Raw genomic sequence first — 57,671 nt, forward strand, 5'->3', positions numbered from 1 at the left:
CGCAAGGGGCAGGGAAGAACTTTCTAAATAAAAACAATTTTTCTTTATCTCAGTATGTTAAGATATTGGTTTACGGTTAACAGTTGGCAGTTGTCAGATTGTTATCAATACACCTATTGCCCAAGGCAATAAACCTTTTAAGGTGATTATTGCGGCGGGGCTCACCTCTTCCCATCCCGAACAGAGAAGTTAAGCCCGCCTGCGCAGATGGTACTGCAATTTGTGGGAGAGTATGTCATCGCCTTTCTTTTGAAAAGCCCTATCCAAACGGATAGGGCTTTTTTTTGTGCCTAAATTTTTGGGAAAAGTATCCCAAAGCAGGAGATCGATGCTGCTTAAGATTTTAAACTATGTAACATATCTTTATGCTCCATCTACTGTAGGATAAAGACTATCGTAATTAGTTGTCTGTGTTTCCTTTGCTGCTTATAATTACATTTAAGTGTGCAATACGGAAGCAATTAAGTTGTTAAATAGATATCAACAATTGTCTTTTAAGACGATTTTAGTAGTATTCCACTTTCTAAAACCAACTTTTTAAGTGTATTGTTGTTGTTGCATTGTTATGTATTTAGTAGTATTTTTTTTATATTCTTATTATTTCAATGTTAGATTAAAAATATAGTTATAAAAGATGGAATATTTTGCGATATTGGAAATATCATAATTATAATTATTATTTAGATAAAATTTAACTAATATTGGCATATATTTTTACTTAATAAGTTAAATGGCTTAAGCAGGTAATTATTTTGCAAGTTATGGGGAAAAACTACAATACAATTAGATTGCGCTTTTCGTTACGTTTAAATTTATTAATCTGCATGCTGTTGCTTTCGGGATTTACCGCAAGTGCCCAGTTGTCAGATTTTGAAGTAAACATAGCAACTACAGATGTTACCTGCGCAGGTAACGGTACAATGACTTTTACAGTAAATAATCAAACACCGGGTTCTACTTTAGAATTCTTTGTGTATTTACTTCCTAATACAACTTCATCTGTAGCCAGTACAAATAATTCATTATCTATCAATGGGCTTGCAGCAGGAAGCTACCAAGTGGTAGCAGTTCAAACTTTGGGGAGTGATTCTAATAATTTCACTATATCTCCTGTTGTAATTGATAATGAAGTTGTGCCTATTACATTTAACATATCTACAATAGCGCATAACTGCGATGCCGGTGGCGACCTTATCGTAAATGTGCTTACAGGAACAGCTACTTTATTTGAAATTTCTGCAGGCCCAGTAACAGTTCCGCCACAAGCGTCTAACACATTTACTGGTTTACCAGAGGGGCTGTATAATATTCGTGTATTCGACGAGTGTGGTAATGGTACTGTAGTAACATTTACTGTAAATTTTGATCCTGCACCTATTACAATATCACAGCCAGCATACAATACTACTTCTACCGGAGATTGTAATACGGTAACCGTTACTAATAGTATTAGTTACCCGGAAGGTACAGATATAACATATCCAGTAACGGTACAGTACACTATATATCCTTCGGGGGGTGGCGCACCAACAGTTTCTACACAAACTTTTAATAGTGGTTTTCCAAATATATTGGAGTTTAGTGATGTATTTCCTATTAATGCTGCCGATCCTTACTCTTACGACCTACTTATAACTAATGGTTGCGGAAATACATTTTCTTTAAACAACTTGGTTGTTAATCCTACGCCAACAATAAGTTTAAGCAAGATTCCTTTGCCATGCGGCTTCTATTACATAAGTGCCACGGCATCTCAGTATACACAAGAGTATACTGTTACGTTTATAGATCCGCCTGTAGGTTTTACACCATCAGCATACAATAGTGGTCATCCCGGCCCTTTCGATACTTCGAATATTTTATACGGTGGCGAAACACAGGAAGTTCCTGAAGGTCTATATAAAGTACAAATTACGGATATTTGTACCAGAACGAGTGCTGTAGCTACACTTTCAATTATAAATAAAATACCTGTGCTGTCTACAAGTGGCACTAATAGTAGCTGTAATGAAAATGCTGGCAAAATAACTATTGCAATACCGGACAGGGCTATAGTTTTTGCCGAAATTGTAGTTGCACCTGCTGCTTATGAGGCAATGTTTGCCCTTCCAAGTAATGTTTCGTCTTTTATAAACGCTGCGGGCAAATTGATAGTTACTGATTTACCTGTGGGTACTTATAAGCTTAATATTACTGACGAATGCGGACATCCTTATGAGGACATAGAAGTAATTGTACCGCCTTTTACTGATTTGCCGTTTGTTGCAACTGCCTATGCAGATTGTAATGTGGGTATTGGTGCGGTAAGGGTAAATAGCGGTAACGGAAAAATTACACAGTTAAGTATAATACAGGCTCCGGCTGCGTTTGGGTCTGTTCCGCAAAATGTGTCGGGTAATATAAACTCATCAGGTGTATTGCTAATGGATAGCCTTCCTGTAGGAGATTATGTATTTCAGGGTACAGATGTTTGTGGCGATGTAAAAACAGTACCTGTAACCATTACAGGTTACCAGCCTTCAGGCTCTGCAACTTTCACATTTAGTCCGTATTGTAATTCGTTTGAAATTACAATGTCTGATGCAGATGCATCTTCAAATGCCCCTACGTATTGGCTGCAAATGTTGGTTCCGGGTACAACAGACCAATGGATGCACCCAGATACAAGCGTTGTTTACGCAGAGGGTACTATGCCAAATGCTACTAATTCTCTTACCCTTGTTAATAATTCAGTTACTACCAACTTGCAGTATTTTGGTACATTCAGGATTGTAAAAGCATTTACAAGTATTGGAAACGGTACATCTAACAAACTTTGTATAGAAGTTTTAGGCGATAGCTTTGATTATCAATATGCAGTTACAATTAACAACGTATACGATGTTTCTTGTTTGTCTCCCGGCAATATTTATATTGAGGCTACGGGCATAGCCCCATTATTATATCGTATTACAGAAATTAATGGAGTACCCACTATTATAGAGAATGGTACCAGCAATATTTTTTCTGGCCTTTCTGCAAATGTGTATACCTTTCAGGTAGAAAATGCATGTGGCGAACAGGAAAGTATTACAAAAAATATTAGCACACTGCCAGATCTTGTGGAAGTTACACAACCGGATAATATTGCAATTTGCAGAGACGGTAACGAGGCGGTTTACCAGGAGTTTGACCTTTCGTTGCAAAATGCTACTATTTTAGGCTCTCAAAGCCCAAATAGTTATACAGTTACTTATTATGCATCTCAGGCTAATGCCGAAGATGAAGTTAATCCGTTGCCTTACTTATACACAAATACAAGTAACCCACAAACAATATATGCACGAGTGGTGCATAATAATGTACAGCTATGCAGCAAATTTGTTGAGTTTAAAATAGAGGTGGCACTTAAGCCGCAGTTAAATGTTGATGAAGACAGGTTTATTTGCGATACCGAAGATCATATCACTATAGGTGTTAATGCAGGTTTTGATGCTTATTACTGGCCTGCCACACAAGAAACAACATCATCCATCAATGTTACCGAGCCCGGATCTTACACGGTTACTGTTACAAAAAATTACGAAACCGGCCCGTGCTCATCGGATGCTACTATTATTGTAACGCCTTCCATCTCTCCGGGGCCTATTACAGTGGTTACAGAAGACTGGACCGATGATTACAATACTATAACAGTATTTGTTGATGGAGGCGGTACGTATGAATATTCTCTTAATAATGATGATTACCAGGAAAGCCCGGTATTTACAGACCTTTCAGCCGGTGTTTACACTGTATATGTTAGGGATATTGGTGGCTGTGGTATTAGAGAAAAGGAAGTTGCCTTGTTAAACTATCCTAAATTCTTTACGCCTAATGGAGATGGAGTTCATGAAACATGGAGAATTCCTAATTCCTACTACGAGCCGGGCATGGTGGTATACATATATGATAGGTTTGGTAAAATAATAACTTCTTTAAGCTATAAAAACACGGGGTGGGATGGTACTTATGATGGTAAGCAATTGCCATCTACCGATTATTGGTTTATGGTTAAACGCCGCGATGGCCGTATCCATAAAGGGCACTTTGCAATGGTGCGCTAAAAGTTGTAGAATTTCTACACATAGTTTGTGTATTTCCACATGTAATCTCACAACAAATAAAATTTAAAAATAAATTAAACCTCTGTAAATCAACATTTACAGAGGTTTTTTATTTATGTTGGTTTTGTGGTATGGTTATTTCATATATCTTAAACAGTTAACCACACTAAAACCTCCAGACCATGAAAAATTTATTCTTAACCGCAGCATTAGTTTTAGCCCTTGGCGCAAATGCAGCTTCAGTTACACTAAATACAACTTCGTTTACCTTTCAGGTTAACCAGGAAAAAGAATATAAAAAAGTAGACGCTAGTGCGGTACCTGCGGCTATATTAAAAGAAATAAGCACAAAATACAGTGGGTATGCCATTACCGATGCTTATGCATCTGAAGATGGAGAATACAAACTGGTTGTTGCTAAAGATAAAAAAACGGTAACCGTATTTTATACAAGCACGGGAGAGTTTGTTAAAGAAGCATAGTAAGGTGATTAAAACATATAGTAAGGTGATTTGAAGAATTTATTCTTCGATAGAAGGAGACGGAAGCGTCTCCTTTTGTTTTTGTTAACATTTTACAACTCGTAAAAACCTTACATTTGTAGATATTATATACCCCAAATGAGTTCGAAAATCCTGGTAATTGACGATGATACTGCTTTTTGTGTGATGCTTAAAACATTCCTTCAAAAGAAAGGTTTTGAAGTGGTAAATGCTTTTAATGCAGAACAAGCTCGGGAAGAAGTAAAAAATAACACCTTTGATGTTGTATTAACCGATATCAGGCTGCCCGATAGCGATGGCCTTGATGTGCTTAAACATATCAAAGAAACATCGTTGCATACCCCGGTAATTTTGATGACGGGCTATACCGATATTAAAACTGCCGTTAACGCCATGAAACTTGGCGCTTTTGATTACGTAGGTAAACCCATTAACCCAGACGAAATTTTACACATTATTGGCCTGGCGCTAAATAAAAAGGCCAGTAAAAGCACTAATGATGATACCGTTGCTCCTAAAAAGATAGTAGCTAAACAGGCTGCTGATGTTGCCTTTGTAAAGGGCATAAGCAACAACTCCGAAGAATTACACGAACACATAAACCTTGTTGCCCCAACCAATATGTCGGTACTTATTATTGGCGATAGCGGCACGGGTAAAGAATATATTGCGCAATCTATTCACCAGCAAAGTAAAAGGGCGGGTAAGCCGTATATTCCGGTAGATTGCGGTGCTATACCTAAAGAATTGGCATCGAGTGAATTTTTTGGCCACCTAAAAGGATCATTTACCGGTGCGGTTAACGATAAAACGGGCCATTTTGAGGCTGCTAACGGCGGTACGCTGTTTTTAGATGAAGTTGGTAACCTATCCTACGAAGTGCAGGTACAATTGTTACGTGCCCTCCAGGAACGTAAAATAAAACCGGTGGGCAGTAACCACGAAATTACTGTAGATATTAGGGTAGTTGCCGCCACTAACGAAGATTTGTATGAAGCTGTTAAGCGTGGCGACTTTAGGGAAGACCTTTACCACAGGCTTAATGAGTTTTGTATTAAAGTGCCCCGCCTTGCCGAGCGCAAGCAGGATATTATGGTATTTGCCAATCACTTTTTGGCTCAGGCAAATGTAGATCTCGAAAAAGAGATTGAAGGCTTTGACCAGGAGGTTACCAATTTATTTAAGAGCTATGACTGGCCGGGTAACCTGCGAGAAATGAAAAACATCATCAAGCGGTCAGTTTTGCTTGAAAAGTCGGATATGATCCATTTAGAGGTATTGCCTCCTGAGATGCAGCAATCTTCGGGTACGGGCAGTATTTTGGCTAACTATACCAAGGATAACGAAGAAGAGGCTATTAAAAAAGCTTTGGAAAAGGCCAACTACAATAAATCTAAGGCGGCAAAATTATTGGATATAGACCGTAAAACGCTCTACAATAAACTTAAGCTATATAATTTAGATTTATAACCTTAAGCAATTTCGCGCTGAAGGCTGTAACACAACACATCCATACGGCCGCAAATATCTTCTATATAATCTTTTATATTAATGTCGGCATCCAGAGTGCTGTCTTCCACCGCTAAAAGCATATCGGCAATAGAATATACTTCCATCTGGCGCAGCATGGGTATCATTCTGTGGGCGGTTTGTGCCAGTTGCTCCTCATCATTATCGTCTAAGGCAGTTTTTAATCGCAGGCAGTTTTCCTGGGCACTTTCTATAAAAGTAAGTACTATGGTTTTTAGCGATTCAGGATCGTTATTGGTAAACTGCGAAAGGCTGTTAAGGCTGAATAATTTACCGGTTAGCCTGTGCTTTGCCGGCTGAGCGGTTGCTATTACCGTATCGCCAAAAATTTTAGAGATAAGTGCCAATAATTGCTCCAGCTGTATAGGTTTAGGGTGGTGTGCGGTAAAGCCTCTTTTAATATAATCGTCTGATGATAGATCTCTCTTGCCGGATAGTGCTATAACAGGCAATGCCGCTATAAAACTATTATTGTGGCTGCGAACCATCTGTACCAGCTCAAAACCATCTTTTACAGGCATTTGTATATCGGTAAGTATAATATCAAACCTGTTTTCTTCCAATAGGCGCTCTACAGCTACCGAATTTATCTCAGCTGTAACCTGCACCGGATAATTTTGCAGCAACTCTTTCATAAGTGTTAGCTGTACATTATCATCATCTACCACCAATATTTTTTTACCGGCCAGGGCAGGGTAGCTGCTTGGCTGTGGCGGCAATGCTTCGGTCTCAACAACATTTCGGGCGGCAACGCAGGGCAGGGTAATGGTAAAGATTGATCCCTGACCTTCGGTACTTTCCAGGGCTATGCTGCCATCCAGCAGTTCTATAATCCGTTTAGATATGGTTAGGCCAAGGCCGGTACCGCCAAATTTTTTCTCGATACCATCATGTGCCTGGGTAAATTCTTTAAATACCGCAGCGTGTTTCTCTGGCGCTATGCCAATACCGGTATCCAGCACCGATATTACAATATCAAAGCCTTCAATTTTTGCTGTAACCTCTACAGATCCTTCGTGGGTAAACTTAATAGCATTGCTAATAAGGTTGGTAAGTACCTGCTTAATACGGTAAGGGTCTGATATAAAATTGGCGTTAAGCTCTTCTTCCACATCCCAATTAAGCTCTATGTTTTTTTCTAACGCAATGGGCTCTAATATACGTGCAGCCGACTCTATTACGGTTTTCATATTAAAAGCCGTTTTTTCTATAGTAATGCGGTTGTTTTCAAGTCGGGAGAAATCAAGCAGGTCGTTAACCAGCTTTAAGATATAATTGGCCGACTCTTTAATATTAGCCAGGTATTGGTTTTGCTTAGGCGATACCCCGGACTCTTTAATAAGGTTATGAAAGCCGATAATGCTCCCCAGTGGGGTTTGCAAATCGTGGGTTACCGTGGCCATAAGCATGCTTTTGGTGTGCAGCAGCTCCTCATTCTCAATATTAAGCATTTCGAGCTGCTTACGGTAATTTTGGTTGCTGGTAAGATCGCGTATAATTATAGAGGCAAAAACTATTAAAAAAAACAGCGTAGCCGCGCCCACCCATGCCATGGTTTTTACCGTGTTGGAAAGTGCCGACTGCGATTGCTGTATTTTACTGTATGATTTTTGTACAAACTCATTTTCTACATCGGTAAGTATAACCCGTAGCTGATCTGATATTATACGGTTCTCGTCAAGCAGTTTTTGCTCTTTGCGGTACAGCTTAAAGCGCAATTTGTTGTCTTTAATAACAAGGCTGGTAAGCACTTTTTCGAACGCCATAGCAAGAGAGTCGTTACTAACAGGCAGTTTGCTAAGCGAATCGAGTTGTTGTGGGGTTAAAAGCGAGTTTACAACATTGCGCCATTCTGATTGTTTGGTAGACCGAATGGGTTTAATAGAACTCCATATAGAATCCTTAACCTCATAAATGCCATAAATAGCTTTGGTAAAAGTATTATCGGCAGAATAGGTTTTGCGGTATTTTATAATCTCTGCAATGCTGTTTTTTTTACGGGCAAGCAGTAGTTGTATGGAGTCGAATTTTTGAACCTGGGCGCTGTCAACATCTTTTTTAATGGCATTAATCTCGTTGTTAATGCTGTCGGTAAGTTGGTTGTAGCGATTAAGGTCTTTGGCCGACCCTGTAAGCATATAGCTACGGCCCACGGCTTCAGAAGAGTATAGGCTGGCAATAGTGTTGCTTATTTTTATAATTTTATTGTTGTCCTGCCCGGTGTTAGCGGGCAGGGCAATTTTTAAAATTTCTGTATAAACAAACCATACCGAAACTACAGCTGTGGCAAACAGCAAAAAGTAGCCGGCAATAACTTTATATTTTATTGCTTTAGGTTTTTGTACCATGCTATAAAATTAGCAATTTATATGTTACCATAAACGGCACAAAAACTATTAAAGTATATAAAATTATAAGTGGTGTTAGCTTCTAACAATAACTCTTAAAAAGCTAACTTCGTCTTTAAGATGCTGTACTTCGGCCCTAAGGCTTTCTACAAGAATGTCGTACACTTCTTTGTTAGTACTATTAAAGTTTGCATTATCTGCTTGCTGGTTTTCGTTCAGCACTCCGTTAAAAAGATACATGATGTTAATATCCAGAATGCGCACAATTTTAAGAAGTTTTACAACATTAAGCCTCCTGTCATCTTTTTCAAGCCTTCCGTAATTGCTTTGTGTAACATCCAATTGTAGCGCCATGCTTTCCTGGGTAATTCCTTTTTCTTCGCGTAATTTTTTAATTCTTTGACCAATCACATTCATTTCTTAGTAATTTTTTAGTTGAATAATTTAGTTCTGGATGGTATTGATTTGTTGGATGCGTACTATTTATTTAATTTTTTATTAGCCTATTTATAACTATAATTTGGCAAATTAGTTTTTAACTTGGCTATGTGGTAAAACACAACCTTCACCCTACTTACTTATCACTTACTTTACTTAATCTCAATTTTAGCTGTTTTGCCTTAATCGGTTAGAACAAGTGTAGCGTTTTGTACTAATCATGGTATAAAAGTAGAAAAGTTATCCGCTCGTCAAAATAGAGGTTGAAATTATTCGATATAATGCTTACTTTATCCGTTAAAAAACAAATAAAAATTAAATATATAGTTACGTTTTAATAGTTATACTTTAAATATAAAAATTACCCCCACAAACTAAACAGAAGAGAGTATGGATATTGAAATTTTGGTTTATGATAACCAGCTTGGTTATTATGATTTGCTTCGCGAAGAGCTGCGAATGGGCTATGTTTTTACCCTGCATCCATCGTATACAGATGATAGCCCCGTTAAGCATGATGCCGTTATTTTTTTTCTAAATGATGGTATCGAGCTTATAGACCTTGCAAAATTGTATGATGAGAAACTACCCTTTATATTGGCGTCGACCAAAATAACCGGAGATGGCTTACTTAAAAGAGAAAATTTGTTTACTGTAAATCTTAACCTAACCAAAGATGCTTTGGTTAAAGAATTTAAAAAAATACTGGATGGTATAGCCAACCAGCTTATTTTAAGTGAAAATGCCCTGTAATTACAGGGCATTTTTTTTGTTTTATTGGGCAATAATAGCCCTGGAAATAACAATTTTCTGAATTTCAGATGTACCCTCGTATATCTGGGTAATCTTGGCATCGCGCATAAAACGTTCTACGTGATATTCTTTAACGTAGCCATTGCCACCGTGTATTTGTACGGCCTCAATGCTGGTATCCATAGCAGTTTGCGATGCAAATAGTTTTGCCACTGCGCCACTTACATCATAATTATGGCCATTATCTTTATCCCACGCTGCTTTAAGGCAAAGGTGGCGTGCAGCCTCTATGGCCACATACATATCGGCAAGTTTAAAGGCAATAGCCTGGTGGTTGCAAATTTCTGTGCCAAAGGCCTTGCGCTCTTTACTATATTTAAGAGCCAGCTCGTAAGCACCTGATGCTATGCCCAATGCCTGAGATGCAATACCTATACGGCCACCGGCAAGGGTTTTCATAGCGAATTTAAAGCCAAAGCCGTCTTCGCCAATTCGGTTTTCTTTAGGAACCTTAACATCGGTAAACATAAGCGAGTGTGTGTCGCTGCCACGTATACCAAGCTTTTGTTCTTTAGGGCCTACCTCAAAACCGGGCATGCCTTTTTCTATAATAAGGGCATTAATGCCTTTGTGTTTTTTTTCTACATGGGTTTGTGCAATAACCAAATACACATCGGCAGTACCGCCGTTGGTAATCCAGTTTTTGGTGCCGTTAACAATGTAATGGTCGCCCATATCTACAGCCGTAGTTTTTTGAGAGGTAGCATCGCTGCCCGCCTCTGGCTCGCTAAGGCAAAAAGCACCTATAATCTCGCCGGTTGCCAGGCGGGTAAGGTATTTTTGTTTTTGCTCCTCGGTACCAAAAGCCTGAAGGCCCCAGCACACTAAAGAGTTGTTTACAGACATAACTACCGAAGCAGATGCATCTACTTTAGAAATTTCTTCCATGGCCAGTACATAAGATATAGTGTCCAGCCCGCTGCCACCATATTTAGGGTCTACCATCATGCCCATAAAACCCAGTTCGCCCATTTTTTTAATTTGCTCTGTGGGAAAAATTTGTTTTTCGTCGCGTTCTATAACACCCGGAAGCAATTCGGCCTGAGCAAAATCTCTGGCGGCCTGTTGAATCATCAGGTGCTCTTCGGTTAGTTTGAAATCCATAATTAATAAATTACTTTTTTGTTTTATTCTGTCCAAATGTAGTTATTTAATGGCAATAATTCAAAATGAATGATTATTTTTAGCCCATGATTACGAAAAACTACAACGTTATAGGAATTATGTCGGGAACATCGCTGGATGGGACTGATTTAGCACATATTACATTAACCTTTGCCACCGGCGGCTGGAGCTTTAAAATTCATGAAGCGGAAACGGTTGCTTATTCTAACGAATGGGTAGGCCGGCTTAAAGCTGCCATAGATTTTGATGCCGCCCAACTGCAACAACTTAATGAAGACTACACGGTACTCTTAGCCGATATTATAAACCGTTTTATAGCCACCCATGCAATTGATAAAATAGATGCTGTGAGTTCGCACGGGCATACCATATTGCACCGGCCGCAGGATGGCGTTACACTGCAAATTGGCAACCTGCCTAACCTTGCCCAACTGATACAGCAAATTGTAGTATGCGATTTCAGGGTGCAGGATGTGGCACTTGGCGGGCAGGGCGCTCCGTTGGTACCTATAGGCGACAGGCTGCTTTTTGCTGATTATGCCTACTGCCTAAACCTTGGCGGTTTTAGTAATATATCTTTTGAAGAAAACGGCAACCGCATAGCCTTTGATATTTGTCCGGTTAATACGGTGCTTAATTTATATGCCAATCAGTTAGGGTTTGATTATGATGATGGGGGGCGCATTGCTCAAAGCGGTAAACCGGTACCCGGATTGTTGGAAGAGCTTGATGCGTTAGATTTTTACAGTGCCCCGTATCCAAAATCGTTAGGGTTTGAATTTGTAAAGCAAACCGTGCTGCCACTAATAGGCAAGTATACAGCAAGTGCGCAGGATATTTTGCACACCTTTACAATACATGTTGCAAGCCAAATAGCCAATGTAATTAAACAAAAAAATGTAAACGGCAGCCTGCTGATAACTGGAGGCGGAGCCTACAACACTTTTTTGATTAATACATTACAGCAATTATTACCGCAAACTAAAATTGCAGTGCCCGATGATAAAACCATACAATTTAAAGAGGCACTTATTTTTGCCTTGTTAGGAGTATTACGATTAAGGGGAGAGGTAAATGTACTGGGCAGTGTAACCGGAGCTGTAAAAGACCACAGCTCGGGTAAAATATACTAACTATAGTATACCTAATTTTTTAATGGCTTCAATAAGGTCGTGGTCATCGCCGCCTTTGCCTTGCAGCAGCATGTTTTTCATGTGGGCCTTTCTTTTTTCTATGGCACTAAGCGATAGCGGCACATAGTTGGGTATGTTCTTGGTAAGGATACCTTCAGACAGGCGCATTAAAATTTGCTTATCATAACTGTCCAGGTTGTAATTATCAAACACTTTATCTTTAAGCGATTTTACAATTTTATGGCTCAGGTAGGTGTCTCCCGAGAAAATTATCTGGAACGCGTTTAAAAATTCGTCTATATCAATATCACTTTTGCACAAAATGCCCTGCGGGTTAATTTCTTTAATAAGGCGGTCTATTAAAGCAGCCTCGCTGTGCATGGTAAGTATAATTATAAGGCAGTCTGGTATGGTGTTACGAATAAGCACACCAAGGTCTAACCCCGAAAATATTTTTTGTTCCGGATAGGGTGGCAGGCTAAGGTCCAGGTAGGCAATATTAATTTTAGTGCTGCTATTGGTAATTATATTATACGCTTCTTCGCAATTAAGCGCTTTTATAAAGCTAACATTGTAGCCTTCAAATTCTTCTTCAGAGAGAACGTTAACGTAGCCATTAACCGTCATCGGATGGTCGTCAACAATCAAAATATTTAAATCTTCAGCCATGGCAAAAAATCGTAAAAAATACAGTTTAACAAAAATTACGGTTTTCCCGTAAAATTAATAAAATTAGATTATTTAAATTGCCGCAATTTTTCTTAACATTTTTTTGTGTGCAATACTCTTATCTAATCATAGACAACGATACCGCAAATGTAAAGGAAACGCTTCGACAGTTTGAAGAATTTCCTGAATATTTTTGCGTGGGTGTGGCTGATAATAAGGGCGATGCCATAAACAAAATTTTAGAAACCCAGCCAAGTATAGTATTTTTAGAAATTAACCCTAAAAATAAAAAGGGTAACCTGTCTTTATCTCTAATAACAGAGTTGCACCAGTATTTAGATGTGCTGCCGCAATTTGTAGTACTTACAGAAAGCCCTAAATTTGCTTTTGAAGCCATAGGTGCCGGTGTGTTTGATTACGTTTTAAAGCCACTTAATAAATTCGACCTGCGCAAAACGCTTTTAAAATTCCAGAAAACAAATCAGGTTGCTGCAAATACAACCATTTGTATAAAATCGTACGGAGATTACCAATTTATAGCGCTTAGCGATATTGTGTATTTAAAGGCAGATAACAATACAACCGACTTTTATTTGCAAAACGGGCGTAAGCTTACGGCTTATAAAACCCTTAAGCACTACGAGGCTAATTTACCATTCTTCTTTTTCAGGATACATAACAGTTATATAGTAAACAGTAATTATGTATCCAGAATAAATACAGGTAAGTCTTTATGCTACCTTAACAATAGCGATCTTTCTATCTCATTTTCTAAAACTTTTAAAGAAAATATAGATACCCTTATAAGGAGGATTGCCCCGGAATATTTATAATATAATCATTCACCCTGCAAATCGGTCGAGTTACTCACATACAGGGGGTAGTTACTAAACACGTTGTAAATCACTAAACTAATTACCGGTTTAGTACGTAGTTTTGCTTCAGAATCAAACAGGAAAACAAAACTTGATTATCTAAAAAACGAATATTTACACACTTTACAACAACTTTAAAATTTACTACCATGAAAAAATTTATCCTTACATTAGCTCTTATTGCAACTCTTAGTGTTTCAGTTACTTCTTGCTCTACAGATGATAGCGCATTAGAGCAAACAACATCTGCCGATGGCGGACTTTCAACTGGTAACGGCGATGTAAACCTTCCAAGGCCAACACTTCCAAGAACATAATAGTTATTACATAAAATATATTTATTTTTGAGGCGATGGTACAAACTACCATCGCCTCAAAAATTTTGAATAAGTACCAAGTTATATTACTCCTAAGTTTTTTTTTTATAATTATTTCCTGCGAAAATTCCAGGAAACAAAAAAGGATATTAAATGCTGAGGCAGAAAAATTATTAAATCAGGCAGATAATACTACTTTAAATAATGCTCAAAGGGTTAAACTGCTTGATTCGGCTTATTCTCAGTTTGAAGGAGAAGGACACGACTCACTATCGGTCAAATTTTACCGGAATATTGCTTCATCCTATTATAATGTATATCAGGTTCCGAAATCTATAAAAGCCAGCCGGAAATCGTATCAGTTAGCGTTAGCTGCAAAAGATACCTTTGGAATGGCGAAAGCCCTTTATATTTCCGGAGTAGCCTTTTATGATAACAAAAATAAAGACAGTGCCTTTGCTAAATACAACCAGGCCGAAAAGCTGTATGAAAAGCTTAATAACCCTGATGTTGCCGGTGTAATATTATATAAAGCCTATATATACTATGATATTGGCGATTATGTTTTATGCGAAACTGAAGCCGTAAAAGCTTTACGGTTATTCAGGATAAAAAAATGGAACCTCGAAATACACAATGCCAATAATTTAATTGCCGCCGCTTTAGATGGGCAACATAACTACGAAGGGGCAATTACATACTACAAAGCGGCCTTAGATCAGTTAGAATATTTTAAACAGGATGGCTATAGCGATGATATGATAGCCGTATACAGGGCTTCGTGTTTAAATAATATGGGGCTTGTTTACATAGAAATGGATGAACCGGATAAAGCTGTTGCTATATATAAAGATGTTTTAGCCTATAATAATAAAGCGTACACCCCGGGCTTATATGCGCGGCTGCTTAATAATTATGCCGCTGCTAAATTAAAACAAGGCGATTTTACAGGCCTGCCGGGCCTTTTTTATAAGTCGTTAAAAATAAGGGATAGTATAGGTGTAATGTCTGATGTTATTGCCAGCCGTTTTAAGCTGGGCGAATATTACCTTGCGCGCAAAGACACATCTGTAGCCGTAAGTTATTTTAGGGGCGCCTACCGCGAGGCTAAAACCATTAAAAGTAGTTACGATATTTTAAAAACCCTAAAAATACTGGGCGAGGTAGATAAGCAAAATAATGCATCTTACACAGACCTATATATTCGTGTAAACGATAGTATACAGGAGAAAGGCAAAGCCGACCGTAACAGGTTTGCCCGTATAGCTTACGAGACCGATAGGCTGGAGAGCGAAAAAGAAGAGCTAAACCGTAAAAATACCTTTATAATAGGAGTATCTGTAGTTATATTGTTGTTTGTGGCTGCAATATTTATAATCTATTACCTTAATTCCCGTAATAAAAAGCTAATGCTTATACAAGAGCAGCAAAGGGCAAACGAAGAAATTTACCAGCTTATGTTCGAACAGCAATCTAAAGTTGATGCCGCCCGTGCCGAAGAAAAAACCCGTATAGCAATGGAACTGCATGATGGTATTTTAAATAATATTTATGCCGTTAGGCTTAATCTGGAGTTTACTAACAGAAAAACCGACCAGGAAAATATAGATAAGCGTAAAGGCTTTATAAAAGAACTGCAATTGGTAGAGGGCGAGATAAGGGCAGTATCGCACGAGCTAAGCCGCAACGTGATTTTTGAGCAAAACCAAAGCTTTGAGAGTATATTGGGTTTTATGGTAACCTCTCAAAAAAACACTTTCGGTACCGAGTTTGAGGCACTTATAGACCGCGATATAGATTGGGAAAATATACCCAATACCAGTAAAATAAACGTTTACAGGATTATACAGGAGGCATTGCAAAATATAAATAAATATGCCGAGGCACACCATGCTGTGGTTAACGTAATTAAAGATAAAGACACTATAAAAATTATGGTTACCGATGATGGTGCCGGCTTTGATACTGCAAAAGCGGCTGGTGGCATTGGCCTTAAAAACCTTAAAAAACGCACTGAAGCACTCAGTGGCACTATAAACATTGAGTCGGAGCCGGGGCACGGCACAGTAGTTTCGGTTAGTTTTCCACTATAACAGTTTTTGTAACAAAAAAATAAATATTTGAGAATTATATCTTTTATATATTTGCATCGGTTATAAAAAACACAACAAAATGAAAGATTTACTTAGTAAATACGAAAATAAACAACCTGAAATAGTTTTTAACTGGAAAGATACTGAAACCGAGGCCGAAGGGTGGACGGTTATTAATTCGCTTCGTGGTGGTGCTGCCGGTGGTGGTACCCGTATGAGAAAAGGCCTGGATATGAATGAGGTACTTTCTCTTGCCAAGACCATGGAGGTTAAATTTACCGTATCCGGCCCAGCTATTGGCGGTGCTAAATCGGGTATTAACTTTGACCCTAACGACCCTCGTAAAAAAGGTGTGTTACAGCGTTGGTACAAAGCGGTTTCGCCATTACTTAAAAGCTATTATGGCACGGGTGGCGACCTTAATGTTGATGAAATTCATGAAGTGATACCAATGACCGAAGAGTGTGGCGTTTGGCATCCGCAGGAAGGTGTGTTTAACGGCCACTTTAGGCCAACCGAAGCCGATAAAATTAACCGTATTGGCCAATTGCGCCAGGGTGTGGTTAAGGTTATCGAAAACCCTTCGTTCTCGCCAGATGTTACCCGCAAATATACTATTGCCGATATGATTACCGGTTTTGGCGTTGCCGAGGCTGTACGTCATTTTTATGCTACATACGGTGGTAATGCCGAAGGTAAAAAAGCAATTGTACAGGGATTTGGTAATGTAGGCTCTGCTGCAGCATTTTACCTTGCTAAAATGGGCGTAAAAGTTGTGGGTATTATAGACCGCGATGGTGGCCTTATTAATAAAGACGGCTTTAGCTTTGCCGAAATAAAAGACCTTTTCTTAAATAAAGACGGTAACAAACTGGTTGCCCAGAATATGATTCCGTTTGAGGCTCTTAATGCTGAGGTTTGGAACATTGGTGCCGAGATATTTACGCCATGTGCTGCATCAAGGTTGGTAACAAAAGATCAGGTTGATAGCATGATAGCTGCCGGATTAGAAGTTATTTCTTGTGGTGCTAACGTTCCGTTTGCAGATAAAGAAATTTTCTTTGGTCCTATTATGGAAGCTACAGACAGTAAAGTAAGCCTGATTCCTGACTTTATTTCTAACTGCGGTATGGCAAGGGTATTTGCTTACTTTATGGAGAAAAAAGTATTTATGACCGATGAGGCTATTTTTAACGATACATCTGAAATTATTAAGAAAGCCATTGTAAACGTGCATGCGCAAAACCCGAATAAAACCGGCATTAGCCAGGCTGCTTTCGAAATTGCACTAAAGCAACTGGTGTAACTTATATAAAATAACACTATTTTTAATGACAGATTTAATCTGTCATTTTTTTATTATGACCTATAAAGAAACCACCGAATGGATGTTTAGTCGCCTGCCTGTCTATCAGTTACAGGGCGCATCGGCCTATAAAAAAGATTTGGGCAACACCTTATTACTGGCCAAACACCTGGGCAATCCTGAAAAAAAAATTAAAGCCATACACGTTGCCGGTACCAACGGCAAGGGATCGGTGTCATCCATGCTTGCGTCTATTTTACAAGAGGCAGGCTACAAGACCGGGTTGTACACATCGCCTCATTTAAAAGACTTTAGAGAGCGTATTAAGATTAATGGACAGGATATATCCGAAGATTTTGTAATGCGCTTTATAGCCGCTAACAAAACGTTTTTTGAGGCGCAGGACCTAAGCTTCTTTGAGATGACTGTTGGCCTTGCCTTTGATTATTTTGTAGAAGAAAACGTAGATATTGCAATTATAGAAACGGGGTTGGGAGGTAGGTTAGATTCTACCAACATCATAACTCCTTTAATATCAGTAATTACCAACATAGGTTTAGATCATACTTTTTTTCTGGGTAATACGCTAACGGCTATTGCCGGAGAAAAGGCCGGTATTATCAAGCCGGGCATACCAACGGTTGTAGGCGAATATACCGCCGAAACCAGGTCTGTTTTTGTAAATAAGGCTGCTGAGGTTGATGCGCCGCTCTATTTCGCGTCTGATGAGGTGCTTGAAGACTATGAGTCAGATCTAAAAGGTGATTATCAACATCATAATAAAAAGACCGTTTTAAAGGCTATAGAGCTGCTACAGCCGTATTTTCAAGTCACTACAGAGCATGTAAATACAGGGTTGCTTAATGTTGTTCGCAATACAGGGCTTTTAGGGCGTTGGCAGCAATTGCACGAAAATCCAACGGTTATTGCCGATACGGCGCACAACCCACACGGACTTTCATCGGTAATGCAGCAGGTACAGGAGCAGAAGTACGATACATTAAGAATAGTTTTTGGGGTGGTTAACGATAAAGACCTCTCTGAAATTTTGCCATTATTGCCTAAAAATGCTGTTTATTATTTTACCGAGCCAAATATTTCAAGAAAATTAGATAAAAATATTTTGCAGCAATCGGCAACAGAATTTAATCTTAAGGGTAATGTATATAATTCGGTTGCAGAAGCTTATGATCAGGCTATGGCAGATGCAACCCACGAGGACTTTATATACATAGGCGGAAGTACCTTTGTTGTTGCAGAAATTTTGTAAATAAAGTTTGCAGAATTAAAAAACAGTCTTATATTTGCACTCGCAATAAGGAACTAAATATAGCGACAGATTGCGAGATTAGGGCGATTAGCTCAGTTGGTTCAGAGCATCTCGTTTACACCGAGAGGGTCGGGGGTTCGAATCCCTCATCGCCCACCACAATTAAGCTTTATATCATTATAAAGTACATTAAAACAATGAAAACCTGCAAGTTACGGCTTTGCAGGTTTTTTATTTTTACCCCTGCACCATCAAAATTTTCAAAAATACACAAAGTTTTTGTGGCAAATCTGTGGCAATTTAAAATTGCAAAAAAAAATGCCACAAAAAATGCCTTAAGTTTTTGATTATCAACATGTAAAGCTGCTTAACGACTTGATTTGAAAGCACTATAATTCGACCTTTATTAATTTTTTAAAACGTTGAATTTATGTTAGAGAACAGTTTCGGAATCACCTTCTTTTTGAAGAGTTCCACAAGTAAGACAAATGTTAGGTATATTTACCTTAGAATCACAGTAGATGGGATACCCAAAGAGACGTCTACCAAACGCAAATGGGTAACAGACCGCTGGGATCAAAAAACAGAGCGGGCTACGGGCGGGAAAGAGGATGCAAAAAATTTAAATTTCTTCCTTGATGCAATGCACATGAAGATCCAACAACACAAAAGCGAGTTAATGCTTGCAGGCCAACTACTCACGACCCAAAAGCTGATGGATTTTGTAATGGGTAAGAATGTTTCTAAGGCAACAATCGTTCAGGAGTTCCAAAAGCACAATGATGAATTATTGGCTTTAGTTGAAAAGGGCGAGTACGCCATAGGTACGCATGTGCGTTTTAAAATTGCCAAAAAGCACCTCAAGGAATATCTGCACTACAAATATAATGTTGAGGATATGGATTTCCGTGAGCTTAATTTTGAGTTCGTAAAGGATTATGAGTTTTACCTAAAAACGGTTAAAAACATCAGCCACAATACAGCGGTGAAGTACATTACCAATTTTAAGAAGATTGTATTACTCGCCATTGACAAGGAGATTATAGCAACTGACCCCTTCAAGCGGTTTAAGGCAAAGAAAATAAAAATTCATAAAAAGCCGCTTAGTTCCTATGAACTTGCACAATTGGAAAACCATACTTTTTTTACCCCACGCCTTGCTACGGTACGGGATATTTTTGTTTTCCAGTGCTATACAGGGTTGGCCTATATCGATGCCTTTAACCTTAAGAAATCGGATATAAAGTCAGGGATAGATGGCGAAATGTGGATTATTACCGAAAGGCAAAAAACCGGTAGTAATATTAATGTACCACTTTTGCCGAAAGCGAAAGCCGTCATGGAACGCTACAAAGACCACCCGCTTTGCTTACAAAGAAATTCTGTGCTGCCGGTAACCTCCAACCAAAAGATGAATGCCTATCTGAAAGAAATAGCTGACCTCTGCGGCATAGAAAGCGTCCTGAACACCCACAAGGCCAGGCGTACTTTCGGAAGCACTGTAACGCTCAATAATGATGTGCCAATCCATGTAGTAAAAGAGTTGCTTGGGCATCAATCGGTAAAGCAAACTGAAGAGTATGCTATAACTGAACAACAATCCGTTGGAAGGGAAATGAAGCAGTTACAGCAGAGATTACGTCAAAAAGCTGAATTGCCGGATGCCCCACTGCCACCAGATGTTTTAAGAATGCAGGAAGAGATTGTTTCTCTGAGAAAACAATTAGGAATGGACAGTTCTACTAAACCTGAAATCAAAAGTGTTCTCAGGATATGTAAATAAGTCTTTGCAGGCTTGTTTAAGTTTCGTGCATTTAATATTTTTTTGTTAGCCAGGGTAAGTAATCTCTAATAATTTCAGTTAAGGAATTATGGGTTTAAGCTGTAGTAGTAAAATTAGTATCATTTTTTAATCAGTTGAAAAATACCTACATATAGGTATTTTTCAACTGTTAATTAGGTCTTAATTTTATGCCGTACCTATTTGAATACTAATTAAGTAATTTGTAAAATTCTTAAATAAACCTCATCAACACAACCATGAAAATAGCAGCAACAATTACACTTTTATTATCTATAGTTATTACGTATGGACAACAAAATATCGTTTATCAAAACGGTCAAATACCTTCAATAAAAATTGGAAGTCCAATAAAACTTTTGCTACTGGCTCAAACTGAAGAATCAAAATTTTTCTTGAGTGATAAAAAATTTGAAATTCGTATTGGTAACAGTATAATGAGCTCTGATAAATATAAAGTTTCGTCGGTCGACAATACTAATTTTATAGTAGAGTTTAATAGTCCCGAAGAAATGGGACTATTAGGCCAAAACAAAGATTTGTTATTATCTAATGGAGTTAAAGACTACAATTTGAAAATTAGTTTTTACGCAGACCCTCCTGTTATGAAAAATATGCGTTCGTCCAATACGCAGAATACCTCAACCATGATATTTTATAATGATATCGGCGATTATCAAGATATTATTATTGAAGTGGATGATGTGACCAAAGTAAAGAAGATAAAATTTACAGATGGAAATTTACAGATCAAGGGATCAGGTAATACTAATGAAATTGACTATTCGAATTCGGATTTTAGGACCGATATTCCAAATAATCTAATTTATATAAAGGCAAGCTTAAAAAATGTTCAAAGCCTTAGTTTCATAATGACTTATTTAGACTCGAGTTTTAATGATACTCCTACCAGTGAACAACTCGTGCCTAGAGATATAAATTTTCTGGCCAAATACCCCGGTGGAGCTATGTCAGTCACCCCCAAAATATTTTATGCGGACGATTTCAATATTGAAAATGCGACTCCAGACCTTACTCTTGATTTGAGTTCTTCTGGACGTGACGGTTTAAACTATGATTTTTCTTTAGTTAACAGCATAGCAGGTTCAAATCTTCCTTCACAAAACATTAATATAAAAAGCTTAAATACGAACAGGGCTTCTTATAATGTAGGTAAACCAATTATAGTTTCTCTTCCTACCACTATCACTACAGGGCGATACATAGTTATGGCAGCTCCGGGCGGAAATGTTATTAATGCATTGCGCAGTGAAATTGTAGTTTTACCCCAACCGTCTATTAATGGTATAGTCGTGCGTAATGCTGTTAATAATAATGAACTGGTACGAAAAAAAGGAAACACTTATACCATAACTGTTAAAGGTCCAAAATTGCAGCAAATGCAAGATTTAAAATATTATATGGTATGTAAAACCAATCCATCTGTAAAGATTTATTCCTTAACACCTGATGCAGCAATTTTAGAAGATGCTGTAAATATAACTCTTAATTTTGGAGATGATAATTTTCATCTTATCGATGCCGGAGATTACGAGATAAGGATAGCAAGGCGGGTACCGGGAGGCTTTGAAAAAACTTACTTAAATGACTATACCATTAAAGTAGTTTACCCTAAACTTATGGCGTCTAATCAGACTTTGCCTGATTATGTGGGATTAAGTAATACAGCTGTTTTTTATGATAGTAAAATCTTTTTTAAAGATGAAAAAAATGGAAAAAGAAAACTTTTAAAGCCTGAAAGTCCCATAATATTGAAAATCAAACCCTCACCTGAAATTGTTGAAAAAGGGCCACAATACCTTAATGTGGAGGCTGTTTATTACCAATCAAATGGCAATAAAACAACGGTTACTTGGACTGAGGGGGATTCCAATTCGTTAATTGTCAAAGATCAGGATGTTACATACAATTTAAAAGCAGCATTTAATTTACAAGATAGTGAGCCATTAAATATTGGTGAAAAAATCGTAGTTAGCGTAAGACATTCTCCCATCGTTTACGGGAAAAATAATACAGATGAGAAACAGACTTTCATTTATTATAGAAAGGATAGTTTTATCGAACGAATAGGTTTTACCGCTTCTTTGCCACCTTACATAGCCGTTGGGCGAAGAGTTTCAAAAAAAACTGTAGTAAAAGATGATCAAGGAAATATTACAGATGTAACATTTGATGAAAGTAGTAAAAAGTTCCAAATGCAAAACTTAGTGCTTAATGCAGGAATTGGATTTAAATTCAGGTTTAAGAAAGACAACTACGAGCCTTCAAATTTTGCCCTAGGCGCCTATGTTATGGGGTTAAACTTCGCTGATTCTGATAATAGCGACGACCAATTAAACAATCCTGAAAGCAATGATTTTGTTAGAAACAGATCGTTTAATGCAATGATATTAGGACAATTTGACATTGTTAATTTAGATGTACTTAACGCAAAGATACCTGTATACCTCGGGCCTGCATATATTTTTGATCCTCTTGACAACGGATCTAAATTTGCTTGGGTATTTGGTTTAGGTATTGATATTACTATAGGCGATTAGATTTATAAATTGATGATTTTAACTACAGTATAGGCTGTATCGTTTTTAAACAATGGCCTGCCTGTCAAATACCATTTCAGGTAATAAAGGTTACCGTCTTTTAGTTTATGGATCACGTCCGCACTGTCTATAATTTTATAGGGCATCTGTACCGAATGTCTTTCAAACAATTTTTCAGCACGGTCATACATTTCTGAGGCGATCTCGTAGAAATTTCCTTCCATGATAATAGTCAGTATATCGCTCGTTTTGCCTGCTGTATTGGATTCATGCAAGGTGACAGCAGTTACATCCATTAAAACCTTAAGGTCATTGATCAGTGCTTCAAATTCTTTTTCCGGTGGAATTACAATTGCATCCATAATTTTGATTTTTACCTGTTGAACATTCTTTTAAATTTGTATTTTTGTAATGACCAGCAAGTAAAAAAGACTTTAAGGTGTACCGAATCAATTTGTTGTGTATGGTACATTTTTGACCATGTATTTTACATCTTGGAGAATAACACACCTAAATATTACCTTTGACTTATGAGTACTACAGCAAAACCAAACCATATAGGACGTAAAATCAGCCGTATCCGTGAACTTCGCGATATGAAGCAGGAGGCTTTGGCGTTGGCTTTAGGAACGAACCAACAGGCAATATCCATTATGGAAAATAGTGAAACTATTGAGGAAGAGAAATTAGTAGAGGTTGCAAAAGCTTTGGGCGTTAGTGTTGAAGCTATCAAGAATTTCTCTGAGGAAGGAGTTATCAATTATTTTAATAATTTTTATGATAATAGCCAAGGTACTGTAGGAAATTATCACTGTACATTTAATCCCTTAGATAAGCTAATAGAGGCTTATGAGGAAAATAAAAAGCTTTACGAGCGTTTGTTGGAAGCAGAAAAAAATAGAAGATAGTCTCGTAAGAGCTTATAAATAAAATAGCAGCTTAATGTGCTGTGAATGATAGAGACTGCTGAGAGGCGGTCTCTTCTTTATTTAAACAATAAATTTATCATAAGGATATTTCTAATAAAAATGTAAATTTCCAGAAAATTAAAACATCATGGATGTCGCCAAACAGTTGTACGCAATAGAAGAGATAAATGCAATTTTTGAAAACAAAGGGTTTGATTTTACTTTCGAGCAACTGTTAGAAAGCAATGACGATGATATTAACTGGTGGATTAATCTAAGCTATGATTGGAAAATAATTATAGTTTATAATCACCATAGAAATTCTACAACCAGTATAAGTAAGATTAACAACTTTGATTCTATAATCACTACGATTAATAGCTGTAAAAAAATTAAATTAAAAAATTTTTTAGCGGAATGTAAACTTATGACAATATTTCATTGCAGCTGCTATGAAACATATTTTATACAGGATTTAAAGCCAATCTATTATTTGGTAAATCTTGAAAGGCTGTACTGTCAAGGTTTACAAGTTATCAACGAACAATCAATTTCATCTTTAAAAAATCTTACGTTTATAGACTTTAGAGGAAGCAATTTAGATTCTCTGGAAATGTTGGCAGAAATAAAGGGTTTAGAAGATTTATACATTCAACGTACGGAAATAAAAAGCCTTAAGGGTATTGAAAATCTTACCTTCTTAAAAAAGATAAATTTTAGTAATACATACGTTGATTCAATAGAGTATCTAAAGAATGCCACTAAATTAGAATATCTATCCTGCTTTCAAACATATGTTTACGATTTAGAACCTCTAAGAAATCTACAAGAACTTAAAACTATTTTCCTCTATTCAACAAGAATTAATAATCTGGATGTGTTTCAGCAGTTTAAAACATTGATAGCATTAACATAAGTAATACAGGAGTAGTTGACTTACTGCCATTAAGTAACAATATAAATTTGTATAAAGTAGCCATAAAAGGGACTTCAGTACCAATTGAAAATAGTGATAGACTTAAGGCCTTAATACCTACTGTGGAGATTGATAGAGGAGAACCTAAAACAAACGGTTTGGTTAGGACATTTCGACAAACAAGGTAAAAGAGTTTAAATATAAAAGCTAATATAACTACAATATTAAAAGCAATATGAGCCACTTCCTCGATAATTTTACAGAAAAGGACGTTAAGAATTTAGCAACTAACTAATTGCTTTCCTACGATTTTAATCAACTTGAAAACATAACGGATAAATGGGGATTTTTTCGACAGATATACATGGAGAATATATCGGGAATTTTGCAAACATCTGAAAATGATATTCGCAAGTGGGATCAGGCTTACTTGATAGATTGGCTGAGACATTTTTCACCAATTGAGAAATCTGCCTGGAATTCTATTCGCGGAATCGGCGGTATTGTATTATATCCGCAGTTTCCTGTATTTAATTTCTTCATTGATTTTGCTAATCCGTATTTAAAAATTGGATTAGAACTGGATGGAAAAGACTATCATGACCCAGTAAAAGATTTAGAAAAAGATAAGAAACTTGGCAGATTAGGCTGGAAAATTTTTAGAGTAACAGGTAAAGAGGCTAATGCAGATTACTTGACCAATAATGAATTGGACGAGCGAGGAATTACAGGATTACAAAAAAAGGAAGCTATTGAACATTGGATTTTAAACACTTGTGACGGGTTGTTAACGGCAGTAAAATACTGGTACTTTTCAACACAGGAGGAGAAAGAAAAGAATTTTTGTTTCTATCTAAATCCGGAAGAAGATTCTGAGGATTATTATAGTGAAGAGAATGACGAAGAATTGGAAAAAATTGACTTCCATTCTTTGGCAAAATATACTTTAGAAAAGCATAATCTGGTGAAGTTTATAATTTAAGATTCCAAATTAGTTAGATACAGGTTCTAAATGTGCTCGTCGGGCTTAATTAAACTCAAGTTGCTATCAGTCGATATTTGAGGCTACATTTCACGTCAATGAATCTATGAATCAGGATATTTTCAAATTAGGATTTGTTGTGTAGCCTATCATGGCATACTTTACAAACTGAAAGCAAATCCTCTAACTTTTCGTCAAATAGGTTCTCGTATGTGAGGTGATGAACTTCTTCAGCCGCACTTATTTTGCACACCTGGCATAAGTTATTATCTATAAATAATGCTTCAGTTCTTTTTAATTTCCATGCATGTGAATTAAGGTAGTTATTATATTTACCATATTTCGAAGTATCAAAATTTAATTTCTTGACACATTCCCGTAAATAGATACTTTCCCTGCCTCTCTCTTCTTTCCATTTTTCGAAATTATGATAACTAAATTCAGATCGGATTTCCTCAGAATATTTTTTTAAACTTAATGGTTTGTTTCTGTCAGTGCAACCTCCACAATTCAAACATTGCCTGTGCAATCTTTTTCTCGTATGATCTAAATGTTCAATTGTAACTATTAAATATGATTTCTTACAACAATCTTCAATTCTTATAGGTTGTAGATATAAGCAATCCGAGCATCTAAAAATGTCATGGAAATCGTGTTCAGATTTAAAAATAAAGTTCAAGCTGTTACATCTTATGCACTTTATCATTTGTATAGTGTTAGAAAATTATGAGCTAAGACTTTTCATCTGTTCCGCGTTTCTCAATTTCCTTTCTCATTTCTGCAATCAATTGTTGTTCACTAGGTAGGTAAAGCTTATATTCACTTGCAATTATCGTTTTATTATCTTCCGGCAACGATATTTTTACAACAGCATTATTCTTTTCAGCACACAATAATATACCTATTGTAGGATTTTCAAATTCCCGTTTTTCATACCTGTCGTAATAATTTACATACATCTGTAATTGACCGACATCTTGATGGGTAAGTTTATGCGTTTTTATTTCAATAATGACAAAGCACTGTAAAAGTCGATTGTAGAATACTAAGTCTATAAAAAATTCATCTCCTTCAATATGCAATCGCTTTTGCCTTGCTAAAAATGCAAAGCCGTTGCCTAGTTCAAGCAAGAAATCATGAAGATGTGTGATGATGGCTTGTTCTAAATCTTTTTCGTAATATGATGCTTCCCTATGCAATCCTAAAAACTCGAGGTACATAGGGTCTTTAATAATTTCCTTTGCGTCAGAAGGTTGTTTTTCATTGCGGGCTACAGCTAAGACATCTTCCTTGTCATTACTTATAAGTAGTCGTTCCCATAGACTGCTATGGATCTGTCTTTCTAACTGGCGGGTTGTCCAATTATTTTTTATAGCTTCAGCAATATAAAATTCTCTTTTATCATCAGTATCAAGTCGTAACAGCATTTTATAATGTGTCCATCCCAATTGCGAACGCAGTGCGTTCGCAATTGGAAAAGTTCTATAAAACTGGCGAAAAAGCTCAACCTGCCTCTTAGAAAAACCACTTCCATATTCTGGTTCTAACTGTTGGGCTATAAATTTTATAAGATAATCCCCATAATCCGCCCGGTCTTTTCCCTGCTGCTCTTCTTCGAATATCCGTCTACCAATGTGCCAGTACATTAACGTGCGTTCATAATCTACCAGCCGTATAGCCTTATTCTTAGCCTCGGAAATAATTGTCTTGATATCTGTTACCAAAGATTGATTTACAATCATTTTCTTAATTTTATAAGTGATGTAAATTTATAAAAACTATTGAGGGCGATGCTCTAAAAACAAGATTAATTGAATCGTTAATAAAATTGATGAACAGTAGTAGCTCAATAATTGGGCGAAAAACTTCAGAAGAGCCGTCCAATTTTTTTTTCGCCTATTAGAAAAGAGCATTCACATTTAGCTTTTCAATATCTATTAAATTCACATGGATTGGAGCAATGGGAACATCTAGTTTAGCTCAGCAAGAGGCTGACCCATCGTTCGATGAATTAATTGAAACTGATAAATTAGTCCAACATTTTTCTCAACTTAATTCATAGTTCCTCATTTGCATAGACCGTATCATATAAAGACTATTCTATCTTTTTATAAAGTTATTCACCTACATAGTGCTGGTGCTGTAACAATTGTAACAACGTGGGCGTGCCATCGTCGAACTTTCGTCTTTACCGCACCTATGACAAACATTCTCTTCATAAAAATGGTTTTGAAAATTGCTCCAGGTCTGATAGCAACTAAGGCAGTACGGTGCTCCAGGATCATAGGCTATTGAACTTTCGCAACGGATACAAAATCCCTGCTTTACACTTGCAGTCTGATAGTGCTTTGGTGCCGTAATATTTTCTGTCGGAGTTCTGAACGAATTATTGAATACTTTGCGTTCTGCCGACTGCATGATTGACCTTACTTCTGCCGTTGCTTTAGTGTATATATTTTTATCGTTTAGAGCATCGATCAATATACCCATTTCGCGATTGGTCTTTTCAGAGAACTGGTACATATTCATGGATGTAATTACCATAGTGTTCTCGTTATAAAAGCACTTCGCATGCAGATTTTCAAAGTAATATAATTCCACGCCTTTCAACTCTCCAATAAGTGCTTTTTCATTAGGGCGCAAGTCATCTTTTCCATAAATGATCTTTATTAGCACCTTCCTGTTTGAAGCATCCTTAAGCCGTTCAAAAAAAGTTTTTGAAAGCTGTAAATAAGGTGAGACTAAAACGAGTTCCGAAGTTGCATCGATTATTATGTCTTCAATATGGTGGGAAGTACCATTTGTGGTTAAAAAATCTGCCATGAGGTTATAAGTACAAGTGTTTGGTTACTGCAATTTTATTAATACTAATCGTATTAAGCAAATTTATATCCCATCAAAATTTAGTGGGGATTGGAATCTTCTTAAAGCGGTTATAACTTTGTAAGGAGACAGTAAGTTACTGCCTTCCAGATATGTTTACTTGTTCTCATAAATAATGGATCTAAAGAACTATATTTATAACACCATATTAAATTGTAATAAATATGTTTGTAATTTTTATACTGGCAATATTAGGTTGATAAAAGAACAATACTTGATACCCAATACTTGTGCATTTAAAGTTATACGAAGTAAACAAAAAGCTTTTTAGACACAAAAAACCAATCACAATTATTATGACTGATAACTTAATTTTTAACAAGAAATTTTTTTGCATAATAGACCGGGATAATATTGATTTGGGAGCAGTTATATCAAGTTACGTTTGTAAAAGGCAAGAATTTACTCCGATCTTTGAATTTTCTAATGTTACAGATGCCGATCATCAAAATTCAGAACAAGATATTGACGAGCATAGCTTTAGCAGAAATAGATCTAGACAGTTCAACATCCAAATTAAGAATGCATTGCAAAGGACTGGGGAAATACAGTATTTAATCCTTGGTGGGCTTAGTGATGAACAAAAAAGCTATCTAAATTTTGTAAACAATTATAATGTTTTAGAAATTAACAGTTGTTACGAAGCAATGGCTATTCTCGGCCCGATTACAGAGAAATATAATACACTTAGTTGTCCACCACATGCTGTATTGACTGGACTACATGTAGCTCTTAATAAAGGGATGGCACTTAAAATTGAAGAAAATTCCTTGACACCAACTTATGAAAACGCTTTTGACAGTGGTCTAATCGTTATTGAAAACATCCAGAAAACATCTTGTGTCATAGCTGTAAATTACGCTTTTAATATATCGGCAGATGTAATGATAATATCCGAGCCATCGTTAAATATCCGCGAAATAAAAGATCTTATTGAAAGATGGCGAAAAGGTGATGGAAATGCCTATAATGATTTAAGTGTTGCATTATATAAGTCATTTGAAGATGTTGATTTTACTAATTATAGATACTCAACTTTTTTTACTGTAGGGGCACCATATGCATTGATATTAAAAAATTTAATTCTTTTTACCCACGTGCATTTGCGCTTAAAATGTGACTTTTTTATTTTTAACTGTATTCATTTTGAAACAAAGGAAATGACTAATAGTGCTATAGTTTTTTCACCGCTTGAGTTTAAAGACGAGGAAACTGAATATATTATAAATATACTTCAGCAAAGAAACTATTATGTTAAAGAACTTATCGGTAAACAAGCGTCAGTTTATCAAATAAACAATCATGTCAAGGAATTTCCATTTGACCTGTTACACATATGTAGCCACGGCGGCGAAATTAGTGGATACAGCGTCTCAAAACAATTTACTGACCGTGACGGTAACCAACATTCAGTAGAATTTGATGAAGTAGTTAGTTTCGCCCCATCTCACAATGAAGAATTGATTCCCGTTACCGTTAAGGTACTACCTAGGCGTTTTAATGACCTTGTCTGGGGAAGCGAAGCTATGAAAGCAAATAATTATCCTCATCATGTTTTTGTTGATATGTATCAAGCAATAAATGATGTCCAAAAAAGCGAAAGGATTAAAAAAGCAATTGTTCCTAACTCTTGTGCTATTAAGTGTGTCGATTTTTATTATCAAGCTGTATTTGATTCTATCGCTTTGATGCGTTCACCATTTGTATTTAATAATACATGTTGGTCTTGGATCGATATTGCAGATTCTTTCCTAGCTGGAGGATCCAGAGCATATATTGGTACTTTATGGCAAATTGATAATGCTATTGCCAAAGAAGTTGCCGAACAATTTTATGAGCGGGTTTTCGATGACACAATTTTAAGTGCACTATATAAATCTATAGAGTGTACTAAAGCGACTAACAATCAGGATATTTACATAATTTGGGGTTTACATTTTTCTACCTTAACAACTAACCCTGTAATTGAGAACCCTAAGCTAAATGTAGCAAGAAGACTTCTAAATTCTCTATCTGACTGGAAAATAAAACAAAGGGAAGCTTCAATTGATTCAAAAAATGCTATCCAATCACTGATTTTGTGGACTGCAACAGAGTTAGCCCACAATTATCTTGACGAGACGAAAATGCTTATTAAAAATTCACCTTACTAAAATATATTAAGTTAATTTTTAAATATCGGAAAACGTAAATTCTTACTATCTTTAGAGTTCTAATCCTCGATATATGAAGCCACTAATTCTAGAATTTATAGAAGCTGCAACTGAACCAGATTTAGATTTTTCTATGATTGAATATAATTATGATTTAAACCTTAATGTTAATAAGACTACTGGACTTCCAGCTGTACAAATGCCAACTTTAAGCACTTCTACAGGCACTAAAATTTTTGATGAAGTTTCTGATTCTGATGATAGCGAAGCATTGACAATGATGGCAACAATGACTGGAACGTTTACGACTACCGAGGGTTCTGACAGTGATCCTCGTAATTTTACGCATTTTACTACAATGATAACAATGACGACAACAAGGACTATGCTTGAGTCATCTGATACGGACTAATCTTTATGATATTAATTATTACTCACAAAGAAGATTACACTGCTGATTATCTTGTAAATATTTTGAATGAGCGAAAAATCCCTTATAAAAGATTTAATTGTGAAGATATTTTAAAAACCCCATTTTCAGTGGATTTTCAAAGTGATTACCTACTTGATATCTTAGGTGAAAACACATACTATTCCGTGTGGTTTCGTCGAGTAAAATTACCTGATTTTCCAGGTATTAAAACTCATGAACATTTTTATCTTCAAAGAGAATCTGAAGCATTTCTTAAAAGTTTGTTTAGTGTAATTGAAGCTAAGTGGCTGAGTAATCCATTCTCAGTATACCAAGCTGAACACAAACTTTTACAAATAAAAATTGCAAAAAAACTAGGTTTAAAAACTCCAAAAACCCTCGTTACAAATTCGAAATTAAAGTTACAAGAATTTTTCAAGGCATGCGATGGAGATATAATTGTGAAGCCTATTGGACAGACACGAATATCTTCAACTTATGGTACCGAATTTATATATACCAGTATTGTTACAAAAGAATTTATAACAAATATTGACGACTATGATTTAACCCCTTGCATATTTCAGGAACATATAATTAAAGCTAGCGAGATAAGAGTGACGGTTGTAGGAGATAAGGTTTTTGCGGCTGAAGTAGATTCGCAAATTGACCCTGCTACTAGAATTGATTGGCGAAGAAAAAATATTAAATTTTCAACCTGTGAACTGCCCGATGAAATTAATAATCTTTGTGTTAAACTTGTCAAAGAGCTAAGCTTAAATTTTGGGGCGATTGACCTTATTAAAACACCGGAAGAAGATTATATTTTTCTCGAAATAAATCCTAACGGACAATGGGCTTGGATTGAACTCGAAACCGGATTACCGATATCAAATGCTATAATAACTTTTTTATCAGATGAAAAAAATTCGTAACCTATTCAACATTATAGGTGTCTTTGAAGGAAAATTTATAAATAGTGCCATTCCGGATGATGTGACGGCATATGCTGATCAGCCAGACGAAATAAAAAGCTCTGTACATATGGTTTACCTGCAAGGCTTATCTAACGATGAGGAAAATAGATTAAATCTAATAGAAAGCAAATCTTCTCAGCTGGTGGGGCAAACAGGGGTGATCTTTTCTTTGCTAAGCCTTTTTGTACCAATTCTTATTGATAAAATTAGTGATTTCCCATTATACATAAAACTATTGCTACTTTTGCTTCTATTACTGTCGTTATCATTTTATATTTTAACCATAAAAAATGCGTTAAAAAATTACAATCTTAAGCGATATAACTATAGTAATCCGGCACCCGCCAATGTACAAACCTTCCATCAAAAAACTATAGCGGAATTTAATTCAGAGGTTATTAGAGACCTGTTATACAGCCTGCATAGAAATAAAGAAATAAACAATCGAAAAGCAACTAGCTTAATACAGTCTTACATTTCTTTCCGGGTAGCAAACATTCTTACTGCAATATTGGTAATCTTACTATGTAGTATATTGTTACTTGGAAAGCAAAATACAAAAGAATTGGAAAATTGCAAAAATAATATTATTATGAGCATTTCATCCCACTATTGAGCCAGCAACAGTGCAAAAAGAGATTTGCAAATATACTTGTAAAAATATAAAAGAGGTATTTATGAATACTATTACCCAAATAGAGAATGCTTTAAAAGGAATTAATCAAGCGAGTTTTCAAATCTTAGTAAATCACCTTTTGCACTTGCAAGGAAATAAATTTATTGGGGCTCCAGGCGCAGTTGTTGGAAAAGAGAAAACAAGTAAAGGCACCCCAGACTCATTTTTTGTAAATGAAGATAGATACGTTTTTGTTGAATGTACAACTCAGGAAAGATTAGGAGAATCTAAATCTTTTTTTGAGAAACTTGCAAAGGACATAGACCATTGTTATAAGGAAGAGGTAACAACAATAAAAAAAGAACAAATAGAGAAGGTCATTTTAGCTTGTAATGAAAAGATAAGTGTGGAGGAATATGATCGACTAAACACTAAAGTGAAATCATATAATTCTGACACAAAGTTTGAGATATTAACCATTCAAAATTTGCCGTTGCTCATATTTGATATTCCCAAATTAGCTGATGAATACCTCAATATTCCAATTATTAAAGGAGACATTTATACCCTTGAAGAGTTTCTCTTAAAAACAGAAAAAGGCTTACAACCTTCGCTTACAAATGAATTTATTGGCAGAGAAGAAGAACTTAAAAATAGTATTGAAATTTTAAAGAATCACGACATTTTACTATTGTCAGGTGGTGCAGGTATAGGGAAATCTAAACTGGGAGTTAAGATCTTGGAAGAATTTTACAAAGATGATTATGTTCCAATAGTTATCCAAAGCTCAGGGGTATCTCTATGGGATGATTATCAACATCTTTTTTTGCCCGGGAAACAGCATGTTATTTTGTTTGACGATGCCAATAAATCTATTACAAATCTAAATTATTTGCTCAGTAAATTAGAAGGGTCACAATCTTATCACGTAAAAGTTGTAATTACATCTAGGGATTATGTGAAAAAACAAGTTTCCTCCGCACTTGATAATTATTTATATAAAGAGTTAAATATACCTGAATTTAAGGACGATGAGATTGCGAAAATAATTGTTTCTGCTTTACCTAATCTTCAACATCATAGCGATATAAAACGAAAAATCGTTGATTTAGCAAAAGGGAATGCGAGAGTTGCCCTAATGGCGACCTATTCGGTCACTCCTGATTCGGAAACTAATTATTTAGACAGCCCGGTATTACTGTATGAAAAATACTTTAAGAAAATTTCTGAAGAGGTAGGTATTTTCAATAACCCTATAATCCTAAAATCTCTCGCAATTGTATCGTTTTTTGGTGTTGTAGACAAGAACAATGAAGAATTGAAAACAATTCTATTTATAAAATTTGGAATTGATTGGAATGAATTGTGGACAGCTATAATGGAACTTCATAATAGTGAAATATTGGACGTTTATGCTGATGAGATTGTTAGAGTATCAGACCAGGTACTGTCTACATATGCATTTTATAAATGCTTTGTTGACGACAAGTCTGCGGTTATTAATTATGCAGAATGGATTGCTGTTTTTGTTGAGAAATTTTCAAGCAGAATCCGTTCAACACTTGTAGATGCAAATAACACATTTGCTTATCATCACGTAAAAGGTTTGGTATTACCTCATCTAAACGAAGTATTAAATCAAATAGGTACTGATGGATTATTGTATGCTTTTTATGACTTATTTTGGTTTTATAAGGGGCGCAATTGCCTGTTATACTTAAAAAAGTGGATAGGAAGCCTTCAGCAAGAGCAGTATCCTCAAGTTTTTAATTTTGGCTATGTCCATAATGACCATACCTCAGCTACGAAACATTTTGAACTTTTAAAAAATTTTTGGAATCATCCTAATGAGTTATTGAAGCCTTCACTGGAACTGATGCTTACATTATTAGATAAACAACCAAGTCGACTCCCAGAAATTTTAAAATTTCTTCACGAAAACTTTAATTTTAAGGTGCAGGATGTAGAAAGCCAATACTTACGACAGAATGTGCTATTAGATGTTTTGATAGACAGTAATCTCAATGATCACAAAAAATTATTGGCAAATGGTATTTTTCTAAACTTGGCTGAAGCCTTATTAGGTTGGCATTATACCGAATTTGGTTCAGCGAAAGGTCACGCGTTTACCATTTATAATTTTGACTTATATAAATCAGATAAATTAATGGGATTGAGAAAGCGTATCCTTAATAGATTTTATGATCTGTTTATGCCAGAAGATGAACAATCGAGAAAAATTTTGCAGCGTATCATTAATCCTGATGGGGATATAGATAAAAGTATTTATATAGATGAGCTACCACTTTATCAAACAATCATTGCTGAAAAGTTAGATAGTACTCAGTATGCTGACTGCAAATTTGTCAGTGTGCTTGGTAAACATTTAACGAAAGCAGGAACGCCTTATCCTCAAGATTGGGATGATTTTATTGAATCTGATATAAGGAAGTTATACAAATTTTTAAAGCCGGATTGGGAGTATAAGGATGGAAAATCCATAGATGAATCTGAAAAAGAAAAGAGAGAAGAACTTAATGATTTTGTAAAGAGAAATGATTGGAAAGAAATCGAGAAATTTCTTTTAGATGTAGATACTTTGTTTAAACAACAAAATGATAACCATAGTTGGCATATTGAATCTGCGGTCACAGATATTTATGCATCTATTGCAAGAAAAGATAAAGGTGAGTTTGACAAGGCTCTAAGACTTTATTTTAGTAGAGAGGTATCTTTCCAATTGCGGAGCAATGTTTTAAATATCGTCCTGCAAGAAGATATTATGACTGGTGAGGAGTTTATTGAAATAATGAATGGATATGAGCTTAGGGAAAAGTTCTTCTGGGAGTCGGCATTAGTAACAATGCTGCCAGCGGATCAGATTAACAAATCTTTCTTGATTCTTCTCATTGAAATATTTAACAAAACAGATGAGCGTCTTTACATCCACAGAATGCTTGATTATCTGAAGTATGAAGCAGTATTCGAAGATTATAAAAAAGAAAAACCAGAATTAGAGAAGCATAATATCATTACCTATCTGACCAGTATCGTACTAATTAAAACACATAAAACCAGGCGTGATTTTGGATTTCATTTTTGTTCTGAATGTGTGCAATATTTTGAAAATCAAAATCAAATGCTAAGGGATGCATTTTGGGCTCAATATGAAATAGATTCTCATTTTGATTATGACGGTAAAGAATTAAAAACACTATTAGACATTAATAAAACATTCATAAATGAGAGCTTAAAAAGTGATATTATAGGGTTAGATTATTCATCAAAAATTAAGTTGAGAGATATTAATACAGATTTCATCTGGGAATATGAGGAATATGAAGAACTGATTGAAGATATATTGTTGATAATTTTAGACAAAGTTGAACATACATATTTCGTAGAAGAAGATATTTATTCACTGTTTAAATTCAGAAAGGCCGATGAGTCTAGGACGAGTAAAGTCAAGACATTAATTATAAAACTAACACAAAAATATTGTAATAATGATAAAATAGTTTTGATGTTAGCAGAAGTTGTTTACAATTATTATAGAGATTGGTTTGTAGAATACTTTAAAGAATTTCTTGTGCTAAATAATGATATTGAAATTACAAAAAGAATCAGTTTCGATAGAAGCGCAAGTACTACAGGTAGTTGGGTTCCCGTATACCAAAAGAAAATCGAATTCTATGAAGATATATTAAAGATGATTAATTCTTTACCTAATATTTTAGATTATTCTGATCATATAGACTACTTCGAACAGAAAATTATTTGGAAGAAAAAGGATATCGAAAGAGAACAGAAAAGGGATTTTATGGATGAGTTTTATTAATCAAGATCATTTTTAACCATCATATGATTAGGAGAAGACTTGGAAAAAATCATCTCTCTTTTTGAAGAAAAGAAAAACTATGTAAAAGATTATTACAAGCGGAAAAAGATAAAGTAGCTTACTTAGAAAAACTTATGAATAAATAGTAACTTCGTGTTGCTGTGACTGATGGAGACCGCTGAGAAGCGGTCTTTTTTTATATTGATTAGATTTAATTTCTTTACGGTTTTCACTTCCGTTTATATTCGATACTTTAGCAGTCATAAATTCCTTATTTAAAAAACAATCATACTTGCTTGATGGCAGCCGAACAAAAACAAAAATTAGAACAACAACTCTGGAATATTGCCAATACCCTTCGTGGAAAAATGGATGCCGATGATTTTAGAGATTACATATTAGGTTTTATTTTCTACAAGTACCTGAGTACAAAAATGGATTTATATGCCAATACCATCCTGAAACCGGATGGTTTGACTTTTCAGCAAATTGAAGGGCATGCTGAAGAAGAGGCTCTACTCGAAGAAATTAAACAGTTAGCACTAGACAAACTGGGCTACTTTTTATTGCCGTCTGAATTATTTTCGGAGTTGGCACGAAGAGGTAACACCGGCGGCAAGAACAATTTTATTTTGGGCGATTTAGCTAAAGTACTTTTGCACATTGAGCAAAGCACCATGGGGTCTGAAAGCGAGGAAGATTTTGGCAACCTGTTTTCTGACCTGGATTTAACGTCGCACAAGCTTGGGAAATCAGAGGCAGATAAAAACGAACTGATTGTAAAAGTGCTGGTGCATTTAGACGAAATTGATTTTGATTTAGAAAATACCGACAGCGATGTACTGGGCGATGCCTACGAATATCTTATAGGCCAATTTGCGAGCGGCGCAGGCAAAAAAGCAGGCGAATTTTATACGCCGCAGCAGGTAAGCAGCATTTTAGCGCAACTGGTTACGGTGGGCAAAGACCAGCTTAAAAGCGTATACGATCCTACCTGCGGCTCGGGGTCGTTGTTACTGCGTGTAGCAAAAGAGGTAAAAAACGTAAGTGCTTTTTACGGACAGGAAATGAACCCTACCACCTATAATTTATGCCGCATGAATATGATAATGCACGATGTGCATTACAAACGTTTTGATATAAAAAATGAAGATACGCTGGAACGCCCGCAGCATTATGATATGCGTTTTGAAGCCATTGTGGCTAATCCGCCGTTCTCTGCAAACTGGAGTGCAAGCCCGCTGCACATGACTGACGAACGCTTCTCTGCATACGGCAAACTGGCCCCGGGCAGCAAGGCCGATTTTGCTTTTGTGCAACACATGGTACACCAGCTGGCCGATAACGGCACCATGGCTATTGTACTACCGCACGGCGTGTTGTTTCGTGGGGGTGCCGAGGGCCACATACGGGAGTATTTGATACAGGAAAAAAACTACTTGGATGCCGTAATAGGCTTACCCGCCAATATTTTTTACGGCACAAGTATACCTACGTGTATTTTAGTGTTGAAGAAAGAACGGCAGCACCCCAATGATATTTTGTTTATAGATGCAAGCCAGCACTATGATAAGGTAAAAACCCAAAACGTGCTGAGCACCGCGAATATTGCTAAAATTATTAGTACCTATACCGACCGCACCACCGAAGCTCGGTACAGCCATGTGGCACCGCTTAGCGAAGTGGCCACTAACGATTATAACCTGAACATACCGCGCTATGTAGATACGTTTGAAGAAGATGCCGCCATAGATTTAAACGCCATAACCACCGAGCTGCGCCAACTGGCAACACAGGGCGCCACTACCGATGCTACAATTGCCGCTTTTTGTGCAGAATTAGGAATTGAAACCCCATTCTAATGAGTACAGCAATTTTAAAAAACGAAGAGAAAAAAGCTTTGGTGCCGCAATTGAGGTTTAAGGGATTTGAAGGTGAGTGGAAAGAAATTTTATTAGAAGATTTTGCTAAGCGAGGCTCTGGACACACACCAAATAAAAGTTATTCAGAATATTACAATGGCGATATTAATTGGATTTCATTAACTGACTCTAAAAAACTTGATAACGGCTACATCGAATTTACTAATACTAAAATAAGTCAATTAGGACTTGATAATTCATCAGCTGTTCTTCATCCAGCAGGTTCAGTACTACTATCAAGAGATGCTGGTGTTGGTAAAAGTGCTGTAATGAAAAAGTCTATGGCTGTGAGCCAGCATTTTATTGTTTGGACTACAAAGGAAAACGTTTCCTCTAATTGGTTCTTATACAATGTTCTGCAAATATTAAAACCCGAATTTGAGAGAATTGCAATTGGTAGCACTATCAAAACAATTGGTTTACCCTATTTTAAAAAACTAAAAATAACTGCACCTTCATTTCACGAGCAACAAAAAATAGCGTCTTTTTTAAGTGTGGTCGATGAAAAAATACAACAGCTTAGCCGTAAAAACGAACTTTTAGCTCAGTACAAAAAAGGCGTAATACAGCAATTGTTTTCGGGTGCCTTGCGGTTTAAAGATGCCAATGGAGCGGATTATCCGGATTGGGAGGAGAAAAAGTTTGGGGAAGTTGCAAGTAAAAAATCTTCAAATATTTCCGCAAATAAAATTGAAGAAAATTTTGGTGATTTTATTATTTATGGGGCTTCAGGAGTATTAAAAAAAGTTGATTTTTATAAAGAAGAAAACGATTATATCAGTATTGTAAAAGATGGTGCTGGAGTTGGAAGGTTATTATATTGTAAAGGAAAATCTTCTGTGTTAGGTACAATGGAAATTATAAGCCCAAAGCAAAGTATTGATACATATTTCTTATATTGCTTACTTTCAAATATTGATTTTAGTAAATATGTTACAGGAAGTACTATTCCGCATATTTATTTTAAAGATTATTCTAATGAAGTATGTGGCATTCCATCCCTACCCGAACAAAAAAAAATCGCTGCTTTTTTATCGGGTATCGATGCTAAAATAGCACATACCGGCCAGCAAATGGCGAAGTCGCAACGCTTTAAAAAAGGGCTGTTACAGCAACTGTTTGTGTAGTTATGAAAGAGATTATAGACATAATAGCATCAATAGAAAACAGCAATGTTTTTACTAACATCAAACCAACCGAAATATACAATGAAGGCTGGATGACGCGGTTATTGGTTTATTATTCTAAACAACAAAATATTACATTAAAGGAAATTGAATTTTCCAAAATAGAAAATTGGACTTCGGAAGCATTACTTTCCAGTCCTTTTGTGGGTGTTTCAAAAGCTAAGGAAGGCTATACTCATGCTGATATTGCGTTAGGCAATTTTGATGTAAATTATAAGCAAAATGGCGAAGGAAGTGGGAAAATAGTGGTAAATCCAAATGCTGATACCTTTGGCATTATTGAAGCTAAAATGGGAAGTCCATTAAGTTCATTCACAACTAATGCTGAAAATTATAATCAAGCAAGCAGAACAGTTGTTTGTATTGCTGAAAATACTAAATTAGATTGTAAAACTTTTTTCTATGTTGTTCTTCCGGCTACTAAGGCAGTTAAAAAAAACAGAGCCGGAATATCGATTAAAGATTTGGTAGCAAGTGAGAAAATCAAAAATGAAATACGCCAAAGATTTGAACATCATAATTTGCATAACAGTAAAAAAGTGAATGAAGATGAAATCCTTTGTAAAGTAGAAAAGTGCACGGTAGGTATAATTACTTATGAGGAATGGATTGAGTTATTTACAGAAGAAAAAATAAATAAAACTTTGAATGAGTTTTATGATAAATGTAAAACATGGAATAATATAAAATGAGCCACCAATCAGAAGCCGTATTAGAAAACAACTTAATCAAGCAATTGGCAGGTTTAGGGTTTACATCTGTAAAAATTGAGGATGGAACCGTTTTAGTGGCTAACCTAAAAAGCCAACTCGAAGTGTTTAACCAAACTACATTTACGGCTAAAGACTTTGATGCCGTTTTAAATCATTTGGCCAAAGGCAATGTTTTTGAAAAGGCTAAAACACTGCGCGATCGCTTTCAATTGGATAAAGAAGACGGCACCTCGTTTTACGTTCGGTTTTTTAATTCCGAAGACACTAACCAGAATTTATATCAGGTTACCAACCAAATAAGCCTGGAGGGCAGTTACAAAAACCGGTTCGATGTAACGCTGCTGGTCAACGGCTTACCTTTAGTTCAAATAGAACTAAAACGATCGGGAATAGAAATTAAAGAAGCTTTCAACCAAATCAATCGCTACCAAATGCATTCTTTTTGGAGTAATCATGGCTTGTTTCAATATGTGCAATTGTTTGTAATAAGCAATGGTGGTAATACTAAGTATTTGGCCAATAATAAATTACAGTCGGTTAAGCAAACGTTTTTTTTGGCAGATAGTGCCAATAAAAATGTTACCGATTTAACCGCTTTTGCGGCGGCATTTCTTAACCCAATGCATTTGGGTAAAATGATAGCGCATTATATAGTGATTAACGAAACGCATAAAGTGATGATGGTGCTGCGGCCCTACCAATACTTTGCTACCGAGGCGATTATAAATCAGGTTAAAAACACTAATGATAACGCTTATATATGGCACACTACCGGGTCGGGCAAAACCCTAACATCGTTTAAGGCCAGCCAGATTTTAGTAGACTTGCCCGAGGTACACAAAGTTGTTTTTGTGGTAGATAGAAAAGATTTGGATTATCAAACCATGAACGAGTTTAACGCCTTTAAAAAAGACAGTGTTGATGTTACCGATAATACGCAATCGCTGGTGCGGCAGTTAACCGATAATACTAAGTTGGTGTTAACGACGATTCAAAAATTAAACAATGCTGTATCAGACCGTTTTGCCGGTAAAATAGAAGCCCTGCGCCACAAGAAAATAGTGTTTATTTTTGACGAATGCCACCGTTCTCAGTTTGGAGAAACCCACGGGCGCATTACCAAGTTTTTTGATAAGAGCCAGTTAATCGGTTTTACTGGCACGCCCATATTTGCAGAGAACGCTTCAAAAAATGATTTTGGAAAACGAACCACTAAAGATTTGTTTGCCAACTGCCTGCACAAATATGTAATTACCGATGCTATTCGCGATCAAAATGTATTGCGTTTTGGTATAGAATATGTGGGCAAATACAAAAATAAGAGCAACACCTTTATTGATATTGAGGTAGAAGATATAGACCGGCAGGAAGTTTTGGATTCAGACAAAAGAATCAACAAGATAGTTGATTATATTATTGCCTACCACAATCAAAAAACCTTTAATAAAGAGTACTCGGCACTTTTAGCTGTGAGTAGTATTGATAATGTAATTCAGTACTATGATCTTTTTCAGGAAAAGAAAGAAGCCGGAGAACATGATTTGCGTATCGCTACCATTTTTACATATGGCACTAATGAAGATTCAGACGAGGCAAAGGATTTTCTGCCTGGTGACGAGGTAGATTTTGATGTTTTGGCAGAACCTCGAACATCTTATCAATCAAAACGTACCAGGGACAAATTGGAAACTTACATTGGTGATTACAACAAAATGTACAACACAAGTTTCTCTACCAAAGACAGCCAGCAATTTGAAAATTATTTCAAAAATATTAGTAAACGCTTAAAAGACCGTGAGAAAGAAAACTTCAACAGCGAGCAGGATCGTTTGGATATTGTAATTGTTGTAAATATGATGCTTACAGGTTTTGACGCCAAAAAAGTGAATACACTTTACATTGATAAAAATCTGAAGCAACACGGGCTGATACAGGCGTTTTCACGCACAAACAGGATCTTAGGAGAGCAGAAGTCGCAAGGCAATATTTTGTCTTTTAGAAATCTTAAAAAAGCCACTGATGATGCAATTACTTTGTTTTCAAACAAAGATGCAATTGAAGTTGTTACGATGCCCGATTATGAAACGGTAGCGGATAAGTTTGATGAAGCATTAAAATTGTTGAGAGAAATAACGCCAACCTATCAAAGTGTAAATGATTTAGAAAGCGAAGAAGATGAGGCGCAATTTGTGCAGGCTTTTAGGAAATTAATGAGAGCACTGAACGTGTTGCAATCCTATACCGACTTTGATTGGGAAGATTTACCGATTGATGAACAGGAGTTTGAATACTATAAAGGCAAATATCTTGACTTGTACGAAAAAGTAAAGCAAGACAATAAAAAACAAAAAACATCAATATTAGATGATATCGATTTTGAATTAGAATTACTTCACAGAGATCAAATTAACGTGGCTTACATCTTGAAATTACTGGCGCAATTAAAGGAAGCTAAAACTTCATCTGCCGCAGCTGTACAAAGGAAGGCTATAATTGATTTATTGGGTGGTGACATACAACTAAGAAGCAAACGTGAGTTAATTCAAAAATTCATTGATGAAAATATGCCTTATATTAAGGATGGTGATTCTATTGAAGATGAATTTGAAAAATTTTGGCAAGAACAAAAAGTTTTAGCATTAGGAAAGCTATGCGAAGAAGAACATTTAGATAAAGCTCAATTCAAAGCATTAATTGATGCTTATATCTATAGTGGTCGAGAACCCATAAAAGATGAAGTTTTTCAATGTCTGGACAATAGACCCAGCGTTTTACAGGCTCGTACAATTGGTGATAGAATTATTGCGAAGATGAAGGAGTTTGTGGAGGTTTTTGTTAGGGGGATGATGGCATAATTTTTTTAAAATATTAAAAATTCAATATAACAATCTATAGTGGAACCATTTCATAAAAAGTTGAATAAATAAAATAAACAGAGTAAAGCATTAACCAAATTATTGTATGAAAATTAAAATTACTTACTTAATTACAATCACGTCTTTGATATTATTTTCATGCGGTAGCAAAGAAGAGGAAAAAGGGATAAAAAAAGAGGTAACTGAAGCTAAAAAAGAGGGCAACTATATTTCTAAAAAATGGAAGAGCACTAAAGAGATATTTGTTGAGAGTGACTCTATAATAAGTGCTAGAAAGGCTTCTTATTTTGCCAATCAAAGAAAAAAATATCCTGAATATTTTAGTGTTCAAAAATGGTTTGAGTCAAACCCCAAACAATTATTAAATTTGAAGGGGGATTACTATAAAATGCTAAAAGGAGCTGTTTTGGATGAGGGTACAATCATTCATAAAGATCTGACTTCAAAAAGTGAATTTGGTACTTATAAATATTTATTTGTTACCGAAAAAGCATATTTTATTTACGATTTATCCTATGAAGATAATAAAATAGAGTATAAAAGTGTACGGAGAATTCAAAAAGGATTTGGTAAAGAACCTATGCACGACTTAATTTTTGACAAACATTTAGATTTAGAAAAAGAAGTTTTTCAAGGTGAAGTTAAACAAGATTTGTTTACCAAGAACGGACATCTCTTCTTTGAGTATGAAAAAAAGGTTAACGGAAATTCTGTGACTAATACAATTGATTTAGGAACTGAAAGAAAATTTTAATTATGAAACATTTTATACTTTACCTGTTATTGTGCTTCATATTAGGTTGTTCTAATAAAAAAGAAGAAAAAAAAGAAAATACGATCGGGAGTTCTTTATTAGGAAGTGAAATAGTTAAGGACACTGTCCTTAATGCAGATAACTATTCTACAGAGGCTTTAAAAATTTTGGAAGAACATAAGAAAAATTTGAAAACACTTTTACCTCAAATGATCTTAGCTGAAGTCGAAATTTATAAAAAAACTTTAGATCAAATTGAGAAAAAACCTGCCAAAAGTTACACTTTGGAAGAAACTAATTTTTTAATAAATCTGGAGCGTCACGGAGCAGGTATCAGCATATTAAATAAAGAAGTGGAATTGAATCAAATTTATTTCCAGTTATTCAATGAATTATCGCTATTGAATGAAAAATATAAAAATATTCTAACTCAACAGGAATTCACAGATTTTTATGATGCAGGGCCAATTGTTTTGGCGGAAGAAGTGATGATAAAGGTTGACGAATTAGTGAAAGATGAAAAGATAAGGATTGTTACAGAAGAAAGAAAAGAGAATATTGATATGGCTTTATCTTTCGTTGCAGTAATACCTGGAGCATCTAGTTGCAAAGGAATAGTTGGAGGATTAACGCAGGCAGCTAAGATTTATAGAAGAGGCGTTGATTTACCCAAATCGGCAACTCTTTTATCAAAAATACCTTTGAAAATAATGAATGCTAAGATTGCCAATTTTGTTTCTATAACCTTTAAAAATGATAAAATAAGGTCTAAAACTGCAAATGTATTAGGTTATGGCTCAATGGGAATTGGTAAAACAGCTTTTGTTGTAGACAAAGTTTCTTCATACTTACCTCCCGATCAGGCAGGAGAAATGTTTAAGGTTTTAGAGAATAAAATTAATGGAAGAATTGGTGATTTTTCAGATGGTATTCTAGCGGTTCACTTGCAAAGAGTCCGAGATATTATAAAAATCAATAAGGCACTTATTTCTGATAGTATGGACAAAAAGGTCTAATAAAAAATGATTATCCAATAGACTAAATCAACAGTGAGATTTTGACTGTGCTTTTCTGCGCAGTGATTAACAAAAAATATTTTGAGTGCAATATTTGAGTGATTGAAGATGACTACAATATTCTACCATGATCAAAATACCTTTCAAGGTGCTATAACATAATATATTTTTAAATGGGGAACACAATCGACTTCCATGGATTTGCCAGTGAGTCAAAGTAGTGCCCCCTACTATCTTGAATAGCTGGAAATCTAGGAGCCTTATTAACTTTTTTACTCCGTTTAATGAAGGTAATTTACTTACAAAAAGAACGGCAGTTACACTAAAATTCTCTATTTATGAATAGTATACATAAGCCCATATATAGCCTTCGAGAAATATCACAGTGGACAATAAATAAATCTGTTTCACTGCCGAATATACAACGAGGTTTCGTTTGGAAACCTTCCCAGATAGAAAACTTATGGGACTCAATATTGAGAGGGTATCCTTTAGGAGCTTTTGTTTTTTCTGTAAATGGTGATAAAGCTTTAGAACTATTAGATGGGCAACAGCGTTCCACAGCTATATGTTTGGGATTTGGCAATGAAACTTTTCGTCATTCAATTAAATCATTTAGCGTGTTTATTGATTTGATTGAACCCGATTATGATGATGAAAGGAAGTTTATTGTACGCGTAATTACTCGATCTCATCCTTGGGGCTATAGTAAGAATGATAATTCAAAAACTTTGAGCGTAGAGGCGATAAGGAATGCAATGAATAAAAATTACGGAGATTCAGACCCTCTCGTATCAGATTTGGACGATTTTTTTCCCGCAGACGCAAAATTTCCCTTACCACTACCTATTTTTATTACAGCCGCAATAAATAATCGAGATACTAGCGAACTGATAAGTGATATTCTTAACTGGAAACATTTTGAAAAAGTTAAATCTAATTGGAACAGTATAAATAATTTAGATGATACACAGGTTCTTCAATATGTTGTAACTAATCTTACTCGTATTTATGTTATAGTAAAGAAAAGTCTCGGAAATCAAAAAGTACCAGCTTTATACCTGGATTTAAATGATCAAACAAACAATAATATTACACATTCCAATGAAGAAATAGCTGATGAAATTGAAACAATGTTTGTTCGATTGAATGCTGGTGGTACACCCTTGACGGGAGAAGAATTAAACTATTCAATATTAAAAGCACATATTTCTCCTAGTACGCAAGAAAAGATAGAAGAAGCCTGTAAATTACTCTTTAAACCTTCCAGATTTATTACTATAGCATACAGACTTTATCAGCATGAGGATAAAGTAAAAGGAAGAGGAGATGCCCTTACAATGCGCATAAAGCCTAAACAATTTCAGAGAAACATTATAGGTGAAAAAAACGCAAAAGAGTTTGAAGACTTTCTTGTTCAGATAATAGGGCAAAAAAAATATAACAGGGAATCATTAATTGATTATTTAAAGAGCGTACTAGCATACTCTAATAAACAAACATATGCATTACCTTATTTATTATATAATAAATTGTCTGATGTAGCCCCGGAGCTGATATTTCTTCTATTATATAGGATTAAAAATAAGGGCGATATATTTATTTCAGGAGATAAAATTCATCGAAAGGCGTTGGGAATGCTATGCCTTATGTTATGGACAGGAAGGGGAATCAACAACAAGGATCATTCTAAATTACTCCAAAACATATGGTCACTAGCTGAATCAGAGTCTCAAATCGATTTTTGGTCATCAAAGACTATGGAAAGAGGACGAATAGATGATAATCTTTTAAAAACTCAACCTTTAGATGGTGAGGAGGGCATAAGGAAAATCAAAAGTTATAAAATTACTGAAGATTTTAATATTATAAAAAAGTATAATAATACTCCGTATGAACATTTTATATGGAAAGCTTTATTTAATAAAGATTTACTGCTTTATAGTCAAAGATCTTTTTTAGAAAATTTTTTTAAAACAGCCCAATATCAGCTTGATGACACAAATTTACCCTTTGATTGGGATCATATATCTGCTTTAAATCTAATAAAAAGAAAACAGTATATACCCGAAGCTTTAAAGAATTGCTATCAAATGATAGGTAATTTTAGGGCATGGCCATATGCATTAAATCGCATGGATAGCGATAATACGCCTGCAAGAAAATTGCGACCATTAGACAAAGGGTATCATTCAGAAAAAGAAATATTACATGAAAAACATAAATGGATAAGCTTCATAGAAAGACATCAAACAGTGATTAATCACATAGATCAATTAGATGATAAGTTATTAGAATGGTCGTTTTGTGAAAAAGAGTGGAATAAGTGCGAGATTGATAATATAAAATTAGATTGGAGGAAAATAGTAAAGCTTATAATGTCTAGGAATTTAAATATATTGGAACACTGGTACGCAGAACACTTCATAGAAGAACTTATCCCATCAGATAATTTGAGCATAGAAACTATGCTAAATAAACAACGTTGGAGAACGTTATCGAAAGATAACTATAAGCCTGTTAATGATATTTTTAATATGGAAGATGATGTGAACTGGTTGAGTTCTTCAATTGCTATAGGGACAAATAAAATTAATTTTTACTTATATTTTACCAGAAGCAATAATCCATTTAATTTACTTAAAGAAAAGGAAATAAAATTTGGAATCTATGATGGAAAAAATACGGTTATTAAATTAGCCAAAGGAGCACAGAACTATCTAAATAAGGAACATATTTGGGTAGAAAATAATTTTACGTTATTGTCAAATAGTATTAAATCTTACCAAATCTTAGGATTAGAGATTAAGGAATGGTTACAGAAATTATCGTTCCCAAATGATATAGAAAGTGAGCTGCTCCAATTTTTACACTCATGCTTTAGTTCTAAAATTAAAAGCTAGGACAGTTGCATTATTTTTTAAAAAAAACTTTTTGTTAAGTAGTTTAAATTATATTTGTATTATTGATGCAGTGTATTAGTCGATATAGGGCATTCATTTTTTGTGAAGCAGGAATGCTTTATATGGATAGAAAAGACATTTTGTGGCAATTTCATGGCAGTAATGCTTTTTGAGATTCTAAATACATAGGAAAGACAAGGGGTTAGCATATCAGTTCGAATCCCTCATCGCCCACCACTTACAAACTCTTCAGTTTTTACTGAAGAGTTTTTTGTTTTTATATACTTTTTATCCGACTCTTTTTTGATTGGTTAAATCGGTAGATTTCCTGTTTTTAGCCCTTAATATTTCACTTTTGGACTTTGTTTTCGAGCAATTTTGTGGCAATTTTATGCAGCTAAAAAAAATCGCGACAGAACACCCTAAAAAAGTAGCCGCAATGGATGATATTTTCGAAATTTATAAACAGGCAATTTTAAGGCTCTGCCCAAATTGTACCAACGCAGAATGGCATTACTTAAAAAGTGGCTTAACCGTTAAGCATTATAAAGCGCGTGAGCTTTTTATCGAGTGGGGTAAAAATGGCCACCAGCTTGGCTATATTGCAAGCGGACTGGTTAGGGCGTATTATGTAAACGATAAGGGCGTAGAGGTCTCGGTTATGTTTGCTATGGAAGGCGGATATGCTACCGATTATCCTTCTTTACTAGCCGAAACACCCAGCCGGTACAATTTTGAGTGCCTTGGGCCAACCACTATTGTAATGCTGTCTTACGGGCACATGCAGGCCGGCTACCGGCAGTTTGCAGGTTTAGAGCGCTACGGCAGGCTAATTGCCGAAGAGGTCTTAAAAATGCTGCAAAAACGCGTACAGAGCTTTCAATTTGAAACCGCCGAAGAACGTTACCTAAACTTTATAGCCCAAAACCCGGCACTGTTTAACCGTATTTCGCTTACCCACCTGGCATCCTTTCTGGGTATAGAGCGGCCTTCGTTAAGCCGTATTCGCAGTAAAATTTCCCGCGGTTAACTGCTTTGTAACATTTGTTACAGGCTGGCCCCAGGTAAGTATACGACCTTTGCCTAAAAACAAAGATCATGAAAACAACGGTTAACGCGGTTATCAACCTGCATAAAATTTTAGTGTCGCCCATAGTGCTGTGCCTAATGTGGTACTACGATAACTGGAGCCCGGCTGCATTTTTGTACCTTGGGCTGCATGGCACCTACACTTTGCTGTGGCTTATAAAACAAAACCTGTACCCAGATAAACGTTTCGAACAGCAATTGCCCCTAAAGGTTGGACTGCTAACGCCCTTTTTGCCCCTGGCGGGTTACTACCTGGCGCCGTACCTGCTTATATCGCAACATACCATTGTGCCCGCATGGGTGTATGCCGTGGCGCTACTTGTTTATACGTTAGGTATCTTTTTGCACTATGTAAGCGATGCCCAAAAGCATTACACCTTAAATCTTAAAAAGGGCCTTATTAAAGATGGCTTGTTCAGGTATACCCGTAACCCTAACTATTTGGGCGAAATACTAATATACGGTGCCTTTGCACTGGTATCCTGGCATTGGCAACCCTTGTTAATACTGGGAAGCTGGGTGGTGTACTTTTTTGTGAATATGACTAAAAAAGACCGCTCTATGGCACGCCATGAGGGTTTTGCGGCGTATCGTAAAAAAACGGGCAAATTACTGCCTAAGCTGTTTTAAGTTGTAAACTCAGGTGAAACTAAAAGGGGAAGGCAATTTTTTCGGAATCGGGATATACTATAGCATCACGTAACCTTCAGGCAACTTTAGGGCTTATTCTTACTCCACATGACTATTTCTTCAGCAGCTCATTTAGTTTTTTACGGGTATCGGCCACTTCGGCAAGGGTAAGGGCTTTTTTGTACAGTTCTATGGCTTTAACCTTATTGCCTTTTTCTTTATAAAGGTCGCCTAAAGAGTCGTAAACGTTGCTGTTTTCCGGGTAGTTAACGGTATTCATTTTAAAAAGGTATTCGGCTTCGGTATAATGCTTCATGCCCATTGCCTGGTAACCTAAAGAATTTGCCATGCCATCGGGCACCATTACTTTATAGCCCAGGTGTTTGCCCATTTGCTCATAATGCTTTTCTATGCGTTTTACTACTGCCATATCCAGTTTAGAAAAATCATCAGGGGTTAACTTCAGTCGGTAAAAATCAAAAATAAAGCGCAGGGCATCATATTGCGCTATAAGCGGAACGGAACCATGATCGTCATCATTATAATATTTGTAGTTGTATTTTCCACCTTTTAGTCCCCTTGCTTTTAAAACATCATTAAGCTCTACTATAGCCCTTATGTGCATGGTGTTTGGCGTGGTGTCTTTAGCTACATTGTTTATATCCATACCCTCGGGCTGGGTGTTGGCTGCCGCCAGATAAAGCGCCCTGCCGGTAAAATCCTGTTTAGCCAGTGCTTCCCTCGTTTGGTTTAAAAGCTTTTTATCATCCCAAAACATGCTGGGGTCTATGGCAATGTAGGCGTTAAATAGTTGGGTGTGGTGTATTAGCGTATTAACCACCATTAGCCCGCCAAGCGAATGCCCCACCAAAACGCGGTAAGGCGTAGTTGGGTAGGTAGCATCAATATAAGGCATCAGTTCTTTTTCTATAAAAGCGGTAAAATTCTCGCCACCACCAGAAACCTTTGCCATTTCGGGCGACATAAACTTCGCGTTGCCATTGTGGGTAGGGGTAAGGTCGCGTGTGCGGTTGGTGTTTGTTATGCCTATAATAATCATTTCGGGGCACAGCGAGTTGCCATTTACCGCGCTTAGCTGGTGCACCATACCGCCAACCGAATAAAAATGGGCATCGCCATCGAGCAGGTAAATAACCGGGTAGCGTTGCCCGGCTTTAGCACCATTGGGTACGTGCACCCATATTTTGCGCTGCTCATTCAATATTTTAGAGTTAATACTGTCTATAGTGCCAATTATAATTTTATTATCGTGCTGCGCCACGCATAGTGCAGAGCAAAAGAATATAAAAACGAGTGTAAAAATAGGTTTCATTGCGTTGAGGTGGTTTGGTGTAGTTATCCGGATAAATATAAGGCAAAATAGTATCTGATGCTGAGGTATGATCTGTACTAATTAATTAGTGTTTTCTTAAATCAAAATTGATTCAAAAACCAAATTTTACTGCAATTTGTATGCTTTTTTAACAATTAAGGTAGGGAAATTAAGTTGTTGCTTGTTTAGTTAAAAAACCAACCACTTATGAAGAAAACATTACTTTTTGCCTCGTTGCTGGCGGCAATGGCACTATCTGCTCAGGATTATCAATGGCAATGGGCCAAACGCGGTGGCGGCGTAAAGCTGTCGCCAAACGAAACCAGTATAACTTATAACTTTGATAGCGAGCAAATACTAGACATTGCTGTAGACAGCCAGAACAATTACTACTATCTGGCATTTATGACAGAGCAAAGCACAGAGTATCAAAACATACCGGTAACGGTATACAATTCGATTCCGCAAGCCACAGGCTCTACCGATATTGTTGTGTTTTCTACCGATTGCGAGGGTACCTTTAGATGGCTACAGGTTATAGGTGGCGGCAGTACAGACTATGCTTATAAAATACAATTAGACAACAATGGCGGCTTGTATATTGGTGCCAATGTTCTTAACCTGTCTAATTTTGGGCCGGAATACCTTCCGCCGCATTTTAGCGCCGATGATGCCCAGCCACTTTTAGACCCCAATGACGCGCAGCCACAAGAGGGATTTAAAACAGTGGCCCTGCTAAAATACAATACCAGCGATGGTGAGCTGGCATGGCGTGTAATGCCACAGGGCAACGTTACAAGCACGTTAAGGTTTGGTAGCATAAATCAGGTAGCGGTAGATTCAGATGGTACCGTACACACCCTTATAGGCTTTATGGCGGGCACGCACCTTAACGGTGCTATTACAGTGCCGGCAAGCTTTACAAACATTTTTAAATATTATATAGTTACCTACAATGCGCAGGGGGTGTACCAGGGCAATGTACCCTTGCCTGTAGAAGGTTACCTACTGGAAAACAATACCGAGTTTAGGTATGATGAAAGCCTGGACCGCTACTATATTGCGGGCTTTAGGACCAACGGAGATATTTTTATGCTCCAGCCCCTTTCTTTAAACGGAACAGAGCTGCAGGACCAGGCTTACGTAATGGCTTTTAACGGCTCGGGCACTAACCTTTGGGTTAAAGAAATAACCTCGCCGTCCGAGTTTAAGGATAGCCGCATTTACGACCTGAAAATAGACAGCGACTCATCGCTATACCTTACGGGCAAGTACTTTTTAAATGCGCCGTTGGGGGGTGTGGCATTTGGCGACTATAATTTTTCGACCTTAGTGCAGGGCAATGTGCCCTATGTGCTAAAGCTAAATACATCGGGTGCCGTACAGTGGATGACAACACCGTCGGGCTACACGGTAGATATTTTTTCAGGATCGCACTACAACTACAGCCTGGTAATAAACGGTAACGAAATTGGGGTGGCCACCCAGGCAACTAACGAAATGTGGGGCAACGTGTCTGTAAACCTTCCGGCAAACCACAGGCCAGACCCCGGGTTGCTTAGGCTTAACAAAAGCACAGGCGCGGCTATAGACTTTCATCTTATTCCGGGTATTGCAGGTTACGATGATGCACTTACAGCCATTACCGCAGATAATGATGGCAATTATATAGCCGGTGGTTATTTTTATTTCGATCTTTTTACCGATGAAGATGATAACGTGCCTACCCTTACTAAAGTTCTTGGTGTAAACAATGGTACCGACTTTTTTATAACAAAACTGGCATCGGGCCCCTGCGGCATACCGGCAGCAACCAAAGATATTAGCTATAATGAGGTAAAGGTTTATCCAAACCCAACTTCAGATATTGTAAACATACAATCAGAAGCAGCATTAAGCAGTTACGAAGTTATAAATATGTTAGGGCAGGTGCTTTTACAAGGCAGTTTCTACGGGTCGCAAAACACTATTTCTATACAAGGCTTTAATGCCGGCACATACATCATCAATATAAAAACCGCCGACAACGCCATTATAACACATAAAATAATTAAAGAATAACAGAGAGGTATTTAAGCATAAGCTAAAAGCTTCAGTAAAAACTGAAGCTTTTTAGTTTTTATATCTTAGCATTTCGATATAAATTATCCACAAGTAACTATGAGCAGCCACAACCCAACAATTAACGGGCACTTAGATATAATAGTAAGCAGCAACGAAGACGAATTTGAAGGCAAGAAAGAAAGCCGGAACGAAGTTTTAATTCACGGCAACCCCGAAGGGCTCCGCTCGTTAGCTAACCTCTTATTTCAATTAGCCGATGCCGACCAGGAAAGTAATGCCGATCTGCCCGTGGGCGCAAGGGAGCACGAGCATTTGTACCCCGGCTCAGAGCTGTCTAAAACTTCGGTAACCGTTATCGTAGGCCGTTTAGATGCCAAAGGTACGGGTACATTTTATGAGCGGTATAGTGCCAGGTAACTACAATTAAATAGTATCTTGCTTACCCTATCTCATAACAAATGAAAACTACTGATGTTATTATAATTGGTGCCGGTGCAGCCGGCCTTATGGCTGCCTACACACTGGTTAAAGCAGGTAAAACCGTTACGGTGCTCGAAGCCCGAAACCGCATTGGCGGGCGCATACACACCATAAGCAACAAGCAATTTTCTACGCCTGTAGAGCTGGGTGCCGAGTTTATCCACGGCGATTTGCCGGTTACGCTTAACCTGCTTAAAGAGGCAGGTATTGGCAGTACCGATGTTGGTTTTGAGATGTGGCAGCACCATAACGGCAAGTTTGAACAAAGCGATGAGTTTGTTGAGGGCTGGGGCAATTTTCTGGAAAAGCTGAACCAGTTAGAGCACGACATGCCGTTAAACGACTTTTTGCAACAAAACTTTAGCGCAGAAGAGTATGCTAGTATGCGCACCCAGATAGAAAACTATGTAGCCGGATATGATACTGCTGATAGTACCGATGCCAGTGCGTTTGCCCTTCGCAACGAATGGAACCACGAAGATGAAGATGCCCAGCACCGCGTTAACGGTGGCTATTGCACCATGATAAACTATCTGGCCGATACCTGCCGCAATGCTGGTAACGATGTCCTTCTGAATGCTGTAGCGCGGCAAGTTATTTGGAAAAACGATGCCGTAACGGTAACAACTACTAATGGTAATAGCTATGTGGCAGGCAAAGTAATTATTGCCCTGCCTTTGGGCTTGCTACAGGCCCCTAAAGATGCCGAAGGTGCAATTACTTTCAGCCCGCCGCTTGATGAGCAGGAAAAGGCCATTAACAACATAGGGTTTGGGTCGGTTATAAAAATATTGCTGGAGTTTAACGATGTGTTTTGGGAGAGCGATGCCGTTACCCAACTTACCGGTGCCAATTTATCTACTATGGGCTTTTTATTCGCCAATGATGAGATACCCACGTTCTGGACACAGGCTCCGGCCCATAGTCCGCTACTTACGGGCTGGCTTGGCGGCCCACCGGCGTACGATAAAAAAGATATGCCGGATGAAAGTATTATGCAGTTAGCCATAGCATCGCTAAGCCGGGTCTTTAAAATTGAACCTGAAGCATTACACAATAAATTGGTTGCCTGGAAGGTTGCCAACTGGACGGCCAAAGCCTACACCCGCGGCTCTTATGCTTATGATAAAGTAGAAAGCCCACAAGCCCGTAAAATATTGCTGCAACCCGTAGCAAACACCGTATACTTTGCCGGAGAATACCTGTACGATGGCCCTGCTATGGGCACCGTTGAAGCTGCCCTGACCAGTGGTAAAAATGTTGCTGAAAGTGTATTAAAAAACAAACAGTTATAATGCTTTGCGAGCCTTTGTGCCTTCTTTGTGCCTCTTTGCGTAAATAATAATTTACTTAAAATTCTTTAAAAAATCTTCTTTATACGTAGGCGATATCTCTACTTCGGCACCATCTTCAAGGGTAATGTAGCCACCTTTGTTGTAAAGTTTTACAAAGTTGAGGTTAACAATATGCGATTTATGCACCCTTAAAAACGGCAGGGGCAGCATCTCGTTAAAATGCTTTAAAAAACGGCAAGCCATTTTTTTAGACCCGTTGGTAAGGTAAAGGTCGGTAAAATTGCCATTGCCTTTCAGGCGTACGATCTCTTCCATTTTTACAATTTCAAACCCCTCCATTGTAGGCAAAATAACCTGTTGCTTCTCGGCTTTAGGCTCCCTGAAATTCTCTACAATAATCTTATTGCGGTTAAACAGCTCTTTGTTTATAACCTGTTGCTGCACCTTATTAACTGCCACAATAAGCTCTTCGATACTAATAGGTTTCAGCAGGTAGTAAGCGGCACTTCGGTTTAGCGCCTTTAACGAATATTCCGAAAAAGCAGTCACAAAAATGGTCTCAAAAGTTAGGGTGCTACAAGCCTCCAGCACATCAAAGGCATTGCCAAAAGGCATCTCTACATCCAGAAAAACCAGATGGGGCTGCAATTCGTGTAACAGGGGCACAGCCTCGCGGCTGTTTTGCGCTTCGCCTACAATTTCCACCTGCGGGCAGTATTTGGTAAGGTAGCTGCGCAGCACTTCCCTGGCGGCAGTTTCATCTTCTACAATAACGCTTCTTATTTTTTGAAAGCTCATCATGGTTTATTTATAATTGGGAAAGTAATTTCTACAATAGTGCCTGTTTCCGGTGCCGTTTTCTCGGTTACCGTAAAGGCCATATTGGTTTTATACAGCTCGTTTAACAGCGTCATGCGCTCTTTGGTATTGGTAAGCCCGCGCGAGTTGTGCGCCTTTTGGTTGTGCGTTTTTAGCTCGCCGCTTTTGGTGGGGCCAATGCCATCATCATCAATGGTAATCAGTATTTTTTTGCCGGCAAGCTCCACCGTCATTTTCAGCACGCCTCTTTCCTCTTTATAGCGAAGTCCGTGCCAAATGGCATTTTCCAGGTGCGGCTGAACGATCATGTTGGGCACCCAGATGGTATCGGGATCCAGCTTTTCGTCTACCTTAATCTCAAAACGGAATTTATCTTTAAAGCGCAGGTGCTCCAGCTCAAGGTATTTGGTTAAGTTCTCAATCTCATTGCCCAGTGTAACAAAATCTTTGTTGGAGTTTTCCATAGTGTTGCGCATCAGGTTAGAGTAGGAGGTAAGGTATTTATTAGCCTCAAGCTCGTTATTCTGGGCAATAAACTGGTTGACACTATTAAGGCTGTTGAATATAAAATGCGGGTTCATCTCCCGCCTTAGCGACTGTAAGGCTATCTCTTTATTCTTGGTTTTGATGGAATACAGCGCCTTAACAATAAAGGCAAAAAGCAGCAAAAGCAGCACCATAAAGCCCAATAACAGGTAGTTAAACGTGTTTTTACGGGTAATAAGCTCGTCTTTAAAACTCTTCTCGGTTTCCAGCCTGCGTATCCTTTCTTCGGTAACCCTAAAGGTCTTGGCATCGGTCAGCGACGTATCCGACAGGATAATGCGGTCGAGATTTTTAAAAAATTCCTCATACATTTCCATACTGGCCTTATCGTCTCCCGTAGCTTTATAATGGTCAATCAGCAGTATTACAGTCTCTTTTGCCTCAAAGGTTTTACCGTTGGCCGATGCAATTTTATACGATTCTTTTAAGGCATTTACGCCGTTTTCGGCATCATCCATCTTAAAATAAATCGAGGCAAGATATTGCAGTTGTACAATCTGGGTGTTGTAGTTTTTTAAGGCTTTGGCATCTTCCAACAGCTCTTTAACTACGGTTACAGCCTCTTCGTAGCGTTTGGCGGCAACATGCAGTTTGGCAATTTCGCTGTATATTTTAATGGCCTTTACAGGATAGTTCTTGGCCTGCCCCAATGCCAGCTCATAATTTTGCAGCGTAGCCGTGGTATCGCTGCCTTTTAGGTTAAGGGCCGCCAGTTGCATGTAGGTATCGGCTACTTCGGCTTTTTTACGTTGTTTATTGAGCAGGCTTATGTTTGCGTTTAGGTAGCTTTCTTCAATTTGGGGGTTACCCTGATTTTTTAGACGGTTGTAGTCGTTTAAGTTTAACGTCTTAGCTGTTTTATCTATAGCGGTAGTTGCGGCGGCATTATAGTTTTGGGCGGCAGCACGCAATTTACCCTGATGCTCCTGCACCCTTGCAATTTTGCGCATCATTTTTGCGCGGCCGGCAATATCGTTAGCAGCCGTATAAATTTCAAGTGCTTTAAATAAGTATTCCTCAGCCTTAGGCAAATCATCCTTATCATCAAATTCCTGTGATAACAGCTCGTAGTTACGGGCAATTTTAGAGTTATCGTTCTCTATTAAAGAGCGTTCTAAATCGGTGGCTGCCTTTTTTAAGTTGGCCGGGGTTTCCTTCTTTTTGGGTTCCCCGCCCTGGGCTTTAACTGCTGTCGAACTCAGTAAAAGCGATAACATTAGTAGTAATATAGCGGTAAAGCGGCGCATGCAGGTAGTATTAGTAATGTAAAGTAAATCAAATTTACACGGTTTTCCTATTGCTTTTACCAAGTCAAAGGCTCGTTTCACCACTTCTGCATAAAACGGCCTCAATAACCCAATACATTTGTATCAGAATTAAGATGTAAAACTAATTAATCATTTAAAAATATTTATCATGAAAAAACTAATCGTATTAACAGCCCTTGTACTTACTGCAACTTTTAGCTTAACAAGCTGTGGTAAAAAAGAAG

The 57,671-nt window shown here is 36.9% G+C and carries 43 protein-coding genes, 1 tRNA gene and 1 rRNA gene (1 of these 45 running past the window's edge); 35 read left to right on the plus strand and 10 right to left on the minus strand.

Features of this window, described 5'->3' with window-relative positions; genetic code table 11:
• Positions 1 to 138: 138 nt before the first annotated feature.
• The 4 genes from rrf (at position 139) to G509_RS0106135 (ending at position 6,058) form a co-directional block, all read left to right on the plus strand.
• Positions 139 to 247, plus strand: a 5S ribosomal RNA gene (rrf, locus tag G509_RS0106120).
• A gap of 577 nt (positions 248 to 824) precedes the next feature.
• On the plus strand, positions 825 to 4,085 hold the full coding sequence (locus G509_RS0106125; protein ID WP_161627168.1) for a T9SS type B sorting domain-containing protein: 3,261 nt from the start codon (positions 825 to 827) through the stop codon (positions 4,083 to 4,085).
• A 182-nt stretch (positions 4,086 to 4,267) separates the two neighbouring features.
• Positions 4,268 to 4,567: a hypothetical protein gene (locus G509_RS0106130; protein WP_026990707.1), complete on the plus strand. Its 300-nt coding sequence runs from the start codon at positions 4,268 to 4,270 to the stop codon at positions 4,565 to 4,567.
• A gap of 138 nt (positions 4,568 to 4,705) precedes the next feature.
• Positions 4,706 to 6,058: a sigma-54-dependent transcriptional regulator gene (locus G509_RS0106135; protein ID WP_026990708.1), complete on the plus strand. Its 1,353-nt coding sequence runs from the start codon at positions 4,706 to 4,708 to the stop codon at positions 6,056 to 6,058.
• A 2-nt stretch (positions 6,059 to 6,060) separates the two neighbouring features.
• On the opposite strand, the gene G509_RS0106140 is transcribed toward G509_RS0106135, so the two are convergent.
• Together G509_RS0106140 and G509_RS0106145 are read right to left on the minus strand one after the other, a co-directional pair.
• Entirely contained in the window at positions 6,061 to 8,466 is a 2,406-nt protein-coding gene (locus tag G509_RS0106140; RefSeq protein ID WP_026990709.1) for an ATP-binding protein, read from the minus strand.
• 75 nt (positions 8,467 to 8,541) lie between these two features.
• Positions 8,542 to 8,883 carry a helix-turn-helix domain-containing protein gene (locus G509_RS0106145; protein ID WP_026990710.1) on the minus strand — a complete coding sequence of 114 codons (342 nt, stop codon included), beginning with the start codon at positions 8,881 to 8,883 and terminating at the stop codon, positions 8,542 to 8,544.
• A gap of 411 nt (positions 8,884 to 9,294) precedes the next feature.
• Here G509_RS0106145 and G509_RS0106150 point away from each other — a divergent pair, with 411 nt between their 5' ends.
• Positions 9,295 to 9,657: a hypothetical protein gene (locus G509_RS0106150; RefSeq protein ID WP_026990711.1), complete on the plus strand. Its 363-nt coding sequence runs from the start codon at positions 9,295 to 9,297 to the stop codon at positions 9,655 to 9,657.
• 21 nt (positions 9,658 to 9,678) lie between these two features.
• Here the strand turns inward: G509_RS0106150 and G509_RS0106155 are convergent, their stop codons facing one another.
• Entirely contained in the window at positions 9,679 to 10,821 is a 1,143-nt protein-coding gene (locus tag G509_RS0106155; RefSeq protein ID WP_026990712.1) for an acyl-CoA dehydrogenase, read from the minus strand.
• A gap of 86 nt (positions 10,822 to 10,907) precedes the next feature.
• On the opposite strand from G509_RS0106155, the gene G509_RS0106160 reads away from it, so the two are divergent.
• The gene (locus tag G509_RS0106160; RefSeq protein WP_026990713.1) at positions 10,908 to 11,975 is read left to right on the plus strand and encodes an anhydro-N-acetylmuramic acid kinase; all 1,068 of its coding nucleotides are present in this window, start codon (positions 10,908 to 10,910) and stop codon (positions 11,973 to 11,975) included.
• Here the strand turns inward: G509_RS0106160 and G509_RS0106165 are convergent, their stop codons facing one another.
• Entirely contained in the window at positions 11,976 to 12,644 is a 669-nt protein-coding gene (locus G509_RS0106165; protein WP_026990714.1) for a response regulator, read from the minus strand.
• A gap of 107 nt (positions 12,645 to 12,751) precedes the next feature.
• Here G509_RS0106165 and G509_RS0106170 point away from each other — a divergent pair, with 107 nt between their 5' ends.
• The 8 genes from G509_RS0106170 to G509_RS0106210 all read left to right on the plus strand — a co-directional run bounded on the left by G509_RS0106170 (position 12,752) and on the right by G509_RS0106210 (position 22,867).
• Entirely contained in the window at positions 12,752 to 13,477 is a 726-nt protein-coding gene (locus G509_RS0106170; RefSeq protein WP_026990715.1) for a LytR/AlgR family response regulator transcription factor, read from the plus strand.
• Between the two features lie 191 nt (positions 13,478 to 13,668).
• The gene (locus G509_RS23295; RefSeq protein WP_154657763.1) at positions 13,669 to 13,836 is read left to right on the plus strand and encodes a hypothetical protein; all 168 of its coding nucleotides are present in this window, start codon (positions 13,669 to 13,671) and stop codon (positions 13,834 to 13,836) included.
• A gap of 65 nt (positions 13,837 to 13,901) precedes the next feature.
• Positions 13,902 to 15,929 (plus strand): tetratricopeptide repeat-containing sensor histidine kinase, encoded by a 2,028-nt coding sequence (locus tag G509_RS0106180; RefSeq protein ID WP_161627169.1) that lies wholly within the window; start codon positions 13,902 to 13,904, stop codon positions 15,927 to 15,929.
• A 79-nt stretch (positions 15,930 to 16,008) separates the two neighbouring features.
• Positions 16,009 to 17,235, plus strand: coding sequence for a Glu/Leu/Phe/Val dehydrogenase dimerization domain-containing protein (locus G509_RS0106185; protein WP_026990717.1), 1,227 nt, complete (start codon positions 16,009 to 16,011; stop codon positions 17,233 to 17,235).
• 55 nt (positions 17,236 to 17,290) lie between these two features.
• Positions 17,291 to 18,505 (plus strand): bifunctional folylpolyglutamate synthase/dihydrofolate synthase, encoded by a 1,215-nt coding sequence (locus G509_RS0106190; protein WP_026990718.1) that lies wholly within the window; start codon positions 17,291 to 17,293, stop codon positions 18,503 to 18,505.
• A gap of 81 nt (positions 18,506 to 18,586) precedes the next feature.
• A tRNA-Val gene (locus G509_RS0106195) sits at positions 18,587 to 18,664 on the plus strand.
• 271 nt (positions 18,665 to 18,935) lie between these two features.
• Positions 18,936 to 20,288: a site-specific integrase gene (locus tag G509_RS0106205; RefSeq protein WP_026990719.1), complete on the plus strand. Its 1,353-nt coding sequence runs from the start codon at positions 18,936 to 18,938 to the stop codon at positions 20,286 to 20,288.
• Positions 20,289 to 20,545: 257 nt separating this feature from the next.
• Positions 20,546 to 22,867 carry a hypothetical protein gene (locus G509_RS0106210; RefSeq protein WP_026990720.1) on the plus strand — a complete coding sequence of 774 codons (2,322 nt, stop codon included), beginning with the start codon at positions 20,546 to 20,548 and terminating at the stop codon, positions 22,865 to 22,867.
• Positions 22,868 to 22,869: 2 nt separating this feature from the next.
• Here the strand turns inward: G509_RS0106210 and G509_RS0106215 are convergent, their stop codons facing one another.
• A complete protein-coding gene (locus G509_RS0106215) occupies positions 22,870 to 23,229 on the minus strand; it encodes a hypothetical protein (RefSeq protein WP_026990721.1) in 360 nt (119 codons plus the stop codon).
• A gap of 168 nt (positions 23,230 to 23,397) precedes the next feature.
• Here G509_RS0106215 and G509_RS0106220 point away from each other — a divergent pair, with 168 nt between their 5' ends.
• The 3 genes from G509_RS0106220 to G509_RS0106230 all read left to right on the plus strand — a co-directional run bounded on the left by G509_RS0106220 (position 23,398) and on the right by G509_RS0106230 (position 25,673).
• Entirely contained in the window at positions 23,398 to 23,775 is a 378-nt protein-coding gene (locus G509_RS0106220; protein WP_026990722.1) for a helix-turn-helix domain-containing protein, read from the plus strand.
• Positions 23,776 to 23,923: 148 nt separating this feature from the next.
• Entirely contained in the window at positions 23,924 to 24,691 is a 768-nt protein-coding gene (locus tag G509_RS0106225; protein ID WP_026990723.1) for a leucine-rich repeat domain-containing protein, read from the plus strand.
• 364 nt (positions 24,692 to 25,055) lie between these two features.
• Positions 25,056 to 25,673 (plus strand): endonuclease domain-containing protein, encoded by a 618-nt coding sequence (locus G509_RS0106230; protein WP_131450723.1) that lies wholly within the window; start codon positions 25,056 to 25,058, stop codon positions 25,671 to 25,673.
• Positions 25,674 to 26,404: 731 nt separating this feature from the next.
• Here the strand turns inward: G509_RS0106230 and G509_RS0106240 are convergent.
• On the minus strand, positions 26,405 to 27,415 hold the full coding sequence (locus tag G509_RS0106240; protein ID WP_026990726.1) for a PDDEXK nuclease domain-containing protein: 1,011 nt from the start codon (positions 27,413 to 27,415) through the stop codon (positions 26,405 to 26,407).
• Between the two features lie 382 nt (positions 27,416 to 27,797).
• A complete protein-coding gene (locus G509_RS21560) occupies positions 27,798 to 28,496 on the minus strand; it encodes a phospholipase D-like domain-containing protein (protein ID WP_051199981.1) in 699 nt (232 codons plus the stop codon).
• Between the two features lie 356 nt (positions 28,497 to 28,852).
• Here G509_RS21560 and G509_RS0106250 point away from each other — a divergent pair, with 356 nt between their 5' ends.
• The 14 genes from G509_RS0106250 (at position 28,853) to G509_RS21575 (ending at position 49,642) form a co-directional block, all read left to right on the plus strand.
• The gene (locus G509_RS0106250; RefSeq protein ID WP_026990727.1) at positions 28,853 to 30,709 is read left to right on the plus strand and encodes a hypothetical protein; all 1,857 of its coding nucleotides are present in this window, start codon (positions 28,853 to 28,855) and stop codon (positions 30,707 to 30,709) included.
• 73 nt (positions 30,710 to 30,782) lie between these two features.
• Positions 30,783 to 31,121, plus strand: a complete 339-nt coding sequence (locus G509_RS0106255; RefSeq protein ID WP_026990728.1) for a hypothetical protein — start codon at positions 30,783 to 30,785, stop codon at positions 31,119 to 31,121.
• 5 nt (positions 31,122 to 31,126) lie between these two features.
• On the plus strand, positions 31,127 to 32,056 hold the full coding sequence (locus G509_RS22775; RefSeq protein ID WP_026990729.1) for an MvdC/MvdD family ATP grasp protein: 930 nt from the start codon (positions 31,127 to 31,129) through the stop codon (positions 32,054 to 32,056).
• A complete protein-coding gene (locus G509_RS23525; protein WP_026990730.1) occupies positions 32,040 to 32,714 on the plus strand; it encodes a Pycsar system effector family protein in 675 nt (224 codons plus the stop codon). The genes G509_RS22775 and G509_RS23525 overlap by 17 nt, the downstream gene beginning before the upstream one ends.
• Positions 32,715 to 32,775: 61 nt before the next feature.
• Positions 32,776 to 36,552: an nSTAND3 domain-containing NTPase gene (locus G509_RS0106270; RefSeq protein WP_026990731.1), complete on the plus strand. Its 3,777-nt coding sequence runs from the start codon at positions 32,776 to 32,778 to the stop codon at positions 36,550 to 36,552.
• A 299-nt stretch (positions 36,553 to 36,851) separates the two neighbouring features.
• Positions 36,852 to 38,414, plus strand: coding sequence for a type I restriction-modification system subunit M (locus tag G509_RS0106275; RefSeq protein ID WP_026990732.1), 1,563 nt, complete (start codon positions 36,852 to 36,854; stop codon positions 38,412 to 38,414).
• Positions 38,414 to 39,601 (plus strand): restriction endonuclease subunit S, encoded by a 1,188-nt coding sequence (locus G509_RS23530; protein WP_051199983.1) that lies wholly within the window; start codon positions 38,414 to 38,416, stop codon positions 39,599 to 39,601. Before G509_RS0106275 ends, G509_RS23530 begins: the two co-directional genes overlap by 1 nt.
• Before the next feature lie 2 nt (positions 39,602 to 39,603).
• Positions 39,604 to 40,353 carry a hypothetical protein gene (locus G509_RS0106285; RefSeq protein WP_026990733.1) on the plus strand — a complete coding sequence of 250 codons (750 nt, stop codon included), beginning with the start codon at positions 39,604 to 39,606 and terminating at the stop codon, positions 40,351 to 40,353.
• The gene (locus tag G509_RS0106290; protein ID WP_026990734.1) at positions 40,350 to 43,229 is read left to right on the plus strand and encodes a type I restriction endonuclease subunit R; all 2,880 of its coding nucleotides are present in this window, start codon (positions 40,350 to 40,352) and stop codon (positions 43,227 to 43,229) included. Before G509_RS0106285 ends, G509_RS0106290 begins: the two co-directional genes overlap by 4 nt.
• A gap of 106 nt (positions 43,230 to 43,335) precedes the next feature.
• Entirely contained in the window at positions 43,336 to 44,004 is a 669-nt protein-coding gene (locus tag G509_RS0106295; RefSeq protein ID WP_026990735.1) for a hypothetical protein, read from the plus strand.
• Between the two features lie 2 nt (positions 44,005 to 44,006).
• Positions 44,007 to 45,020, plus strand: coding sequence for a hypothetical protein (locus G509_RS0106300; protein ID WP_026990736.1), 1,014 nt, complete (start codon positions 44,007 to 44,009; stop codon positions 45,018 to 45,020).
• Positions 45,021 to 45,358: 338 nt separating this feature from the next.
• The gene (locus tag G509_RS0106310; RefSeq protein ID WP_026990737.1) at positions 45,359 to 47,923 is read left to right on the plus strand and encodes a DUF262 domain-containing protein; all 2,565 of its coding nucleotides are present in this window, start codon (positions 45,359 to 45,361) and stop codon (positions 47,921 to 47,923) included.
• Between the two features lie 391 nt (positions 47,924 to 48,314).
• A complete protein-coding gene (locus G509_RS0106315; RefSeq protein ID WP_131450724.1) occupies positions 48,315 to 48,953 on the plus strand; it encodes a Crp/Fnr family transcriptional regulator in 639 nt (212 codons plus the stop codon).
• A 68-nt stretch (positions 48,954 to 49,021) separates the two neighbouring features.
• Positions 49,022 to 49,642, plus strand: coding sequence for a DUF1295 domain-containing protein (locus G509_RS21575; RefSeq protein WP_035738626.1), 621 nt, complete (start codon positions 49,022 to 49,024; stop codon positions 49,640 to 49,642).
• Between the two features lie 112 nt (positions 49,643 to 49,754).
• On the opposite strand, the gene G509_RS0106325 is transcribed toward G509_RS21575, so the two are convergent.
• On the minus strand, positions 49,755 to 50,975 hold the full coding sequence (locus G509_RS0106325) for an alpha/beta hydrolase-fold protein (RefSeq protein ID WP_026990739.1): 1,221 nt from the start codon (positions 50,973 to 50,975) through the stop codon (positions 49,755 to 49,757).
• A gap of 207 nt (positions 50,976 to 51,182) precedes the next feature.
• On the opposite strand from G509_RS0106325, the gene G509_RS0106330 reads away from it, so the two are divergent.
• The 3 genes from G509_RS0106330 (at position 51,183) to G509_RS0106340 (ending at position 54,814) form a co-directional block, all read left to right on the plus strand.
• On the plus strand, positions 51,183 to 53,036 hold the full coding sequence (locus tag G509_RS0106330) for a T9SS type A sorting domain-containing protein (protein ID WP_026990740.1): 1,854 nt from the start codon (positions 51,183 to 51,185) through the stop codon (positions 53,034 to 53,036).
• Positions 53,037 to 53,135: 99 nt separating this feature from the next.
• Positions 53,136 to 53,456 (plus strand): Imm32 family immunity protein, encoded by a 321-nt coding sequence (locus tag G509_RS0106335; RefSeq protein ID WP_026990741.1) that lies wholly within the window; start codon positions 53,136 to 53,138, stop codon positions 53,454 to 53,456.
• A gap of 41 nt (positions 53,457 to 53,497) precedes the next feature.
• Positions 53,498 to 54,814 carry a flavin monoamine oxidase family protein gene (locus G509_RS0106340; RefSeq protein ID WP_026990742.1) on the plus strand — a complete coding sequence of 439 codons (1,317 nt, stop codon included), beginning with the start codon at positions 53,498 to 53,500 and terminating at the stop codon, positions 54,812 to 54,814.
• A gap of 51 nt (positions 54,815 to 54,865) precedes the next feature.
• Here the strand turns inward: G509_RS0106340 and G509_RS0106345 are convergent, their stop codons facing one another.
• Together G509_RS0106345 and G509_RS0106350 are read right to left on the minus strand one after the other, a co-directional pair.
• On the minus strand, positions 54,866 to 55,615 hold the full coding sequence (locus G509_RS0106345; protein ID WP_026990743.1) for a LytR/AlgR family response regulator transcription factor: 750 nt from the start codon (positions 55,613 to 55,615) through the stop codon (positions 54,866 to 54,868).
• The gene (locus G509_RS0106350; protein WP_026990744.1) at positions 55,612 to 57,426 is read right to left on the minus strand and encodes a tetratricopeptide repeat-containing sensor histidine kinase; all 1,815 of its coding nucleotides are present in this window, start codon (positions 57,424 to 57,426) and stop codon (positions 55,612 to 55,614) included. Before G509_RS0106350 ends, G509_RS0106345 begins: the two co-directional genes overlap by 4 nt.
• A 169-nt stretch (positions 57,427 to 57,595) precedes the next feature.
• On the opposite strand from G509_RS0106350, the gene G509_RS0106355 reads away from it, so the two are divergent.
• Positions 57,596 to 57,671, plus strand: partial view of a hypothetical protein gene (locus G509_RS0106355; RefSeq protein ID WP_026990745.1) — the start only. Its footprint extends 128 nt past the window's final position; only the first 76 of its 204 coding nucleotides appear in the window; the start codon lies at positions 57,596 to 57,598; the stop codon falls past the right edge of the window.

The organism is Flavobacterium subsaxonicum WB 4.1-42 = DSM 21790 (assembly GCF_000422725.1).
Taxonomy (GTDB): domain Bacteria; phylum Bacteroidota; class Bacteroidia; order Flavobacteriales; family Flavobacteriaceae; genus Flavobacterium; species Flavobacterium subsaxonicum.

What these genes read in the sequence shown, in the direction of transcription:
- G509_RS0106335 (WP_026990741.1), top strand. Translation starts at nt 53,136, where the DNA reads ATGAGCAGCCACAACCCAACAATTAACGGGCACTTAGATATAATAGTA.
- G509_RS0106205 (WP_026990719.1), top strand. Translation starts at nt 18,936, where the DNA reads ATGTTAGAGAACAGTTTCGGAATCACCTTCTTTTTGAAGAGTTCCACA.
- G509_RS0106350 (WP_026990744.1), bottom strand. Translation starts at nt 57,426, where the DNA reads ATGCGCCGCTTTACCGCTATATTACTACTAATGTTATCGCTTTTACTG.
- G509_RS0106345 (WP_026990743.1), bottom strand. Translation starts at nt 55,615, where the DNA reads ATGATGAGCTTTCAAAAAATAAGAAGCGTTATTGTAGAAGATGAAACT.
- G509_RS0106210 (WP_026990720.1), top strand. Translation starts at nt 20,546, where the DNA reads ATGAAAATAGCAGCAACAATTACACTTTTATTATCTATAGTTATTACG.
- G509_RS0106150 (WP_026990711.1), top strand. Translation starts at nt 9,295, where the DNA reads ATGGATATTGAAATTTTGGTTTATGATAACCAGCTTGGTTATTATGAT.
- G509_RS0106240 (WP_026990726.1), bottom strand. Translation starts at nt 27,415, where the DNA reads ATGATTGTAAATCAATCTTTGGTAACAGATATCAAGACAATTATTTCC.
- G509_RS0106190 (WP_026990718.1), top strand. Translation starts at nt 17,291, where the DNA reads ATGACCTATAAAGAAACCACCGAATGGATGTTTAGTCGCCTGCCTGTC.
- G509_RS0106130 (WP_026990707.1), top strand. Translation starts at nt 4,268, where the DNA reads ATGAAAAATTTATTCTTAACCGCAGCATTAGTTTTAGCCCTTGGCGCA.
- G509_RS23295 (WP_154657763.1), top strand. Translation starts at nt 13,669, where the DNA reads ATGAAAAAATTTATCCTTACATTAGCTCTTATTGCAACTCTTAGTGTT.
- G509_RS0106215 (WP_026990721.1), bottom strand. Translation starts at nt 23,229, where the DNA reads ATGGATGCAATTGTAATTCCACCGGAAAAAGAATTTGAAGCACTGATC.
- G509_RS0106290 (WP_026990734.1), top strand. Translation starts at nt 40,350, where the DNA reads ATGAGCCACCAATCAGAAGCCGTATTAGAAAACAACTTAATCAAGCAA.
- G509_RS0106255 (WP_026990728.1), top strand. Translation starts at nt 30,783, where the DNA reads ATGAAGCCACTAATTCTAGAATTTATAGAAGCTGCAACTGAACCAGAT.
- G509_RS0106165 (WP_026990714.1), bottom strand. Translation starts at nt 12,644, where the DNA reads ATGGCTGAAGATTTAAATATTTTGATTGTTGACGACCATCCGATGACG.
- G509_RS0106135 (WP_026990708.1), top strand. Translation starts at nt 4,706, where the DNA reads ATGAGTTCGAAAATCCTGGTAATTGACGATGATACTGCTTTTTGTGTG.
- G509_RS0106275 (WP_026990732.1), top strand. Translation starts at nt 36,852, where the DNA reads ATGGCAGCCGAACAAAAACAAAAATTAGAACAACAACTCTGGAATATT.
- G509_RS0106295 (WP_026990735.1), top strand. Translation starts at nt 43,336, where the DNA reads ATGAAAATTAAAATTACTTACTTAATTACAATCACGTCTTTGATATTA.
- G509_RS21575 (WP_035738626.1), top strand. Translation starts at nt 49,022, where the DNA reads ATGAAAACAACGGTTAACGCGGTTATCAACCTGCATAAAATTTTAGTG.
- G509_RS0106155 (WP_026990712.1), bottom strand. Translation starts at nt 10,821, where the DNA reads ATGGATTTCAAACTAACCGAAGAGCACCTGATGATTCAACAGGCCGCC.
- G509_RS0106325 (WP_026990739.1), bottom strand. Translation starts at nt 50,975, where the DNA reads ATGAAACCTATTTTTACACTCGTTTTTATATTCTTTTGCTCTGCACTA.
- G509_RS0106125 (WP_161627168.1), top strand. Translation starts at nt 825, where the DNA reads ATGCTGTTGCTTTCGGGATTTACCGCAAGTGCCCAGTTGTCAGATTTT.
- G509_RS0106185 (WP_026990717.1), top strand. Translation starts at nt 16,009, where the DNA reads ATGAAAGATTTACTTAGTAAATACGAAAATAAACAACCTGAAATAGTT.
- G509_RS0106145 (WP_026990710.1), bottom strand. Translation starts at nt 8,883, where the DNA reads ATGAATGTGATTGGTCAAAGAATTAAAAAATTACGCGAAGAAAAAGGA.
- G509_RS0106285 (WP_026990733.1), top strand. Translation starts at nt 39,604, where the DNA reads ATGAAAGAGATTATAGACATAATAGCATCAATAGAAAACAGCAATGTT.
- G509_RS22775 (WP_026990729.1), top strand. Translation starts at nt 31,127, where the DNA reads ATGATATTAATTATTACTCACAAAGAAGATTACACTGCTGATTATCTT.
- G509_RS0106340 (WP_026990742.1), top strand. Translation starts at nt 53,498, where the DNA reads ATGAAAACTACTGATGTTATTATAATTGGTGCCGGTGCAGCCGGCCTT.
- G509_RS0106330 (WP_026990740.1), top strand. Translation starts at nt 51,183, where the DNA reads ATGAAGAAAACATTACTTTTTGCCTCGTTGCTGGCGGCAATGGCACTA.
- G509_RS21560 (WP_051199981.1), bottom strand. Translation starts at nt 28,496, where the DNA reads ATGGCAGATTTTTTAACCACAAATGGTACTTCCCACCATATTGAAGAC.
- G509_RS0106250 (WP_026990727.1), top strand. Translation starts at nt 28,853, where the DNA reads ATGACTGATAACTTAATTTTTAACAAGAAATTTTTTTGCATAATAGAC.
- G509_RS0106140 (WP_026990709.1), bottom strand. Translation starts at nt 8,466, where the DNA reads ATGGTACAAAAACCTAAAGCAATAAAATATAAAGTTATTGCCGGCTAC.
- G509_RS0106270 (WP_026990731.1), top strand. Translation starts at nt 32,776, where the DNA reads ATGAATACTATTACCCAAATAGAGAATGCTTTAAAAGGAATTAATCAA.
- G509_RS23525 (WP_026990730.1), top strand. Translation starts at nt 32,040, where the DNA reads ATGAAAAAAATTCGTAACCTATTCAACATTATAGGTGTCTTTGAAGGA.
- G509_RS23530 (WP_051199983.1), top strand. Translation starts at nt 38,414, where the DNA reads ATGAGTACAGCAATTTTAAAAAACGAAGAGAAAAAAGCTTTGGTGCCG.
- G509_RS0106230 (WP_131450723.1), top strand. Translation starts at nt 25,056, where the DNA reads ATGGAGAATATATCGGGAATTTTGCAAACATCTGAAAATGATATTCGC.
- G509_RS0106225 (WP_026990723.1), top strand. Translation starts at nt 23,924, where the DNA reads ATGGATGTCGCCAAACAGTTGTACGCAATAGAAGAGATAAATGCAATT.
- G509_RS0106300 (WP_026990736.1), top strand. Translation starts at nt 44,007, where the DNA reads ATGAAACATTTTATACTTTACCTGTTATTGTGCTTCATATTAGGTTGT.
- G509_RS0106160 (WP_026990713.1), top strand. Translation starts at nt 10,908, where the DNA reads ATGATTACGAAAAACTACAACGTTATAGGAATTATGTCGGGAACATCG.
- G509_RS0106220 (WP_026990722.1), top strand. Translation starts at nt 23,398, where the DNA reads ATGAGTACTACAGCAAAACCAAACCATATAGGACGTAAAATCAGCCGT.
- G509_RS0106315 (WP_131450724.1), top strand. Translation starts at nt 48,315, where the DNA reads ATGCAGCTAAAAAAAATCGCGACAGAACACCCTAAAAAAGTAGCCGCA.
- G509_RS0106310 (WP_026990737.1), top strand. Translation starts at nt 45,359, where the DNA reads ATGAATAGTATACATAAGCCCATATATAGCCTTCGAGAAATATCACAG.